This is a genomic window from Nocardia sp. NPDC056000 (genome assembly GCF_042269265.1).
GTDB lineage: Bacteria > Actinomycetota > Actinomycetes > Mycobacteriales > Mycobacteriaceae > Nocardia.
The window spans coordinates 1-57,671 of sequence record NZ_JBHJXS010000011.1 but is presented as its reverse complement, the minus strand read 5'-3'; the positions used below and the strand labels follow the sequence as shown (position 1 = coordinate 57,671).

Annotated in this window: 45 protein-coding genes (1 of these 45 running past the window's edge); 24 read left to right on the top strand and 21 right to left on the bottom strand. The window is 67.5% G+C overall.

Translation table 11 applies throughout. The features are described from left to right. Positions 1–108, bottom strand: partial view of a DoxX family protein gene (locus tag ACFC4D_RS29880; protein WP_376068297.1) — the start only. Its footprint begins 1,239 nt before the window's first position; the window shows 108 of its 1,347 coding nt (coding positions 1–108); the start codon lies at positions 106–108; its stop codon lies beyond the left edge, outside the window. Positions 109–422: 314 nt separating this feature from the next. On the opposite strand from ACFC4D_RS29880, the gene ACFC4D_RS29875 reads away from it, so the two are divergent. Next, positions 423–1,556: a phosphotransferase family protein gene (locus ACFC4D_RS29875; protein ID WP_376068296.1), complete on the top strand. Its 1,134-nt coding sequence runs from the start codon at positions 423–425 to the stop codon at positions 1,554–1,556. Positions 1,557–1,570: 14 nt separating this feature from the next. Continuing rightward, positions 1,571–2,671 carry a hypothetical protein gene (locus ACFC4D_RS29870; RefSeq protein ID WP_376068294.1) on the top strand — a complete coding sequence of 367 codons (1,101 nt, stop codon included), beginning with the start codon at positions 1,571–1,573 and terminating at the stop codon, positions 2,669–2,671. A 249-nt stretch (positions 2,672–2,920) separates the two neighbouring features. Here the strand turns inward: ACFC4D_RS29870 and ACFC4D_RS29865 are convergent, their stop codons facing one another. From ACFC4D_RS29865 to mqo, 6 genes are all read right to left on the bottom strand, one after another. Next, entirely contained in the window at positions 2,921–3,313 is a 393-nt protein-coding gene (locus ACFC4D_RS29865; RefSeq protein WP_376068293.1) for a cobalamin biosynthesis protein, read from the bottom strand. Between the two features lie 142 nt (positions 3,314–3,455). Further along, the gene (locus ACFC4D_RS29860) at positions 3,456–4,991 is read right to left on the bottom strand and encodes a cobyrinate a,c-diamide synthase (protein ID WP_376068292.1); all 1,536 of its coding nucleotides are present in this window, start codon (positions 4,989–4,991) and stop codon (positions 3,456–3,458) included. 85 nt (positions 4,992–5,076) lie between these two features. Then, on the bottom strand, positions 5,077–5,697 hold the full coding sequence (cobO, locus tag ACFC4D_RS29855) for a cob(I)yrinic acid a,c-diamide adenosyltransferase (protein WP_376068290.1): 621 nt from the start codon (positions 5,695–5,697) through the stop codon (positions 5,077–5,079). 310 nt (positions 5,698–6,007) lie between these two features. Beyond that, the gene (locus tag ACFC4D_RS29850; protein ID WP_376068289.1) at positions 6,008–8,173 is read right to left on the bottom strand and encodes a magnesium chelatase subunit D family protein; all 2,166 of its coding nucleotides are present in this window, start codon (positions 8,171–8,173) and stop codon (positions 6,008–6,010) included. A gap of 180 nt (positions 8,174–8,353) precedes the next feature. Further along, entirely contained in the window at positions 8,354–8,806 is a 453-nt protein-coding gene (locus ACFC4D_RS29845) for a GNAT family N-acetyltransferase (protein WP_364630803.1), read from the bottom strand. Between the two features lie 18 nt (positions 8,807–8,824). After that, positions 8,825–10,291, bottom strand: a complete 1,467-nt coding sequence (mqo, locus tag ACFC4D_RS29840; protein ID WP_376068680.1) for a malate dehydrogenase (quinone) — start codon at positions 10,289–10,291, stop codon at positions 8,825–8,827. A 233-nt stretch (positions 10,292–10,524) separates the two neighbouring features. Here mqo and ACFC4D_RS29835 point away from each other — a divergent pair, with 233 nt between their 5' ends. Next, entirely contained in the window at positions 10,525–11,574 is a 1,050-nt protein-coding gene (locus ACFC4D_RS29835) for an alpha/beta hydrolase (protein ID WP_376068288.1), read from the top strand. 60 nt (positions 11,575–11,634) lie between these two features. Here the strand turns inward: ACFC4D_RS29835 and ACFC4D_RS29830 are convergent, their stop codons facing one another. The 3 genes from ACFC4D_RS29830 to map all read right to left on the bottom strand — a co-directional run bounded on the left by ACFC4D_RS29830 (position 11,635) and on the right by map (position 15,064). Continuing rightward, positions 11,635–12,198, bottom strand: a complete 564-nt coding sequence (locus tag ACFC4D_RS29830) for an alpha/beta hydrolase (protein WP_375954564.1) — start codon at positions 12,196–12,198, stop codon at positions 11,635–11,637. Between the two features lie 387 nt (positions 12,199–12,585). Beyond that, positions 12,586–14,163 (bottom strand): cobyric acid synthase, encoded by a 1,578-nt coding sequence (locus tag ACFC4D_RS29825; protein ID WP_376068287.1) that lies wholly within the window; start codon positions 14,161–14,163, stop codon positions 12,586–12,588. Between the two features lie 37 nt (positions 14,164–14,200). After that, entirely contained in the window at positions 14,201–15,064 is an 864-nt protein-coding gene (map, locus tag ACFC4D_RS29820; protein ID WP_376068285.1) for a type I methionyl aminopeptidase, read from the bottom strand. A gap of 121 nt (positions 15,065–15,185) precedes the next feature. Between map and ACFC4D_RS29815 the strand changes: the two genes are divergently transcribed. Next, positions 15,186–16,199, top strand: a complete 1,014-nt coding sequence (locus ACFC4D_RS29815; protein WP_376068284.1) for an LLM class flavin-dependent oxidoreductase — start codon at positions 15,186–15,188, stop codon at positions 16,197–16,199. A 20-nt stretch (positions 16,200–16,219) separates the two neighbouring features. On the opposite strand, the gene ACFC4D_RS29810 is transcribed toward ACFC4D_RS29815, so the two are convergent. Together ACFC4D_RS29810 and ACFC4D_RS29805 are read right to left on the bottom strand one after the other, a co-directional pair. Then, the gene (locus tag ACFC4D_RS29810) at positions 16,220–17,815 is read right to left on the bottom strand and encodes a GMC oxidoreductase (protein WP_376068282.1); all 1,596 of its coding nucleotides are present in this window, start codon (positions 17,813–17,815) and stop codon (positions 16,220–16,222) included. 45 nt (positions 17,816–17,860) lie between these two features. After that, positions 17,861–19,405, bottom strand: coding sequence for an LVIVD repeat-containing protein (locus tag ACFC4D_RS29805; RefSeq protein WP_376068281.1), 1,545 nt, complete (start codon positions 19,403–19,405; stop codon positions 17,861–17,863). Positions 19,406–19,566: 161 nt separating this feature from the next. Here ACFC4D_RS29805 and ACFC4D_RS29800 point away from each other — a divergent pair, with 161 nt between their 5' ends. After that, positions 19,567–20,235 carry a TetR family transcriptional regulator gene (locus ACFC4D_RS29800; protein WP_375954575.1) on the top strand — a complete coding sequence of 223 codons (669 nt, stop codon included), beginning with the start codon at positions 19,567–19,569 and terminating at the stop codon, positions 20,233–20,235. Between the two features lie 95 nt (positions 20,236–20,330). Next, on the top strand, positions 20,331–20,642 hold the full coding sequence (locus ACFC4D_RS29795; protein ID WP_376068279.1) for a hypothetical protein: 312 nt from the start codon (positions 20,331–20,333) through the stop codon (positions 20,640–20,642). 76 nt (positions 20,643–20,718) lie between these two features. Here ACFC4D_RS29795 and ACFC4D_RS29790 read toward each other — a convergent pair whose 3' ends face one another. Beyond that, a complete protein-coding gene (locus ACFC4D_RS29790; RefSeq protein ID WP_375954579.1) occupies positions 20,719–21,444 on the bottom strand; it encodes a GntR family transcriptional regulator in 726 nt (241 codons plus the stop codon). Between the two features lie 98 nt (positions 21,445–21,542). On the opposite strand from ACFC4D_RS29790, the gene ACFC4D_RS29785 reads away from it, so the two are divergent. The 7 genes from ACFC4D_RS29785 (at position 21,543) to ACFC4D_RS29755 (ending at position 27,672) form a co-directional block, all read left to right on the top strand. Next, positions 21,543–22,658, top strand: coding sequence for a TIGR03364 family FAD-dependent oxidoreductase (locus tag ACFC4D_RS29785; RefSeq protein WP_375954581.1), 1,116 nt, complete (start codon positions 21,543–21,545; stop codon positions 22,656–22,658). Between the two features lie 15 nt (positions 22,659–22,673). Further along, a complete protein-coding gene (locus ACFC4D_RS29780) occupies positions 22,674–23,357 on the top strand; it encodes a phosphonatase-like hydrolase (RefSeq protein ID WP_375954582.1) in 684 nt (227 codons plus the stop codon). Between the two features lie 95 nt (positions 23,358–23,452). Then, positions 23,453–24,523 carry a 2-aminoethylphosphonate ABC transporter substrate-binding protein gene (locus ACFC4D_RS29775; protein ID WP_375954584.1) on the top strand — a complete coding sequence of 357 codons (1,071 nt, stop codon included), beginning with the start codon at positions 23,453–23,455 and terminating at the stop codon, positions 24,521–24,523. A gap of 25 nt (positions 24,524–24,548) precedes the next feature. After that, positions 24,549–25,733: an ABC transporter ATP-binding protein gene (locus tag ACFC4D_RS29770; RefSeq protein ID WP_376068277.1), complete on the top strand. Its 1,185-nt coding sequence runs from the start codon at positions 24,549–24,551 to the stop codon at positions 25,731–25,733. Further along, positions 25,730–25,978 (top strand): hypothetical protein, encoded by a 249-nt coding sequence (locus ACFC4D_RS29765; protein WP_376068275.1) that lies wholly within the window; start codon positions 25,730–25,732, stop codon positions 25,976–25,978. The genes ACFC4D_RS29770 and ACFC4D_RS29765 overlap by 4 nt, the downstream gene beginning before the upstream one ends. Next, positions 25,975–26,871: a 2-aminoethylphosphonate ABC transporter permease subunit gene (locus ACFC4D_RS29760; RefSeq protein ID WP_376068273.1), complete on the top strand. Its 897-nt coding sequence runs from the start codon at positions 25,975–25,977 to the stop codon at positions 26,869–26,871. The genes ACFC4D_RS29765 and ACFC4D_RS29760 overlap by 4 nt, the downstream gene beginning before the upstream one ends. Positions 26,872–26,874: 3 nt before the next feature. After that, complete coding sequence (locus tag ACFC4D_RS29755) at positions 26,875–27,672, top strand: ABC transporter permease (protein ID WP_376068271.1); 798 nt, start codon at positions 26,875–26,877, stop codon at positions 27,670–27,672. A gap of 88 nt (positions 27,673–27,760) precedes the next feature. Here ACFC4D_RS29755 and ACFC4D_RS29750 read toward each other — a convergent pair whose 3' ends face one another. Further along, positions 27,761–28,123: a hypothetical protein gene (locus ACFC4D_RS29750; RefSeq protein ID WP_375954595.1), complete on the bottom strand. Its 363-nt coding sequence runs from the start codon at positions 28,121–28,123 to the stop codon at positions 27,761–27,763. A gap of 328 nt (positions 28,124–28,451) precedes the next feature. Further along, positions 28,452–28,895, bottom strand: coding sequence for a DUF4254 domain-containing protein (locus ACFC4D_RS29745; protein ID WP_364630749.1), 444 nt, complete (start codon positions 28,893–28,895; stop codon positions 28,452–28,454). A gap of 179 nt (positions 28,896–29,074) precedes the next feature. On the opposite strand from ACFC4D_RS29745, the gene ACFC4D_RS29740 reads away from it, so the two are divergent. From ACFC4D_RS29740 to ACFC4D_RS29705, 8 genes are all read left to right on the top strand, one after another. Next, positions 29,075–29,938, top strand: coding sequence for a helix-turn-helix domain-containing protein (locus tag ACFC4D_RS29740; RefSeq protein ID WP_375954598.1), 864 nt, complete (start codon positions 29,075–29,077; stop codon positions 29,936–29,938). Between the two features lie 149 nt (positions 29,939–30,087). After that, a complete protein-coding gene (locus ACFC4D_RS29735; RefSeq protein ID WP_376068269.1) occupies positions 30,088–30,552 on the top strand; it encodes an AMP-binding protein in 465 nt (154 codons plus the stop codon). Between the two features lie 63 nt (positions 30,553–30,615). Next, positions 30,616–43,962, top strand: a complete 13,347-nt coding sequence (locus tag ACFC4D_RS29730; protein ID WP_376068267.1) for an amino acid adenylation domain-containing protein — start codon at positions 30,616–30,618, stop codon at positions 43,960–43,962. Continuing rightward, a complete protein-coding gene (locus ACFC4D_RS29725) occupies positions 43,959–44,957 on the top strand; it encodes an ATP-binding cassette domain-containing protein (RefSeq protein ID WP_376068265.1) in 999 nt (332 codons plus the stop codon). Before ACFC4D_RS29730 ends, ACFC4D_RS29725 begins: the two co-directional genes overlap by 4 nt. Beyond that, positions 44,954–45,787, top strand: a complete 834-nt coding sequence (locus ACFC4D_RS29720) for an antibiotic transporter (protein WP_376068263.1) — start codon at positions 44,954–44,956, stop codon at positions 45,785–45,787. The genes ACFC4D_RS29725 and ACFC4D_RS29720 overlap by 4 nt, the downstream gene beginning before the upstream one ends. A gap of 1 nt (position 45,788) precedes the next feature. Further along, positions 45,789–46,619 (top strand): ABC transporter permease, encoded by an 831-nt coding sequence (locus ACFC4D_RS29715; protein WP_364630730.1) that lies wholly within the window; start codon positions 45,789–45,791, stop codon positions 46,617–46,619. 87 nt (positions 46,620–46,706) lie between these two features. Continuing rightward, positions 46,707–47,219, top strand: coding sequence for a peroxynitrite isomerase (locus ACFC4D_RS29710; RefSeq protein ID WP_375954607.1), 513 nt, complete (start codon positions 46,707–46,709; stop codon positions 47,217–47,219). A 208-nt stretch (positions 47,220–47,427) separates the two neighbouring features. Beyond that, the gene (locus ACFC4D_RS29705) at positions 47,428–47,634 is read left to right on the top strand and encodes a hypothetical protein (protein ID WP_375954608.1); all 207 of its coding nucleotides are present in this window, start codon (positions 47,428–47,430) and stop codon (positions 47,632–47,634) included. 40 nt (positions 47,635–47,674) lie between these two features. On the opposite strand, the gene ACFC4D_RS29700 is transcribed toward ACFC4D_RS29705, so the two are convergent. From ACFC4D_RS29700 to ispG, 3 genes are all read right to left on the bottom strand, one after another. After that, complete coding sequence (locus tag ACFC4D_RS29700; protein ID WP_375954609.1) at positions 47,675–49,462, bottom strand: penicillin-binding transpeptidase domain-containing protein; 1,788 nt, start codon at positions 49,460–49,462, stop codon at positions 47,675–47,677. 95 nt (positions 49,463–49,557) lie between these two features. Continuing rightward, positions 49,558–50,421, bottom strand: coding sequence for a GNAT family N-acetyltransferase (locus ACFC4D_RS29695; RefSeq protein ID WP_364630720.1), 864 nt, complete (start codon positions 50,419–50,421; stop codon positions 49,558–49,560). A gap of 69 nt (positions 50,422–50,490) precedes the next feature. Next, positions 50,491–51,624 carry a flavodoxin-dependent (E)-4-hydroxy-3-methylbut-2-enyl-diphosphate synthase gene (gene ispG, locus ACFC4D_RS29690; protein WP_375956024.1) on the bottom strand — a complete coding sequence of 378 codons (1,134 nt, stop codon included), beginning with the start codon at positions 51,622–51,624 and terminating at the stop codon, positions 50,491–50,493. Between the two features lie 207 nt (positions 51,625–51,831). Here ispG and ACFC4D_RS29685 point away from each other — a divergent pair, with 207 nt between their 5' ends. After that, the gene (locus ACFC4D_RS29685) at positions 51,832–52,509 is read left to right on the top strand and encodes an endonuclease V (RefSeq protein WP_375954611.1); all 678 of its coding nucleotides are present in this window, start codon (positions 51,832–51,834) and stop codon (positions 52,507–52,509) included. 6 nt (positions 52,510–52,515) lie between these two features. On the opposite strand, the gene ACFC4D_RS29680 is transcribed toward ACFC4D_RS29685, so the two are convergent. The 3 genes from ACFC4D_RS29680 to dxr form a co-directional block, all read right to left on the bottom strand. Then, positions 52,516–54,240: a TerD family protein gene (locus ACFC4D_RS29680; protein WP_376068261.1), complete on the bottom strand. Its 1,725-nt coding sequence runs from the start codon at positions 54,238–54,240 to the stop codon at positions 52,516–52,518. Between the two features lie 162 nt (positions 54,241–54,402). Then, positions 54,403–55,605 (bottom strand): RIP metalloprotease, encoded by a 1,203-nt coding sequence (locus tag ACFC4D_RS29675; RefSeq protein ID WP_376068259.1) that lies wholly within the window; start codon positions 55,603–55,605, stop codon positions 54,403–54,405. A 22-nt stretch (positions 55,606–55,627) separates the two neighbouring features. Continuing rightward, positions 55,628–56,812: a 1-deoxy-D-xylulose-5-phosphate reductoisomerase gene (dxr, locus tag ACFC4D_RS29670; RefSeq protein ID WP_376068257.1), complete on the bottom strand. Its 1,185-nt coding sequence runs from the start codon at positions 56,810–56,812 to the stop codon at positions 55,628–55,630. Positions 56,813–56,912: 100 nt separating this feature from the next. Between dxr and ACFC4D_RS29665 the strand changes: the two genes are divergently transcribed. Together ACFC4D_RS29665 and ACFC4D_RS29660 are read left to right on the top strand one after the other, a co-directional pair. Next, complete coding sequence (locus ACFC4D_RS29665) at positions 56,913–57,197, top strand: DUF2631 domain-containing protein (RefSeq protein ID WP_375954618.1); 285 nt, start codon at positions 56,913–56,915, stop codon at positions 57,195–57,197. Between the two features lie 123 nt (positions 57,198–57,320). Continuing rightward, on the top strand, positions 57,321–57,629 hold the full coding sequence (locus ACFC4D_RS29660) for a hypothetical protein (RefSeq protein WP_375954620.1): 309 nt from the start codon (positions 57,321–57,323) through the stop codon (positions 57,627–57,629). Positions 57,630–57,671 lie beyond the last annotated feature (42 nt).

Genomic DNA, 57,671 nt, shown 5'->3' with positions numbered 1-57,671 from the left:
TGCGACCACGAAGCGAAAGCCGAGGCGCGCCAGCGGATTCCAGACCCGCACGGGCTCGGGTTCGGAAGGATCGACGCCCGCTTCGACAGCGACCGCTGTGTTGCTCATTCCGTGCTCCCGTCTCGCCGAATGTTCAATTCGACGGTAGGGAAATCACAGTCGCGGCGAATCCCCCGCGCGTAGCGTTCGGCCATACCCCAGCGGGATGGTGCGGGTCCCCCCAAGGGACTACGTGCCAGCACTACCGACTTACCAGAATGCGCGTCGAGAGGCATCCCATTCACCGGTACTTACCAGCCGAACCCCTGCACATTTCAACTGCAACACGTTACATTTCTGCACATCGTGTGGAACGCGCCACACCAGGGCCCACCAGCCCGAACCGCGCGCACACGCCCGCCGCTTCACGCCAGGAGGAAAGAATGTCGGCCGACGACCCCAACCAGAGATGGGAACTCACCGTCTCCGACCGGGACGATGCACAACTCGCGGAGCAATTGGCGGCCTGGCTCGCCACCAAGGTCGACGCCGACGACGCCCCGCGCGTCACCTCGCTGACCAAGCCGCAGGCGGGCGGCATGTCCAGCACCACCCTGCTGTTCGACGCCGAATGGACCGAGAACGGTGCGCCCGCGGGCGGATCGTATGTGGCGCGGATGCCACCGGAGTCCAGCTCCTTCCCGGTCTTCGAGAAGTACGACCTGCAGGCCCAGTACGACATCATGGCCGCGGTCGCCGAGGCCACCGATATCCCGGTGCCGCCGCTGTGCTGGATGGAAAACGACGCCTCCGTCCTGGGCTCGCCGTTCCTGGTCATGAAGCGGGTGAGCGGCCGTGTGGCGGAGGACAATCCGCCGTACGTGTTCTTCGGCTGGGTGTTCGACGCGACGCCCGAGGAGCGGCTGGAGATCACCCGCAAGACCGTCGACGTCATCGCCCGGGTGCACAGCATCGACAAGCCCGAAGAGCGCTTCCCCATGCTGCACGGCGAGGGCTCGGCACTGCGCAGGCATTTCGACGCGCAGAAGCGCTGGTACGACTGGGCGCTGGCCAATGACGGATTCCGAATTCCGTTGCTGGAGCGCACCTTCGAATACCTGGAAGCCAATTGGCCGGACGACTCCGCGCCCGATGTGCTCAGCTGGGGTGACGCGCGCCCGGGCAACATCATGTTCTTCGAGGAGACCGGCGACACCTCCGCCGTGCTCGACTGGGAGATGGCCGCCATCGGACCGCGCGAACTGGATGTGGCCTGGCCCATCCTGATTCACCGGTTCTTCCAGGACATCGCGACCACGTTCGATCAGCCCGGACTGCCGGACTTCCTGCGCCGCAGCGATATCGAGAAGCTGTACGAGGAAGCCACCGGGCACGCCGTGCGCGATCTGGACTGGTACCTCACCTATGCCGCACTGCGGCACGGCATCGTGATGGCGCGCATCAAGCGCCGGATGATCCACTTCGGCGAGGACACCGACACCGCCGACCGCGACGACTACGTCATGCACCGAAAGCTGCTCGAGGCACTGCTCGACGGCACCTACGCCTGGGATTGAGAGATATGCGACCCATGATCGGTCCTCTGGACGAATACCCGATCCACCAGACGCCGCAGCCCATCGCACGGGTGGCCAGCAGCGATAAGAACTTCTACGACCGCAGCTACTACAACGCCATCGACACCGGCGGAGATCTGTTGCTGGTCACCGGATTCGGCGTGTACCCGAACCTCGGCGTGACCGACGCGTTCGCCACCGTGCGGCGCGGGGACATCCAGCATTCGGTGCGGTTCTCCGACGCACTGGAGCAGCGCAGCCTGGACCTGGCGGTCGGCGGATATCGCATCGAGGTGATCGAGCCGCTGCAGAAGCTGCGGGTGATCTGCGAGCACGAGACGCTGTCCTTCGATATGACCTGGGAGGGTTCGTTCCCGGTCGTGCAGGAGGAGGCGCACACCATCATCACCGGCATGAACAAGGCCATGATCGAGGCGCAGCGCTTCGCTCAGGTCGGAAGCTGGTCCGGCACACTGAATGTCGACGGCACCGATTTCGCCGTCGATCCGGCCAGCTGGATGGGCACCCGGGACCGCTCCTGGGGTATCCGCCCGGTCGGTGAATCCGATCCGGCCGGACGGCTGGCTTCCGAACCGTCCGAAGGCTTCTGGTGGCTGTACGTGCCGCTGCGCTTCGACGAGTTCTCCATCATCGTCATCGTGCAGGAGGAGCCCAACGGGTTCCGCACGCTCAACGATGCCACCCGCATCTGGAATGACGGCCGCATCGAGCAATTGGGCTGGCCGCGAGTGCATCTGACCTACAAGTCCGGCACCCGCATCCCCACCGCCCTGCGCCTGGAACTGACTACCCCCGACGGCAAACCGCTCGAGGTGGAGGTCGAGGCGGGCACGTTCATCGCGCTGCACGTCGGCGCGGGCTACGGCGGCGACCCGGACTGGCAGCACGGGCAATGGAAGGGCCGCAACTGGTCCGAGGCCAAACGCTACGACCTCACCGACCCGGCCAATGCGGGCCGCATCCCCTTCGGCGTCATCGACCACGTCGGCAAGGCCCGCTGCGGTGACGCCGAGGGCTGGGGCCTGTTCGAACACGGCACCCTGGGCCGCCACGATCCCACCGGCTTCGCCGACTGGGGTTCGGTAGCCCCTTGATCCACCACCCCACCAGCGGCGGATCACGCAGCCCCAACCCGTGATCCGCCCACCCGCCGCGCTCGCCGACTACCCAACCGGTCGGCGGGCGCGGCGGCGCCGTATCACCGCGCCACCGCATCGGTACCTATTCCCGGGCTGATCCGCTCGAGGCGCGGAGCGCAACCCAGCGCCGAATTACAGCTGCCGCCAAGACGATTTCGACCGCCTCATACGTATATCCGCGCACCCGACCGGTAGTGTGCGGTCTCAGCGTCGAATAACCGCTGCTGCCAAGGCGATTCCCCTATTTATGCACTTGGGGACGGCCAGCTCTCCGCCGCCGGCGGCCAGCATCGCGGCGGCCTCCGCCACGCTCGGGGTTCCGAGCGCCTGGGCGGTGACCGCGGACGGGTTGGGCACTTCGACCCGCGCCAGTTCGCCCGGCGCGAAGGACATCACCGGCACCCCGAGCTCCCGTGCGGCGGCAACCAGGCCCAACTCCCCCGCGCGCCGGTCCACGGTCGCGAGGCAGCCGATCACGCTGTCCCCCAAGACTTCCCGTATCGCCGCGACGATGACGGCGGCCTCCACGCCGGTTCGGGTGCCCACGCCAACCGCGAGTACCGGTCGCGCGCCTTCGGTTCGCGCAGGTCCGCTCATCGGCGGCCTCGACGCGCGTGAGACCTCCGTGACCGGCGGTCGTGCGCGGATTCGAGCGGGTGATTCCCGGTGGTGCGGACCGCCGATCTCGGTAATCGGCTCGGTGCCGACCTGTCCGGGCCGGGGCGGAGATGGCGGCGTCTCATACGAGCGCTTCGTCGTCGGCGAACGCGCGGGCGGTGGCGACGAAGCGCGCTATCGCGCTCGGGTTTCCGGCGGGGTGGGTGTGCAGGTAGGAGGCGTGGACGTGGTGTGTTGTCGCGCCTTCGCGGACTGTTTCGCCGGAGGGCGCGCGCCAGGCCCAGGCGGCGGGGTCCGCGGCGGGGGCGGTGAGGCGGGTGCGGTGGAATTCGTGGCCTCGGATGCGTTCGCCCGCACGCCAGAGGGGGGAATCGGTGAGGGCCACGGCGTCTCGGTAGCCGAGGGTGAGGCGGGGGCCGAATTCGGCTGTGGCGTCGATGACCCCGGCCATGCGGTGACCGTCGAGGGAGCGGGTGAGGTAGAGCAGGCCCGCGCATTCGGCGTGAATGGGGAGGCCGCGCTCGGCCCGGGCGGCGATCTGTTCGAGCAGGGGCACGTTGGCGGCGAGGGCGGCGGCGTGCTCCTCCGGGAAGCCGCCGGGAATCACCAGACCCGCTGTACCGGAAGGAAGTTCGTCGCGCATCGGGTCGAACACTACAACCCGCGCGCCCGCCGCCTCCAGAAGTTCGCGATGCTCGGCGTACCCGAAGGTGAAGGCGGCCCCGCCCGCCACGGCGATGATCGGTCCGCCGGTGACGAACGCCTGATCGGTGCCGCGATCCCACCCGGCCCCGGCGGCGGCCCGCTCCGAATCCCCAGCCACCCGCGCGACAGTCGGCACGACGCGCGCAGCGGGTCCATGCTCCGGCTGCGCGATGAGAGCGCTTGCGCCGGAACCCGATTCGGCGGCGAGGCGCAGTTCCTCGGCGGGATTCCAGCTCGGGCCGGAGGTCTGCGAGCTCGCCAGTGCCACTACCGCAGCCAGATCTATGTGTGCGGCAACCAGATCGGTCATCGCGTCCACGGCTGTCTGGGCGGCGGAGCCGTGCTCCACGGCCGGGATCAGGCCGAGATGTCTGGAGGGGACTTCCAATTCGGCCAGGCGCGGGAGTGCGCCGAGCACGGGGAGGCCGACTCGGGTGCAGGCGGCGCGCAGTACCTGTTCGTGGCGTTCGCTGCCGACGCGGTTGAGAATCACTCCGCCCAAACGGATTCCGCTGTCGTAGGTGGCGAAACCGTGCAGCAGGGCGGCCAGGCTCTGGCTGTGGCCGCGGGCGTCGACCACCAGGATGACCGGCGCGCCGAGCATGGCGGCGATCTGCGCGGTGGAACCCTCGGCGATGGGGTCGGAGTTGTTCTCGTCGATACGGCCGTCGAACAGGCCCATGACGCCCTCGACCACCGCGATATCGCAGTCGGCGCTGCCGTGCAGGTAGAGCGGCGCGATGCGTTCGGGGCCGCACAGCACCGGATCCAGATTGCGGCCCGGGCGACCGGCGGCGAGACCGTGATAGCCCGGATCGATGTAGTCGGGGCCCACCTTGAAGGGGGCCACCCGGTGCCCGGCGCGACGCAGTGCACCGATCAAACCGGTTGCGAGCGTGGTCTTTCCGCTACCAGATGCGGGTGCGGCAATGACGACTGCGGGCACGCTCACCACGCACCGCCCGGGTGCCCGGCGGTCCCGCACCCCGCACGCACTTCGGCGTGGGCGAAATCGCTTGCGCGCCTTTGGATCGCGCTCACCATTCGATACCGCGCTGGCCCTTGCGGCCCGCGTCCATGGGGTGCTTGACCTTGGTCATCTCGGTGACGAGGTCGGCTACGTCGAGCAGGGCCTGCGGGGCGTCGCGGCCGGTGATGACCACGTGCTGGTTGCCGGGGCGGTTGCGCAGGGTTTCGACCACCTCGTCGACGTCGACCCAGCCCCATTTGAGGGGGTAGGTGAATTCGTCGAGGACGTAGAAGCGGTGCTGTTCGGCGGCGATGCGGCGGGCGATTTCCTGCCAGCCCGCGAGGGCCGCGGCGGCATGGTCCTCATCGGAGCCCGGTTTGCGGGACCAGGACCAGCCCTCGCCCATCTTGTGCCATTCCACCGCGCCGCCCGCGCCGGTCTCCTCGTGCAGCGTGCCGAGGGTGCGGAAGGCGGCTTCCTCGCCGACCTTCCATTTGGCGCTCTTCACGAACTGGAACACCGCTACATCGAAGCCCTGATTCCACGCCCGGAGCGCCATCCCGAAGGCCGCGGTCGACTTGCCCTTGCCCGGCCCGGTATGCACGGCCAGCACCGGCAGATTCCGGCGCTGCCGTGTGGTCAGCCCGTCGTCCGGAATGCTCTCGGCCAGCGGAACACCCTGAGGCATGGAATCGAACTCCTCTCACCGCGCGGCGTGCGCCGAACGCTCATCCCACCGTGCCACATGCCCGGTGCGAGTCCGCCGCCGGGCGCGCGATCAGCTCAGCGCGTGCGCGATCGCCACCGCGATCCGCCGGAGCCCGCCGAAGAGCAGATAAACCACGCATATCGGTACGACGAACAATGCCAGCGGGAGGTTCCCGCAAACGTTCGCTACTCAACGAGCTGTGGGCGTGCAGCGCGGTGCGATCCGGTCCGCACGATCACCTGGCAGGCAGCGAGCCCGCTTCTCGGGCGACACCCTCGTGATCGAATGGTCAGGCGGCGCGGGTGGCCCGGACCGCGCCCGCCACCGAGTCACCGGTGAGTTCGGAGAGTTGGAGGTAGCCCGCGCGGAGATCACGGGCGAGGTCGCGAGCCAGGCCGAGGCGGATCATGCCGCGTTCGCAATCGATGACCATGGCGGTGACCGATTCGTTGGCCAGCAGGCGGGCGGCGGTGCGGGCGCGCGGGACCGGGGTCGGGCCGCCGGTGGCGCGGCCATCGGTGAGCATGACGAGCATGGGGCGGCGGTGCGGGTCGCGCACGTGTTCGCGGTGAATGACCTCGCGGGCCTTCAGGAGGCCCTGGGCGAGTGGGGTTTTGCCGCCGGTGCGCATATCGGCCAGGCGGCGCACGGCGATATCGACCGAGGAGGTCGGGGGCAGGACGAGTTCGGCGTCCGCGCCCCGGACGGTGATCACGGCGACCTTGTCGCGGCGCTGGTAGGCGTCGCGGAGCAGGGCCACCACGGCGCCGGTGACCGCGGCCAGACGGTCGCGCGAGGCCATGGAGCCGGAGGCGTCGACGACGAAGACGACCAGATTGCCTTCGCGGCCTTCGCGATACGCGCCGCGCAGATCGCCGGGGGCGAATTCGATCGGGCCGGAAATACGGCCGCGAGCGCGCTGATGCGGGGCGGCGGCGAAGATGGTGCCGAGCAGGTGGAGGCCGGTACCGGTTTCGGGGGTGGCGCGCACGACGCGGCCCTGGCGGGTGCGGGCGCGGGAACGGCGGCCGGGAGCACCCTCGCCTACACCGGGGACCTCCCAGCGCGGGGGTTTGGCGATCGAACCGGCGGGGGCGGCGGAGCGGCCCTCGCGGGCGGATGCCTTGCCGCCGTTCGGGTTCCGATTGGACTCGGTGGCATCGGCGTCGCGTCCGGTGGGATCGTCGAGCGGCCCATCCGGAAGCGTGTCGTCCGATCCGTCCGGCAGCATCCCGTCCTGTGATGTGTCGAGCGAATCCTGTTGCGCGCCATCGGGTGCCGGTCGCGCCGGATCCGCACTCGCGTCAGGCCCGGTGTTCGCGCCCTGCGCCGAATCCGCTTCACTCAAAGGCGAATTCGGGTCCTCGACGCCACCGTCGGGATCATCATCCGGGTCGAGGTCCTGCGGCTCCGCATCCTGCGAAGCCGCTTCACCTTTTCCCAGGTCGTCACCGGCGCGAGCCGCTTCCTCAGCCGCCTTGGCCATGGCGTCGTCGAGCTGTTCCTCGCTGATGCCCGGTTCATCGAATGGATCGCGCCGACGACGATGCGGCAGTGCGAGTTCGGCGGCGATGCGCACATCGGCCTCGGTGACCGCGTCACCGCCGCGCCAGGCGGCGTGCGCGGTGGCGGTGCGGGCGACGACCAGGTCCGCGCGCATACCGTCCACATCGAAGGTGGCGCAGAGCGCGGCGATACGGCGCAGTTCCACATTGTCGAGCGCGACGGCGGGAAGCCGATCGCGCGCGGTCAGAATGCGTTCGGCCACTTCACGATCGGCGGGCGCGTAATCCGCGGCGAATCCGGCCGGATCGGCCTCGTAGTCGAGGCGGCGGCGCACCACCGCCATGCGGGTGTCCACATCGCGCGAGGCGACGACGTCCACGGTGAGGCCGAAGCGGTCCAGCAGCTGCGGCCGGAGTTCGCCCTCCTCGGGATTCATGGTGCCCACGAGCACGAATCGCGCCGGATGCGAATGCGATACGCCGTCGCGTTCGATGTGCACGCGGCCCATGGCGGCGGCGTCGAGCAGTACATCGACCAGATGGTCGTGCAGCAGGTTCACCTCGTCGACGTACAGCACGCCGTGATGCGCCGCGGCCAGCAGACCGGGCTTGAACGCCTGTTCGCCATCGCGCAGCACCCGCTCCAGGTCCAGCGAGCCGACCACGCGGTCCTCGGTGGCCCCCACGGGCAACTCCACCAGCCGAGCCGGGCGCGCCCCACTCTCATCCACCACGGGCGGCAGCAATTGCGCCAGCGCGCGCACCACGGTCGATTTCGCGGTCCCCTTCTCGCCGCGCACCAGCACACCGCCGATACCGGGGTGCACCGCGCAGAGAATCAATCCCAGCTGCAGCCGTTCCTGCCCGACGACCGCCGAGAACGGAAAGCCTGCCTCGATATCGGAGGCCGCGCGCTTGGATTCGGTATACACCGCAGAGGAAACCGCCACACCCCAACTCTATGCGCGCGCCACATCGAACCGGCTATGACCCCGCACTCACCCGCGGTCCCGCCCGGTCACACCCCGGGTCGCCAGGCCCGATTGCCGTGCCGTCGCCGATCACCGCACCCCGGGCCGGCAGATGGAAAAACAGCCCCGCAACCGAATTCGGTTGCGGGGCTTGAAGTCTCAGCCTCGGCGCATCGGGATGTGCGGGATGCCGTCTTCGATGTACTCTTCGCCGTCGATCTTGAAGCCGTGCTTGGTGTACATATCGACCAGGTAGGTCTGGGCGTTCAGGCGAACCGTCGCGCCCGATCCCGCTTCGGCGAGGGCCGCCTGCAGTACGCGGGTGGTGTAGCCGTGCCCGCGGGCCGCCGGGGTGGTGCACAGGCGGCCGATGCGGAAGGACTTCACGCCGTCGTCATGCTCTTCGAGCAGTCGGAGGGTGCAGATGACATCACCCTCGTCGTCGAGCCAGAAGTGCCGGGTTTCCGGACCGAGGTCGAGACCGTCGAGTTCGGGATAGGCGCACTTCTGCTCGACGACGAAAACCTCCACGCGAAGTTTCAACAGCTTGTACAGAGTCGAGGTGTCCAGATCCTGGGCCCACGACCTTTTGAGAGCAACCGTTGACATCATCGATTGTTGCTATCACACCTAGGCGTGAGAAGCGACCCCGGAATGGTTCGGCGTGTTCGCGTCGGCCAGGTGCAGGGCCTTCTGCGACCAATCCCAGACCTCGGAGAACAGCGCCTGATTCTCGGACAGCTTGACCCCGAGCGAGGGCACCATTTCCTTGAGTTTCGGCTCCCACGAACCGAATTCACGCGGGAAGCAGCGCTTCATCACATCGAGCATGGCGCTCACACAGGTCGACGCGCCCGGCGAAGCGCCGAGCAGACCGGCGATGGTGCCGTCCTCGGCCGCGACGACCGCGGTGCCGAGCTCGAGCACACCGCCCGCGCCCTTGCGGCGAATCACCTGCACGCGCTGACCGGCGATGATCAGATCCCAGTCGTGGCCGTCGGCGCGCGGCAGGAACTCCGCCATCGCGTCCACACGACCGGCCTGGGACTTGAGCAGTTCGCCCACCAGGTAGTTGACCAGGCTCAGTTCGGTGACGCCGACGCCGAGCATGGAGAACAGGTTGTTCGGCTTCACCGACTTGAACAGATCGGTGTTCTTGCCGTCCTTGAGGAACTTGGGCGTCCATCCCGCGTACGGGCCGAACAGCAGCCCGCGCTCACCGTTGATGACGCGAGTGTCCAAGTGCGGCACCGACATCGGCGGCGCGCCGACCGAAGCCTGGCCGTACACCTTGGCCTCGTGCTGGGCGATCAGGGCCGGGTTCTTGCAGCGCAGGAACAGACCCGACACCGGGAAGCCTCCGAAACCGGAGATCTCCTTGATGCCCGACTTCTGCAGCAGCGGCAGCGCGCCGCCGCCCGCACCGACGAAGACGAACTTGGCGTGGATGACGCGGGTCTTACCGGTGCGCAGGTTACGGACCTTGACCAGCCAGGAGCCGTCGGACTGCTTGGTGAGGTTCTTCACCTCGTGCCCGAAGGCGATATCCGCACCGGACTTGCCCAGGTACGCCAGCAGCTCCTTGGTGAGCTCACCGAAATCGATATCGGTGCCGTAGTCGGTCCAGTTCAACGCGACCGGATCGGAGAAATCGCGACCCTTGGACATCAGCGGTAGTCGCCGCGCGAACTCGTCCTTGTCGTTGATGTACTCCATGCCCTCGAACAGCGGATGCCGCGACAGCGCCTCCTGGCGCTTACGCAGGTATTCCACGCCGTCCGCGCCGTGCGTGAAGCTCACGTGCGGGATGGGGTTGATGAAGTTCGAGGGATTGGCCAGGATGCCGTTCTCGACCGCATGCGACCAGAACTGGCGCGACACCTGGAAGCGCTCGTTGATATCGATGGCCTTGGCGATCTCCACCGAGCCGTCGGCGTTCTGCGGCGTGTAGTTCAGCTCGCAGAGGGCGGAGTGACCGGTGCCCGCGTTGTTCCACGGATCGCTGGACTCCGCGGCGGCGGCATCGAGACGCTCGAAGAGCGAGATCGACCAGTCCGGCTGCACCTGTCGAAGCAGTGCGCCGAGGGTGGCACTCATGATGCCTGCGCCGATGAGGACTACATCGGTCTTTTCAATCGTGGCAGCATTGTTCGACACGGCGTTGATCGACTTCCTTGTCTGTGTAGGGCAACCCAGCGGCAGTTAGGTTACCCGTCGTTCACCTAACTTCGATTGTGCCCCTGGACACGCCGAAATCAGGCAGCGAAAAGGCCGAATGTGAGAGATACCTCCACGCTCATTTTTCACCTTCGCCGTTTACATTGGGCCATGTGACCTCTGATACGTCATCCACCGCAACCACGTCCGCATCGACCGGCGCGGCGGGCGTTTGGCAGCCCGACGTGCTCGGATCCGATTATCAGCAGCTGACTCTGGCGCTCGGGCCGGACCCGGACGGGCAGGGCGACGCCTTCGCCACGCTGATCCGCTACACGCCCGCGTCCGCGCCGGCGGCCAGCAGCGCCGTGCTGTACGTGCACGGGTTCACCGACTACTTCTTCCAGGAGCACCTCGCCGAGCACATGGCGGCGCAGGGCATCGCGTTCTACGCGCTGGATCTGCGCAAGTGCGGGCGCTCCACCCGGGACGGGCAGACGCCGCACTATGTGACCGATCTCGCGCTGTACGACGTGGAGCTGAACCGATCCCTGAAGATCATTCGCGAGGAGACCGGGCTGCCGGTGCTCGTGATGGGGCATTCGACCGGCGGACTGGTCACCTCGCTGTGGCTGAACCGGCTCAACGCGGCGGGCGGGTCTCGCGCACAGGGGATTTCGGGGCTGGTGCTGAACAGCCCGTGGTTCGATCTGCAGGGGCCGTCGTACTACCGCAGCCCGCTGAGCAATGCGGTGTTGCAGGGGGTCGGGCGGTTGAGCGCGCTGACCGCGCTGCCGCTGGGCAAGGCGACCACCTACGGAGACAGCCTGCACAACACCGTATCCGGGGAATGGGATTACAACCTGGACTGGAAGCCGTTGAGCGGCTTCGCCGTTCACGCGGGCTGGCTGCGGGCGATCCGGCGCGGGCACGCCCGGGTGCATCGCGGGCTCGATATCGGCGTACCCGCACTGGTGCTGCGCTCCAAGATGACCAAGTTCATGGCCAAGTACGGCCCGGCCGCCGATGTCTCGGACGTGGTGCTGGATGTGAAGCAGATTCAGCGCTGGGCGGGTTGCCTGGGCGATCGCACCAATATCGTGCCGATCGAAGGCGCACGTCACGACGTGTTCCTGTCCTCGGAACAGCCGCGCACCCAGGCGTTCGCGGAGTTGGATTCCTGGCTGACGTGGCTGGCGGAGTCGCCGCAGGCGAAGGCGTAAGACCCGGAAAAGCCGCTGACCGCGCATCGGATTCGAGGCGCGGTCAGTGAGCGGGGTGGGTCACCAGAAGCTGGTGCGCAGGACTATCTCGGTGGCGAGTTCGTGGCCCGCTTCGGTGGCAACGTCGGTGACATCGACCGGGACGAGGCGGAATTCGCCGTAGACGTAGCGGCCGGAGGCTTCGGCGGCCGCGCGAGGCAGGCGTTTGGTGGCCAGCAGGGTGGTGGGGATTTCCACCGGGGGGCAGGTGGCGTCCGCGATGGCGCCGTCCGCGCCGGGGGCGGCCGGGTGGCCGCTGCCCGCGGCGATGAGGCTCATGAAGCGGCCGAAGCCGCGCGCGGCCAGCTGCCAGGCCAGATCCGCGCCGGTGCCCGCACCGACCAGGTTCGCCCAGGGCACCTTCAGTTCGTCGAGGATGCCGAAGACCGCCGCGTTATCGAGCCCGTCCGCGGGTTCGATGACGATCGTGCGCAGGTCCGAGGTCTGCAATCGTGCACAGACCTGGTCATATACATCGGCCGGATCGCCCGCATCGGGAAGTAGGAGCACGTGGTGGCGGGATTCGGAGCCTCCGACCCGCACGGCCCATACGCGGTCACCGACCGTGATCCGCCGAGATTCCATATCGAGTCACGCTACACGGCGCGCAAACGCCCCGAACGCGTGTCGCCCGGATTGCTGTGATCGCCGTCACCGCGACCTCGACGGATCCGCGCCGAATTCCCGAAAACCGGGCCGCCCAAGTGGCACAGACCACTGATTCGCCTGTCGGCCAACCCTTCCCACGTGTCGGCCGCCACGCGAACCCCGGCCGAAAGTCACATGTGCCGTGCGACACCGACCCCACCCCGGGGAAGGCCGGGACCACCACCGAGGGACTCGCGCCGCGCGAAAACTCAGACGGCCTCCGGGTCGAGAGTCCTCCGTATGCGGCCGATCACACCGGCTCCCGTGCGGTGATCGAGGATTCGCACGTGGTGCGCACCGACAGACCGCACGAGTCGGGGATATTCAGCGGCTGACCGTGAGGGTTGGGAGGTTCGGGGGTGCGCCGGTGTCGATGAGGCGCTCGAGGGCGGGGAGGTCGAGGTACTTCTCCATGAGGTCGGCGAGTAGGTCGAGTTGGGTGGCTCGGACCTGGGCGACCGAGATGTTTTCGGCGACAATGAAATCGGCGGTGGAGTGGGACGCCACGTCACGGAGGAAGGCGCGGCGGAATTCGTCGGATTCGAGTGCGCCGTGCAGGTGGGTGCCCCAGATCGCCCCGCGCACACTGCCTTCGGGGACGCCGTCGAGTTCGAGCCAAGGCCGGTCGCCGTTGTGGCGTACACGGCCGTGGTGAATCTCGTAGCCGTGCACCGGAATTGCGGCGGTCTCCGCGATGGGCCGGATGTCCGTCTCATCGCTCACGCCGCTATCCGTGCTGCCGTAACCGAGAGCGTGACCAGTACTGCGGCGCAGGACCTTCGGGTCGGCGAATTCGATGTCCAGGTCGAGGAGGCCGAGGCCCTCGACGGTGCCCGCCGCGGATTCGACTCGGTCGTCGATGGTGCGGGCGAGCATTTGGTAGCCGCCGCAGATGCCGAGGATGGGGCCGCCGCGGGTTGCTCGCTCCTGGAGGGCGGCGGCTATTCCGGTGCGGCGCAACCATTCCAGGTCGCCGACGGTGGATTTACTGCCGGGCAGCACCACCAGGTCGGCTCCGGCGAGGCGGGAGGGGTCGGTGACCCAGCGGACGGAGACGCCCGGTTCGCAGGCGAGGGCTTCCACGTCGGTGGAGTTGGAGATGCGGGGTAGGCGGATGGCGGCCACTGTAAGCCAGTCCCTACCCAGTGGGGGCTGGGAGCGGCCTACAGGGGCGTCCGCGATGGTGCCCAGGGAGTCCTCGGCATCGATCCAGAGGTCTTCTGCGAAGGGGATGACGCCGAGGGTGGGGCGGCCGGTCAGCTCGGTGAGCTGATCCAGGCCGGGGCGGAGCAGGTCGACGTCGCCGCGGAATTTATTGATGATGTAGCCCGAGATGAGTTGCTGGTCTTCGGGTTCCAGGATGGCGACGGTGCCGAAGAGGTGGGCGAGCACGCCACCGCGATCGATATCGCCGACCAGCAGGACCGGGAGGTCCGCGGCCCGGGCCAGTCCCATGTTCGCGAGATCGGTTGCGCGCAGGTTGATTTCGGCGGGTGAGCCCGCACCCTCGCAGATGACCACGTCGAATTCGGCGCGCAGGGACGCCAATTCCTCGGCGACGATGGCGCGCAATTCGGTGCGATGCCGGAAGTAGTCCTTGGCACCCACGGTGTCGATTGCCTTGCCGCGCACCACGAGTTGGGAGCGGCGGTCGCTGCCGGGCTTGAGCAGCACCGGATTGAAGCGCACGCTCGGTTCCAGCCCGCACGCTCGCGCCTGCAATGCCTGGGCGCGCCCGATCTCCCCGCCGTCCAGGGTGACGACGGAGTTGTTCGACATGTTCTGCGCCTTGAACGGCGCGACCCGCATCCCGCGCCGGGCCAGCATGCGGCAGAGCCCGGCCACGACAACGCTTTTCCCGGCGTCGGAGGTGGTGCCCGCGATCAGCAGCGCGCCTTTCACGCGCGCTGCCCGATCACGAATCCGGCGGCAGCCGAACTCACGGCAGGGTGAGGATTTCAGCGCCGTTCTCGTTGACGACCAGGGTGTGCTCGAACTGGGCCGTCCACTTGCGGTCCTTGGTGACCACGGTCCAGCCGTCGGACCAGATCTCGTAGTCGATGCCGCCGAGGTTGATCATGGGCTCGATGGTGAAGGTCATGCCGGTTTCGATTTCGGATTCGACGGCGGGCTGGTCGTAATGCAGGATCACCAGGCCGCTGTGGAAGGTGGGGCCGACGCCGTGGCCGGTGAAGTCGCGCACCACGCCGTAGTCGAAGCGGTTGGCGTAGGACTCGATGACGCGGCCGATGACATTGAGCGCCCGGCCCGGCTTGACGGCCTTGATGGCGCGCAGCGTGGCCTCTTCGGTGCGCTCGACGAGCAGCCGCACCTCTTCGTCGACATCGCCCGCGAGGTAGGTCTTGTTGGTGTCGCCGTGTACGCCGCCGATGAACGCGGTGACGTCGATATTGACGATGTCACCGTCCTCGATGACGGTGGAGTCCGGAATGCCGTGGCAGATGACCTCATTGAGCGAGGTGCAGCAGGACTTGGGGAAGCCCTTGTAGCCCAGCGTCGACGGGTAGGCGCCATTGTCGATCAGGTATTCGTGCACGATGCGGTCGAGCTCATCGGTGGTGACGCCGGGGGCGACCGCCTTGCCCGCCTCTTCCAGGGCCTGTGCGGCGAGCTTGCTCGCGATGCGCATGGCCTCGATGGTTTCGGGCGTCTGCACCCAGGGCTCGTTGCCCTCCTTGGCCGTCTTCTTCCAGACGTACTCGGGCCGCTCGATGGACTTGGGCACCTCACGAATGGGCGATTGGGTGCCGGGAACGAGGGGTTGGCGGGTGCGCACTGACATGAGAACAAGACTATCCGGCCGATGCGGGCGACTCTCCCCGAGCTGCGCGGAATGTTTCCGGACTACGGTCCGTTTAAGCTCACAGGTTGACTTGGAAACAACATTGGAAGGTGCGTACGCCGTGGAACTGGGACTGACGACATTCGCCGAGACGCACCCCGTCGGCGGGGACGGCCCGGTGCCGACCGCGGGCGAACGACTGCGCCAGGTGGTCGAGGAGGCCGTGGTCACCGAACAGGCCGGACTCGATGTGTACGGCGTGGGCGAACACCACCGCAAGGATTTCGCCGCCTCCTCCCCCGCCGTGGTGCTGGCCGCCATCGCCTCGCGCACCGAGCGCATCCAGCTCACCAGTGCGGTGACGGTGCTCAGCTCGGCTGATCCGGTGCGGGCCTATCAGGACTTCTCCACCCTGGACGGATTGTCCAACGGCCGAGCCGAACTCATGGCGGGCCGCGGCTCGTTCATCGAATCGTTCCCGCTGTTCGGCTACGACCTGTCCGATTACGACGAACTCTTCGAGGAGAAGCTGGCACTGCTGCTGAAGATCCGCGAGGAGGGCCCGGTCACCTGGGAGGGCAATTTCCGTGCCCCGCTGACCGACGCCATCGTCTACCCGCGCACCGAGAACCGGCCGCTGCCGGTCTGGATCGCCGTCGGCGGCAGCCCCGAATCCGTGGTCCGCGCAGGGCTTTTGGGCCTGCCGCTGGCCATCGCGATCATCGGCGGCCAGCCCGCGCGTTTCAAACCGCTGGTGGAGCTGTACCACAAGGCACTGGAGCAGGGCGGGCATGAGAAGCAGCCGGTGGCGGTGCACGCGCACGGCTATGTCGCGGAAACCGATGAGCAGGCGGTCGCGGACTTCTACGCCCCCTACGCCCGCGCCATGTCCGGTATCGGCCGCGAACGCGGCTGGGGCCCGATGACCCGCGAGCAGTTCGCGGCGCTGCGCTCGCAGAGCGGTTCTCTGTTCGTCGGCACCCCCGACTACGTGGCGGGCAAGATCGCCAAGGTCCGCGACGATCTCGGCCTGGACCGCTTCATGCTGCACACCAGCGTGGGCACCCTGCCGCACGAGAAGGTGCTGCGCAATATCGAACTGCTCGGCGAGAAGGTGGCCCCGCAGGTCCGCTGAGCGTAATCGCCTGTCCCGCTTCAGATCACCGCGCCGACGTCCTGGGCGACCAGGGCGTCGAGCGCACGTTCGGCCACGGCCGCGATGGTCAGGGACGGGTTGCAGGCGGCGGTATTGCCCGGCATGAGGGCACCGTCGAGAACGTAAAGGCCGCGCTGGCCCAGGACTCTGCCGTTCAGGTCGCAGACGGTGCCCATGCTCGCGCCGCCGAGTGGATGCCAGGTGGAGGGGAATGCGGCGTTGGTGTCGGTGAGAGTGCTTGCGGGGCCCGCGATTCGGCGGGTGGTGGGGCCGATGCGGTTGTCCTGGATGAAGGCATCGCCGTCGGCGGGCCAGTGCAGGGTGGCGTCGTCGGTGGCGGAGTCGTAGGTGAAGTGACCCCGGCCGTCACTGACGCCGTAGCCGACCATCATGGTGCTCTTCGGGTCCATGGGCAGCGGTGGGATGGAAGCCTGGATGACGGTATGCGCGGTGTGCGGGTCGTCCCAGTTGAGTGAGCCGTAGACGACCGGACCGCCCTGTGCGGTACCGAAATTCGCGTTGGGATCGGTCCAGATGTAGATGCGGTCGGCGTTGGTGCCCCAGCCTTGGCCCAGTCCCTCGGGGAGGTCGGGGATATGACCCTTCGCGCCCGCGCGCATGAGGAGTCTGGTGGTGTTGAGGCTGCCCGCCGACAGCACCAGGGCGGGGGTGGTGATGAGTTTGTCGGCGATGACGGTTCCGGCGGTGTCGAGCTGTTGGACGTGCAGGGTCCAGCGGCCGTCGGGGGCGCGTTCGATATCCGAAACCTGGTGCAGGGTTTGAATATTCACGCGGCCGGTGGCTTCGGCGGCGGCCAGGTAGGTGACGTCGACCGAATGCTTGCCGCCGTTGTTGACGCCCATCGCGCCGTCGCCGTTCGTGTACGACGGTTTCATCTCCCCGCGCAGTTCGGCGAGGGCGAAGTTCCAGTCGATGGGCATGGGGATCTTGGAGAGCGGCAGCCCCGCCTGCCGGACCCGATCGGCGAAATAGCGGGCGGCGGCGTAATTGGGGCTGTCTACGAGCTCGTCGGGTGCGACCGCGAGGCCCAGCATGCGGGCCGCGCGCGGATAGTGCACGCGATTCATGGCCGCCCAGTCCAACTGCTCCGGGAAATGGGTGTTGAACACCGACTCCGTGGGCTGGAGTGACATGCCCTGGTAGATCAGCGAGCCGCCGCCGAGACCGGCCGCGCACAGGGCCGTCATATTCTCGCCGGGCACGGCTTCCACCAGGCCGGTGTACGGCTCGAAAGCCACTGGCCTACCGAATAGTTCGGGGCTCGAGCGGTACCACAGCATGCGCTTGTCCGGCGCGGACGCACGCGGGAAGGTCTCCGCGTTCGGCCCGGTGGGCCAGCGCATGCCGCGCTCCAGCAGCAGCACCTGAACGCCCGCTTCGGCCAGGCGCAGCGCGGTGACGCCACCGCCGAAACCGGAGCCGACAACCACGACGCGATGTTCCTCGCGGGTCAGCGGTACGCTGTTGACACGAGCAGCTATGCCGTTGCGCGCGTTGATATTCCGGGATCCGACGAGCACAGCTCCGGCGGCGGTTGCGCCGAGCAGCAGTGAGCGGCGCGAGAGTACGGGCATGCGAAACCTTCGAAAATGTGCGGAAAGTGTTGTGCCGCTGGGTGGTCAGGAACCTATGGTGGAGTGCTGATCGGCGGGCGGACTGTAGACAGCGGGGTCCAGCTCGAGGGCCAGGAATCCGTTGTCCGCGCACGTGGTCCAGAGTTGATTGCCGCGCCATTCCGGCGCGGAGAAGCACCAGTCGGTGGACAGGTCGCCGAGCGCGATCCTGCCGGTGCGCGAGCTCTGCGCCTGCGACAGGTCGAACTGCCCGGCGATGACCGCCTGTGCGATGGTCGGAGCGGCGAGCAGCGGCGGGCCGATGATCGAGGCCAGCGCGTGCGGTGAGTTCCACAGTTCGGTGTTGTTCCCGGTGCGCGCGGGCGGGTTGTAGTAGGCGATCTCGCGAATGTCGTGCGGGTCGCGGATATCGAAAACCCTTATGCCGGAGGAGGTCCAGCCGCAGGCCAGTGCGGTGGGATCGATCGGGCGATCGGCGGCGCAGTAGTGCGCGTCATAGCCGAACAGCGATCCGCCCGAGGCGGAGGCGAGCATGCTGTCTTGGTTGACGAGCTGATTGATCTCGAGCTTGATGGAGTTGACGATGCGCGGATTGCGTTCATCGGAGATATCGATGAACTTCACCCCACCCGAGCCCGCTTCGTCGACGGTGAGCACGTAGGGCGTGCCACCGATAGTCACCGGGATATCGTGCTGGGTCGCCCAGCCGTCGGTCCAGGTCATCGAAGCCAGCTGCGGCACTTGCGGATTGGGATCTCGCCGCTGCACCGCACTGATATCGAGCACGTTGAGTCCGCCGAAGTTATTGGCCAGGTACATGCGATTGCCGTCGGCCGCGAAGCCGAAGCCGTGCATGGACAAGCCCTGCAATCCCTGCCACACCACGTGCGGTGCGGCGGGATCGGAGATATCCACGGCGGACACCAAACCCGGTGCGACACCGGAACTCCAGTAGGTGTTGCCGTCCGGTGAGAACCCGCCCTCATGCGAGGTGACCGGCAGCGGCAGCCGCAGATCGGTGCCCGGCCCCGGATTGAGCAGCCGCGGATGCGCGCAATCGGAGATGTCGTAGATCGACAGCAGTCCCGCACCGGTCAGTGCGGGTACGCCCGCGCCGACCAGCAGTTTGCGAGTTTCGTTGACCTTCAAGCTTTCCCAGGTCCCCGCTCGCATGGCGGGCTCGTCGAGATTCGCCGTCAGCACCGGATTCGCCGGATCGGAGACGTCGAGCACCTGCACGCCCTGCACCGGGCCGAGCAGATCGCCGGGGAAGAAGGTGCCGATATAGGTGCAGTGCTCGAAGCTCACCGAGGTGATACCGCCGCCCCGGCCCGCGTAGTTGCCGAGCCGCCGGATATTGCACGTGTAGCCGTCCCGGCTGCGCCCGCTGTCGCGGTCGGCGGCGGGCACATCGCCCTGCATGCCGGTCTCCGGATTCGAGCCGGGCCCGCAATTCGCCCGTGCCACCGTGGAATTCCCGCCGGAGGACCCCGAGGGCCATTGTCCGGAGGCGGCGCTGATCGGCAGCAGCGCGAGCGCGGCCCCGAAGATGAAGGATCGCCGCAGTAGCGGCCTGAGGAATGAAGTCATGGGCACGGTCCCGCGACGCCGCGGGCAGCCTTTCGTAATGCGTTGAGCCACAGTACGGTTCGCCCGCCGAGAGGTCCTCGGGGCGTGCGCCCGCCGATCGGGTTCCGGATGTGAACCCTCGCCGGTAACTGGGTTACCAGTAACGAAGTTACCATGATGGGGTGGGTAAAGATCAAGAGCCGGACGCATATACGCGGATAATCGCCGTGGTCCTGGAACTGCTGGCCGAGAACGGCTACGACGGCGTGCAATTGCGCACCGTCGCGAGCCGCGCGCACGTCTCGCTCACCAAGGTCTACAAGCTCTTCCCCACCCGCGACGAACTCATCGTGTCCGCCCTCGAACAGTGGATGACCGAGCACACCTACGCCGAGGTGGCGCCCGTCAGCCCCGGCGAATCGGTGCGCGATGCCATGACCCGCGTGCTGCGCTGCGTGTTCGAGCCCTGGGAGAAGCACCCCACCATGCTCGAGGCGTATCACCACGCCCGCACCGCCCCCGGCGGCCATCGCCTGGACGTCCAGGGCGTCTCGGCCATCCTCCCCATCGCCGAGGCGGCGCTGCGCGATCTGGACCAGTCCTACATCGAGGACATCGCCCTGATCCTGCCCAATATGGTGATGGCCCTGATCGCCCGATTCGCCGGCGGCACACTGGAAATCACCGCCATCCTGCCCATCCTGGAGCGCACGGTCTACCGCCTCACCGCCGATAACGAATCCGCGGCGACCACCCGATCGGCCACCCCGACACCCCAGCACCCCGCCCTGGCCAATATCTCCACCACACTCGGCCAAATGGGTACGCGCCAGGACGGCTCGGCGCGATAGCCGACAATTAGGACATATGCCCGATACCGGGAAGCGCTTAATCTGCCTACCGTCGAGGACGCTCGTCCTATCCCTGTTCAGTAGTAGAGGTCAAAATGTCGAAGATTCTTGCCGGCGTGCTGCTCGGCGCCGGTGTGCTCGGTTCGGTCATCATCCCGGGACCGGCGGCTCACGCGGGTTCGCCGGTGTGCTCGAAGGCGATCGAGCTGATCAACACCGCGATCGACAGCCCGGCGGGACTCGATGCGGACACGACGGCAGCCCTTGCCGACCGGCTTTCCGGATTGCTGGTCGTCGCCGGTGGCGCCGAGCGCGACAGCATCTCCGCCTATGTGGATGCGTTGCGCGATCCCGAGATCACCGACCTGGCCGCGGTCACCGATGAACTCAACCGCGCCTGCGCCTGACAGCTTCCGATAACCCGAACCCCTTGTGCGCGCCAGGATTTCGTGACTGCGCACACGGATTCGGCAAGCTGCGAGGTCAGTCGGTGAGGGTGGCCTGGAAGGCGATGCGGTCGCCCCGATAGAGCGAGCGGACCCGCTCTATCGGGGTGCCGTCGGTGTCCACGCTGCGGCGGTGCAGCAGCAGCATGGGCAGGGCGGTGGTGCATTCCAGCAGTGCGGCCTCGCGCGGTGAGGCCAGCACCGTTTCGATGCGTTCGGTGGCCGAGGCGTAGGCGACGCCCATGGCGCGGGTGGCGGCATACAGCGAGGTCTGCGGTTCGTAGAAGTCGCGCAGTACGGCGAAGCGGTCCAGCGGCATGAATGTGCTTTCCAGGCCGATACGTTCACCGTCGGCGAGCAGTATCCGCTCCAGGTGCATGACCGGCGTGCCCGGAGTCAGTTCGAGATCGTGGGCGGTGTCCGGATCGGCGGGGATATCGGTCCACGCCACGAGTAGACGCCCCGGCGTGCGGCCGAATTTGAGCGCGCCCTCGGTATAGGAGCGCAAGGTCAAGGGCTGCACCATCTTCGGGCGGGAGACCACCGTGCCGCGACCCTGGCGGCGAATCCTGCCCTCCACCAACAACTCTCGCACCGCCTGGCGAACCGTCTCGCGGGCCACGCCGCAGCGCAGCGCGAGATCGCGTTCCGACGGCAGCGGATCGCCCTCATTGAGTTCGCCGAGCAGCGCTTCGAGTTCGGTGCGCACTCGGTACGACTTCGGTATACGGGCGCCCACCCCGGCAACGTCCGTTGTGTCCATGCCCATCAATGTACACAAGATTGGTCTATACCAATTGTTAACCTAGCGTTTGCACACGAAACACTCCTAGGTCTAGACCATTGGCCACCATGAGTCCCATGCGATTGGTCATCATCGGCGGAGGAATTCTCGGCACCGCCCACGCCCTCGCCGCGATCGGACGCGGCCACGAAGTCATCCAACTGGAACGCGAGGTGGAGGCGCGCGGCGCCACCGTCCGCAATTTCGGTTTGGTGTGGGTGTCCGGCCGCAGCGCGAACGAACTCGACATCACGCTGCGCTCGCGCCAGCTGTGGGAGGAGATCGGCGGTAAGGTGCCCGGCGTCGGATTCCGGCCCGCCGGATCCATGACGCTGGTGCGCACCGAGAACGAACTCGCCGTCGCCGAGGCGGCCATGCGCAACCCGTCGGCCGCCGAACGCGGTTTCGAACTGCTGGATCCGGACGCGGTGCGCAAGGTCAACCCGGCCCTGCGCGGCAAATTCGTTGCCGGACTGCACTGTTCGAAGGACGGCGCGGTGGAGTCCCGGCAGGCGCTGCCCGCGCTGCGCCGCTATATGGAGGCCACCGGGCGCTACACCTTCTTCGGCGGCACCGAGGCGCGGAGCATCACCGGCACCACCGTGCTCGATGATCGCGGCCGCCGCCACGAAGGCGATCTGGTGATTTCCTGCCCGGGTGCGGCGCATTCGGGTCTGACCCGCGAACTCGTCGGCGATATCCCGGTGCGGCGGGTGCGGTTGCAGATGATGCAGACCGCGCCGCTGGGCGAACCGCTCACCACGGCCTTCGCCGACGGCGACAGCTTCCGCTACTACCCCGCCTTCCAGGGGCCGGAGCTCGATCGTCTCAATAACGAAGAGGCGCAGCCGTTCACGGCCGCGCAGCACAAGATGCAGCTGCTGTGTGTACAGCGCCTGCACGGTGGGCTCACCATCGGTGACACCCACGAATACGACGAGCCGTTCAACTTCGATGTGGACGAGGCGCCGTACGAGCACCTGGTCACCGTCGCCGAGGAACTGCTCGGCCGCAAACTCCCGCAGGTGGTGCGGCGCTGGGCTGGCGTGTACAGCCAGTCCATCGATCCGGGCGCGATCGTGACCCGCGCGCAGGCCGCCGACAACGTCTGGGTGATCACCGGTCCGGGTGGCCGCGGTATGACGCTCGGCCCCGCGCTCGGCGAGGAAACCGCCGACCTGCTCAACCTCTGACTTTAAGGAAAACAGTTGTCCTACAAGCAGATCGATCTCGCGGTACTGGATATGGCCGGTACCACCGTCGCCGATGACGGGCTGGTGATCCGCGCCTTCGATGTGGCCGCCACCAGCGCGGGCATTCCGGAGCAGGGCCCCGAACGCGAGGCCGCCCGGCAGTACGTGATCGACACCATGGGCCAGTCCAAGATCGTGGTCTTCCGGGCGCTGCTCGGTGACGAGGACCGCGCGCAGCAGGCCAATACCGCCTTCGAGGCCGCCTACGCCGAATTCGCCGATGCCGGTGTCACGCCGATTCCCGGTGCGGAGGAAGCCATTTCGGCGCTGCGCAAGGCCGGTATCAAGGTGGCGCTGACCACCGGCTTCAGCCGCGAAACCCAGGACAAACTGCTGAACGCGCTGGGCTGGAACGATATCGCCGATCTCACCCTGGCCCCGTCCGATGCCGGACGCGGCCGCCCCTACCCGGACATGGTGCTGACCGCGCTGCTGCGCCTGGGCATCGACGCCGTGGATCGCGTTGCGGTACTGGGCGATACGTCCAGCGATATCGGCACCGGGCTGGCCGCGGGCGCGCGCATCGTCGCGGGCACGCTGACCGGCGCGCATAACGAGGAACAGCTGCGCGCCGCGGGCGCGACGCATGTGGTGCCGTCGGTGGTCGACTTCGCCGCACTGCTGCTCACCAAGGGCTGATCCCCAGGATTCCGCCGCATCCATGAGGGGGCGGCGGGTACACCCCCCGTCCCTTCGACTCGACACCTCCCCACGAACTGAAAGTTGCAGTCACCGTGCGTAATAAGAACAACCGCCTCGCACGCACCATCGCCCGTACCGCTCTCATTCTCACCTCCGCCACCGCGGTCGCGTTCAGCCTCACCGCCTGCGGCGGCACCGGCAGCGATTCGAGCGACGGCAAGACCGTCACCGTCTACTCCGCCGACGGTGTCGGCGACTGGTACAAGACCCAGTTCGCGAAGTTCAAGGACCAGACCGGTATTTCGGTGAACCTGGTCGAGGCCGGCTCCGGCGAGGTCGTGAACCGCGTGGAGAAGGAACAGTCCAACCCGCAGGCCGATGTCATCGTGACGCTGCCGCCGTTCATGCAGAAGGCCGCCAAGTCGAATCTGCTGCAGGCCAGCGGCGTCGATCTGGGCGCGTTCCCGGCCAGCGAGAAGGACGCGGCGGGCAATTGGGTAAGCCTGGCGGGCAACTACCTCTGCTTCATCGCCAACCCGACCGTCGAGGCCGCCAAGGTGACCTGGGACGATCTGCTCAAGCCCGATTACAAGGGCAAGATCCAGTACTCCACCCCCGGCCAGGCCGGTGACGGCACCGCCGTGCTGATCCTGCTGCAGCAGCTCTACGGCAAGCAGGGCGCGCTGGACTACCTCGCCAAGCTGCAGGCCAACAATGTCGGCCCGTCCTCCTCCACCGGCAAGCTGCAGGCCAAGGTCGACAAGGGCGAGATCCTCATCGCCAACGGCGATGTGCAGATGAACCTGGCGACCATCAAGGACAAGGGCTCCAAGTTCAACGTCTTCTTCCCGGCCACCGCCGACGGTAAGCAGTCCACCGTGGCGCTGCCCTACCTGATGGGCCTGGCCAAGGGCGCTCCGCATTCGGACGCCGGTAAGAAGCTGATGACCTACCTGCTCTCGGCCGATGTGCAGAAGACCCTGACCGATGCCAACGCCGTCTCGGCGCGCACCGATCTCAAGGACGCCCCGGCGCCCACCGGCAACACCGTGTCCCCGGCCTCGCTGGTGCGCAATGTCGATGTGGTGCACCCGGATTGGAACGCGGTGCTCGATTCGCTCGACACCGATGTCGCCGCGTACACGAAGGCCACCGGCAGCTAATCGCCCGACCACAGGAGCAGCAACCATGTCCTCCGCGTTGACGACATCCACGGCCACCGGCACCGAGGCCGTCGAACCGGCCATCGTGTTCGACCGGGTCGGTGTCACCTACGGCAATCGCCGTAAAAGCACTGTCGCACTGGCCGATTTCAACCTGCGCGTCGCCGCGGGGGAAACGGTTGCGCTGCTCGGACCCAGCGGTTCCGGCAAGTCCACCGCGCTCAAGGCCCTGGCCGGATTCGTCCGGCCCACCTCGGGCACGGTGCGGCTGGCCGGGCGCGACGTCACCAACCTCTCCCCCGCCAAGCGCGGTATCGGGGTGGTGGTGCAGTCCTACGCCCTCTTCCCGCATATGCGGGTGCACGACAATGTGGCCTTCGGGCTCAAGGCACATCAGGTGCCGCGCAATGAGATCGGCACGCGCGTGACCGAGGCGCTGGAGATGGTCGGCATGGGTTCCTATGCCAAGCGGCTCCCGCGCGAACTCTCCGGCGGTCAGCAGCAGCGCGTGGCCATCGCCCGCGCGCTGGCCATCCGGCCCCGGGTGCTGCTGCTCGACGAACCGCTCGCCGCCCTGGACGCGCAGCTGCGCCAGTCCATGCTCGGCGAATTGCAGCAGCTGCGAAAGGCGTTGCCGGACACGGCGATGCTGTACGTAACCCACGACCAGGCCGAGGCGCTCGCGCTGGCGGACCGCATCGCGGTGATGCGCGATGCGCGGCTGGTCGATATCGATACCGCGCACAATCTGTGGCAGCAGCCCGCCACCGATTTCACCGCGTCCTTCCTGGGCGGCGCGAACCTGTTGCCCAGCACCGTGAAACACGTCTCCGGCACCGCGGCGCTGGTCACGGTCGGCGAACACACCCTGCGCGCGGAGGCCCCGCGCCCGGGTGTCGGCCGCCCCGACTGGGCCCCCGATGCCGAGGCCATGCTGTGCGTGCGCCCGCATACGGTCCGCATCGTGCCGCTCACCGAACGAGATGCCTTGCGCGGCACCGTGATCACCGCCGTATGGAAGGGCGCGGCCACCCGCCTGCACCTGACCGTGCCGGGTATCCCGGTCGAATTCACCGCCGATATCCCCGGCCACACCGACATCACCGCCGGTGACAATGTCGGCGTCAAGTTCCCCGACCCGGCGGGCGTACTCATCCCGCCCGCCATCGGAGACGCTTCCGCCGCAGCCGATTCCGAGGTGCGCGCATGAACCCCCTGCCGACACGGCGACCCCGGCACCCCGACCAGATCACCGGGCTGCCGACCGCACAACAGCGGCTCGGCGATGCGGGCATGGCCGACGATCACCCGATCACGCTGCGCCGCAGTGGTAACGCGGACCGGGTCCGCGGCCGCTCGGTCCGCCGGAACACGGTCACGCGCCCCGAAGGGGTGGGCGTGTGGTCGAAGCTGTCCGGCGGGATCGCCGCAGCTCGGGAGCGGGGGCAGCGATGACCGCCGTGCTCGAATCACCCTCGGCGGCAGCGGCTCCCGAGGAGCCCGCGCCGAGGCGGTCCTGGAAGCCTGTGCTGTGGACCTTGCCGCCGGTGCTGGTGGTGCTCGGGATCGCGGTGTATCCGATTCTCCGGGTGCTGTTGGAATCCACCGAGACCAAGGCGGGTGGGCGCGGAACCGATACCTGGAGCAGGGTGCTGGCCGAGGAATCGGTGCGGAAGGCGCTGTGGCGCACGGTAACCATCGCCGTCGGTTCGACCGCGGGCTGTCTGGTGCTCGGCACGTTCCTCGCGATCGTGTTGGCGTTCATACCGTTTCCCGGATCACAGCTGGTCGGCCGCCTCATCGACACGGTGCTGACGCTGCCGTCGTTCCTGGTGACCCTGGCCTTCACCTTCCTGTACGGGACGGCGGGGGCGGTGAACGCGCTGATCGGAAACCTCACCGGCAGTACCGAACCCGCGATCAACTTCCTGTCCACGCCGTGGGGGATCATCTTCGCCGAGATCACCTTCTTCACCCCGTTCGTGGTGCGGCCGCTGCTGGCGGCGTTCGCGCAGCTGCCGCGTGAGCAGTTGGATGTGGCGTCCAGCCTGGGTGCGACCCCGTGGCGGGTGCTGCGCCAGGTGGTGCTGCCGGAGGCGTGGCCCGCGCTCGCGGCGGGCGGCAGTCTCGTACTGCTGTTGACGCTCAACGAGTTCGGCATCGTGCTGTTCACCGGGGCCAAGGGTGTGATCACGCTGCCCGCGCTGATCTACACGCGCGGCATCGTCACCTTCGATCTGCCGGGCGCGGCGGTGCTGGCCTCGGTGCAGGTATTGCTCTCGCTGAGCCTGTACCTCGGCTATCGCCTGCTGTTCGCCCGTCTCACCAGCGCCCGGAAGGAGAGCTGAGCCATGCTGGTATGGACTCGACGCGGCCGCCTGCTGGTGCTGGCGTTCTTCGCGGTCGTCGTCACCGTGGTCTTCGTGGCCCCGATCGCGACCGTGGTCGCCGCCGCTCTGGCCGGACACTGGAGCGGCCCGCTCCCCTCCGACCTGGGCTTCGCCAACTTCGATCATGTGCTCTCCGGTGAGGAATCGGCCAGCCTGTCGGTCAGCCTGCAAACCGCGCTGCTGGCCGGACTCATCTCATTGATCCTGGGCACCTGGGCGGCGCTGGCCTCCCGGGAGGCCCCGCAGTGGTTGCGCCGCACCACCGATGCGGTCTTCCACGTCCCGGTCGCGGTCCCCTCGGTGGCCATCGGCCTGGGCGTGCTCATCGCCTTCAACGAGAAGCCGCTGCTGCTCGGCGGCACCAAATGGATTGTGATCCTGGCCCATACGGTGCTGGTGCTGGCCTACGCCTTCAGCGGCGTCTCGGCCGCGCTGGATCGCCTGGACCCGGGTTATCAGCAGGCCGCCGAATCCCTGGGCGCGGGTCCGGTGCGCGTGCTGACCCGAATCACGTTGCCGCTGCTGCTGCCCGCGCTCGGCGCGGCGGCGGGCCTGGCCATCGCGCTGTCCATGGGTGAGCTCGGCGCGACCATCATGGTCTACCCGGCGACGTGGAAGACGTTGCCCGTCAGCATCTTCGCGGCCACGGACCGCGGTGAGGTGTTCGACGCGGCCGCCAGCACCACGCTGCTGGTGCTGGTCACCTTGATCGCCCTGATCATCCTGGGCCGTTTGAAGGGCCGGGCCGCGCTGCGCTGAGGCGGACCGATCGGGAACAGCCAGTAGGGCCGGCACCTTGGCAGTGGTGCCGGCCCAACTGTTCTCCGGTGAGGGATCGGTCCCGGAGTCAGAGGCCCGCGCGGGCGGATAGCAGTGCGCGGGAATGGGTTTCGTCGGTGTCCAGGATGAGCCCGGCGGCCAGCAGGTAGGCGGCCGCCATGCGCAGGGCGCACCCCTGGAGAGTGGTGAGGGTCGCGGTGAGTTCGGCGGCCTTGGATTCGAAGCCACGACATAGCTGCCGAGCCGAATCGAAGCCGCCGAACCCGCCGAGAGCCTGGATGCGGGCGGACTGCTCGACCTGTGGATCGAGGAGGTCCGCGAAGCGCAGGAAGTGCGCGGCGCACTCGCGTGCGACCGCGGGATCCAGCTGGAATACGCCGCCCCGCGCTTGCTCATAGAGCGCGGTGGCGCTGTACTCACCGGTATTCATGACAGCACTCCGTCCACTGGGATGTGAAATGCCGTATTTCACTCACAATTTCGCGAATGACATATCAAGAGAAATGCGGAACGAATACCAAAAACAAACCGAAGCGTTTGTATAACAACGCATGTGCGCAACACCGTATAGCGAGCGTGCCGCGCCAGTCGACCACGCGGCACGCCGGGCGGGGCGCCCCGTTGCGCCCGCCGTTCTCGAGGCGGGCGACGTCTTGCGGCTCGAGCGAGCTACTGGTCGGATAGCGCTGCTCGGATGACGTCACCGCCGGCGGCAATGCTTCCGGGCCGATGCATCAATTGTGTCAATGCATTTGGAATCATTGTTCCGGTAAACGGCGGCGGCCGCCGGCCACATCGATTACGAGATCAGTGTAGCCGTCGACGAGTTCGGCCAGGTGGTACCAGTGTTTATGGGTGTTATCGCTGGCCGCGCCCTCATGGTCGATGACCTGGTTGGCTTCCACCCAGCTCATGGCCATGCGGTCGACCACCGCACCCAGACTTTCGGTGTGCAACAGGCTGCCGTTACGGTGCTGCGGCAGTTCCTGTTCCACCCAGTCGTTGATATCGTCAACGAGTTCGCCCCGCCGGCAATCGATCTCGGCGATCAACATGAGATCGCTTATCTCGGCCCGGCGTTCGTGCAGCTCCGCGAGAGCGTGCGCCGAGCGCAGCAGAACTCGATCTTGAAAACGTCTGCCTTGGAAGGCACAGAGCAATTGTGGAGCCGTCGGCAGAACGCCGGCTATCGACATGGTCATCGTGACTCCCCACAAGCACCCGACAACATCACTAATCGCACCAACATGATTGGTCTCCGGATTCAGCTATACCGCTCATCGGATCGGTTCTTCACGAATAGGCTAGCTCGGATCATGCTCTTACAAATGCAAGAACGCAATACTGCGTTCGGGCAAGTGCGACAAGGGAAAGGGTCGTCATGGCAGGCAAGCGAACCGTGCTTACCGTACGTTTGCGCAGGCTCGCGGCGATGCTGCACGAGATGCGCGAAACCGCCGGCCTCAGCAAAGAGGTGGTCAGCGCCAAGACCGGTATCAACGTCACCACGCTCTACCGCATCGAGACCGCACAGGCCCGGCCGCAACGCCGCACGCTGACCGCCATGCTGGAGCTCTACGACATCGCCGAACCGCAGCGTACAGACGCCTTACAGCTGCTGGTGGACGCCCTCAAACCCGGTATGGCCAGGTCATATGAGGACGCGGTCTCCGAGGTGTACGGCGCCTACATCAACTTCGAGGCCGAGGCGCTCTCGGCCCGGTTCTTCCAGTCCACCTTCGTTCCCGGCCTGTTGCAGACCGAGGCGTACGCGAACGCGGTCTACGAGACCACCATGCCGAAAATCTCCGAACAGGTTCGCGACCAACGGGTTCGGGCTCGCATGGAGCGTTCGCAGGTGCTGAACAAGCACGATCCGCTGGAGCTGTGGGTGGTGCTGGACGAGGCCGTGATCAAACGTCTGGTGGGCGGTAAGGAGGTGATGCGCGAGCAGTTCGATCAGTTGCTGGACCACACCAACAAGCGCAATGTGATCCTGCAGATCCTGCCCTTCGACGCGGGTGCGCACCCCGGCATGCTGGGCTCCTTCACCCTGCTCGACTTCCCGGACCCCGCCGATCCCGAACTGGTCTACGTGGAGGGCATCGCCAGTGACGAGTTGATCGAGGGCCATCCCGAAGTCCGCCGGTACGGGGTCATGTTCGACCAGTTGCGCGCCATGGCGCTGAGCCCGCGCGACTCCACCAACATGATCGAACAGGCCATCGAGGATATGGGCAAGTGATCATCCACCCACCCTAGGTGGGTTAAAGGGCACCCCCGGAGCGGAGATCGGCAGCACTGAGGTTGCTGTCCGATCGAACCGAATGCGACGACAGTTGGATACATCCCCAACAGCACCACGTAGCCGCATCTCCGAGAGGATGATTACCGATGTGCAAGCCGGTCGAATCGCCCGTAGCCACCCTCGTCACCCTGCGTACGAGCGCACAGCCGCTTGCCCCCCAGGCAGATCCCGCCGCCGTCGCCGCGACCGTCGGCGATTGCGCGCTCACCTATGCCGAGCTGGACCGCTGGTCCAACCGGATGGCCCGCATGCTGCTGAACCTGGGCGCCCGCCCCGGCACCCGGGTCGCCATCGCCGGGCTCCCCCAGCTCGAAGCCATCGTGGCCCGCGCGGCCATCACCAAGACCGGCGCCACCGCGGTTCCGTTCACCACCGAAATCACCGCCAGCCGTGTGGATTTCGGCATCACCATCAAGGACGAGCGGGACGCCTTCGGCGATACCGCGCGCTGGCTGGTACTGGACGAGCGTTCCACCCTGGTGCAGTACCTGACCGGTTCGGACGCGCCGCTCTCCGCCGCGGAGCTGCATATGGCGCGTATGGCCTCCTGATCCCCCGGCCCGCGAGCGGCCCACCCGCGATCCGTCGAATCACCCGAGCACGCAGGATGTTTCATGGTTTCCAGCTCTGCCACCTCAGCCTTCGCTCTGTCCGCTGCACAACGTGGCATCTGGTTCGCCCAGCAGCTCGCGCGTGACACCCCGATCTCCATCGCCCAGTACGTCGAACTCGCGGGCGCGGTGGATGTGGAACTGCTCGCCGACGCGGCGCGGCAGGCCGGGCGCGAATTCGGCACCGGCTATCTGCGCCTGCTCGAAATCGACGAGCTGCCTTGGCAACTCGTGGACACCACGCTCGACGATCGCATCCTCACCATCGATCTGAGTGCCGCGCCCGATCCGGATGCCGCGGCGCAGACGTGGATGCGCGCGGAGTACACCGCGCCACTGGACCTGACCCGGGACCGGCTGTGCACCGTCGCCATGCTCAAGCTGGCCGAGAACAGGTGGTTCTGGTACTCGCGCTTCCATCACATCCTGCTGGACGGGGTCGGCGCGCTCACCATGCTGCAGCGCACCTCGGAGCTGTACAACACCCGGGTGACCGGGAAGGAAGCGCCCGCGGGCAAGGCCGAACCACTGCGCACCATCGTCGACGCCGATATCGCCTACCGGAACTCCGATCGCATCGACGCCGACCGGGAGTACTGGAAACAGCACCTTATCGGTATGGCTGAACCGGTCTACCTGGGTAAACACGCCGGAGCGGTGGACGCGCACCCGCGCCTGCTCAGCGGTGCGCTGCCGGATGAAACCGCCGCCCTGCTCGATGCCGTCACCACCGAACTGTCCACCAGTCCGGCCCCCGTCGTGGTGGCCGCCTTCGCCGCGTTCGTCGGGGCCATGACCGGCAGCGGTGAGATCGTGTTGAGCCTGCCGGTCTCCGGGCGCACCACCGCGGCGCTGCGCCGCTCGGGCGGCATGGTCGCCAATGTGGTGCCGCTGCGGTTGCATCCGTCGCCGACCGCCACGGTCGGTGAGCTGGTACGCGCCACACAGGGTGAGCTGACCGCCGCCCTGCGCCGGCAGCGGTACCGGCAGGAGGACATCATCCGCGATCTCGGCTGGGCCATGGATGAGATCGCCGGGTTCGGCCCGACCGTGAACCTCATGCTCGCCGACACCCGCATCCGGCTCGGCGGGGTCACCGGGCAGCTGCACGTGCTGACCTCGGGACTCATCGACGATCTGTTCGTCAACGTGTATCCCGGCATCGGCGGCGAGCGCACCCATATCGACTTCCAGGCCAATCCGAACCGCTACGACGAGGCCGTGCTGACCGCACTGCACGCGCGGTTCCTGACCTTCATGCACCGATTCCTGGCGGGCGGGCAGAGCGCACCGCTCGCGGGGGTGGGCACGCTCTCGGAACAGGAGCGCGCGGAACTCGTTCCGGCACAGGGGCACAAGGGTGTCGGCGCGCGCACCCTGCCCGAGATTCTGAGCACCGGCGCACACCTGGATCCGGCGGCCATCGCCATGCGCGCGGACGGCACGGCCTTCACCTATCGCGAGGTCACCGAGTACACCAATCGGCTGGCCCGGGTACTCATCGAAGCGGGCGCGGGACCCGAACGGGCCGTTGCCATCTCGATTCCGCGTTCGGTCGAGTCGGTGCTGGCCATGATCGCGGTGGCGCAGACCGGGGCGGCGTTCGTGCCGATCGATCCGGGCTATCCGGTGGATCGCATCGAGCACATGCTCACCGACAGCGGCGTGGTCGCCGGTGTCACGGTGGGTGCGGTGCGCGGTGCGCTGCCGGACCGCGTGCGCTGGCTGGTGCTCGATGACGACGCGACCGGAAAGCGCATGGCCGCAGCCGATTCCGCGGATATTTCCGATGCGGATCGGCGGACGCCGGTGCGGGTGGATCAGCTCGCCTACATCATCTACACCTCCGGATCGACCGGACTGCCCAAGGGCGTCGGGGTGACCCATCGCGGGCTCGCCAATCTGGCCACCGGCTCCGGGGCCGCCTTCGGGGTGGGGTCGGATGCCGTTATGGCGCACGCGGTTTCGCCGAGTTTCGACATCTCGGTGGAGGAACTGCTTGTCGCGCTCGCGGTCGGGGCGACGGTGGCCGTGGTGCCGCCCGCCGCGTACGCGGGCGAGGAGCTGGCGCGGGTCCTGCGCACCCTCGAGGTGACACATCTGAATGTGACTCCGGCCGTGGCGGGTTCGCTCGAACCCGAGACGCTGCCGCGCCTGCGCACCCTGGTGGTGGGCGGTGACGCGTGCCCGCCGGAACTGCCGGTGCGCTGGGCCGGGCGTTCGGTGCTCAATGGGTACGGGCCCACCGAGACCACGGTGACCGCGACCATCAGCTCATCGCTGGTTCCCGGCGCGCCGATCACCATCGGCGTACCCGCGCGCGGTGTGCGGGCCGTGGTGCTCGACCCCTGGCTGCGGCCGGTACCGCCCGGGGTGACCGGTGAGCTGTATTTGAGCGGGCCGGGGGTGGCGCGCGGGTATCACCAGCGCATCGCCTTCACCGCGGAACGCTTCGTCGCCGATCCGTACGCGCCCGGTGAGCGCATGTATCGCACCGGTGATCTGGTGCGCTGGCGGCGGCGCAACGGCCGCCATGAACTGGAGTACGCCGGGCGCGGTGACACCCAGGTGAAGGTGCGCGGATTCCGCATCGAACTGGGTGAGGTCGATGCCGCGGTGGCGCGGCATGCCGGGGTGGAATCGGTGGTGACCGTGGGGGCGAGCACGCCCGGCGGGGCCACCGCGCTGGTGTCGTACGTGCTGGCGGCACCCGAGGTTCCGGTCGATCCGGAGGCCGTGAAAGCCACGGTGGCACATCACCTTCCGGCGCATATGGTGCCGTCGGTGGTGATGGTGCTCGATACCTTCCCGCTCACTCCGGCGGGCAAGGTGGATCGGAAAGCGCTGCCGCAGCCGGAGTTCGGGGCGCGCACTCGCACCGGGCGGGCACCGGAGGGTGAGCGGGAACTGAAGCTCGCCGCGATTTTCGCCGAGGTGCTCGGAACCGCCGATATCGGCGCGGATGACAATTTCTTCGCACTCGGCGGCGACAGCATCATCGCGATTCAGCTGGTGGCGCGGGCCAAGACGGCCGGGCTGGCGCTGCGGGCGCGGGATGTGTTCGAGCACAAGACCATAGCCGGACTGGCGCTGGCGGCCACCGAGGTGACCGCACCGGTGGTGCTGGAGCTGCCGGGCGGCGGCGTCGGCCGGGTGCCGTTGACGCCGATCGTGTACGACATGCTCACGCACGGCGAGCACTGGCGGCGCTACGCGCAGGCGGTGCTGATCGGATTGCCGAGCGGGATGCAGCGGGCACAGCTCATTCCGGCCGTACAGGCGCTGCTCGACCGGCATGACCTGCTGCGCAGCACATTACGACAGACCACGACGGCGAGCCCCGCGACCGATGCGCCGGAACCGGCGGAGGTCGGGGACGCGGCGACACAGCCCGGGGACGACTGGGAGTGGATCGTCGGCGAGCGCGGATCGGTGCGGGCCGAGGCGCTCATCGATGTGGCGGCCGCACCCACCGGGCGCGAGGGCGCGGCCGAGCTGGAACATGCGGCCGATCTGCTCGATCCGACCGCGGGGGTGATGGCGCGCTTCGTGCTCATCGAACGCCCCGATGCCGATCCGCTGCTGTGGATCGTGCTGCACCACCTCGTCAGCGATGGCGTCACGTGGCGAATCCTGCTGCCGGACTTGGCGACCGCCTGTGCCGGGCTGGAACTGCAGCCGGTGGGCACGTCGTTCCGGCGCTGGGCACACGGACAGCGTGAACACGCCGCCGAGCGAACGGCGGAACTGCCGCTGTGGCAGGAGATTCTCCGGACGCCCGATCCGGCGCTGGGCACGCGGCCGTTCGACGCGGCGGTCGACACCGTGGCCACCATGGAACAGCTGCGGACCGGCATCGATGCCGAAACCTCGGCGGCGGCACTGGAACTCATTCCCGAGCGCTTCCACTGCGGCGTGGACGACGCGCTGCTGACCGCGCTGGCGCTGGCCGCGAGCCGGTGGCGCGGGACCGATCGCACCCTGCTCACCCTCGAAGGCCACGGCCGCGAGGAGGCGATCCTGCCGGGTGCGGATATCTCGCGCACCATCGGCTGGTTCACCAGTGTCTATCCGGTGGCCCTGGATCTGCGCGGGATCGATATCGACGATGCCTTCCACGGGGGTCCGGCGGCCGGGATCGCGCTCAAGGCGGTGAAGGAGCAGCTGCGCGGCATACCCGATAAGGGTGTCGGCTTCGGCATGCTGCGGTACCTGAACGCCGATACGGCACAGTCGCTTTCGGATGCGACCACACCGCAGCTCAGCTTCAACTACCTGGGCCGCACCGGCGCAGGTGGTGCGGCCGACGCCGAGACACCGTGGCTGCCCAAGTATTTCGACGCCACCAATGACGATGCCGCCCCCATGGCGGCGGTGGTCGATATCAATGCCATGCATACCGATGCCGGGCTGGAGGTGACCTGGGCGTACGCGTCCGAACTGGTCACCGCGGCGAGCGTGCGCGAATTCGCCGAACTGTGGGCGGCGGCGCTGGCGGGGCTCACCAGCCATGCGCGGCGTGCGCTCGCGGGTGGGCACACCCCGTCGGACTTCGGGCTGGTGCCGGTCACGCAGCCGAATATCGATGCGTGGGAACGGGAATACCCGCGGCTCACCGATGTCTGGCCGCTGTCACCTCTGCAATACGGGCTGCTGTTCCATGCCCGCTACGACACCGATACCGCGGACGGATACACCGTGCAGACCCAGTTGAGTCTGGCGGGGCGGGTGGACGGCGCGCGGCTGCGCACCGCCGCGCAGAGCCTGCTGGATCGGCACGATGTGCTGCGGGTGGTGTTCACCGAGACCGCGCAGGGGCCGCGGCAGCTGCTGCTCGGCGGTATCGAATTGCCGTGGCAGGAACTGGATCTCACCGATATCGAGGACGCCGGTGAGCGCGCCCGCGAGCTGGAGCGGCTGATCGCGGTCGATGCGGGCACCCGCTTCGATCTGGCCCGGCCGCCGCTGCTGCGGTTCAGCCTCATTCGCACCGGGGCCGAGGCGTACACGCTGCTCATGACCAATCACCATCTGGTGCTCGACGGCTGGTCGACGCCGCTGGTGGTGCGCGAACTGCTGGCCGGATATCTGGCCGCGATCACCGGGCAGTCCTTCACCACCGGGCCCGCGCACTCCTATCGGGAATTCCTGGCCTGGCTGGGCGAACAGGATGACGCCGCGTCCATGGCCGCCTGGACCGAGGCGCTGGCGGGCGTGGATTCGCCGACCCGGGCGGTACCGAGCCTGGCCGGTATCGCCTCCACCGAATCCGGCATGGTGACAATAGATTTCGGTCCCGAACAGCTGTCGCGGCTGGAGGGCACCGTGCGCGCGGCCGGGGCGACGGTGAACACCGCCGTGCAGACCGCGTGGGCACTGCTGCTGGTCATGCTCACCGGCCGCACCGATGTGGTGTTCGGCGGCACCGTCTCCGGACGGCCACCGCAACTGTCCGGGGTCGAGGAGATGGTCGGGCTCTTCATCAATACCCTGCCGGTGCGGGTGCGGCTGGATCCCGGTGAGCGCGTGGCGGATCTGCTCGCGCGGGTGCAGGACGAACAGACGCGACTGCTCGATCATCAGCATGTCGGGCTGGCGGCCATTCACCAGGCGGTGGGGCTGCCCGAACTGTTCGACACCCTCACCGTGTTCGAGTCGTATCCGATCGATCGCGAAACACTGTCGCAGGCAATGGATATCGCCGGAATGCGGATCCTGGATGTGTCCGGCACCGATGCGACGCCGTATCCGCTGAACCTCATGGTGATTCCGCAGCGCGCGGCCGACGGGGCCGAAAGCCTGCAGATCACCGTGAAATTCATGGCCGATCAACTGTCCGAGGCCGAGGCGCGGCGGCTGCTGGATCGATTCGGCTATCTGCTCGACCAGATCGCCTTCGCACCGCAGCGCCGCGTGGCACAGCTCCAGCACTGCGAACCCGCCGAGCGCAGGCAGCTGCTGCCGGTGCGCGGCGGTGATCCGGTGCCCATGCGCACGCTGCCCGAAATCCTCGGTGCGGGAGCGCGTGTCAATCCGGACGGTATCGCCATCAGTTCCGGCACGCTCACCATGACCTATCGCGATCTCGACGCCTGGTCCAATCGCTTCGCCCGGGTGCTGCTGCGGCGCGGGGTCGGGCGCGAGGTCTTCGTGGTGCTGGCGCTGACCCGCTCGGTGGAATCCATTGTGGCGGTGTGGGCGCTGGCCAAGACCGGCGCGGCGTTCCTGCCGCTGGATCCGAACTATCCGGTGGAGCGGATCGAGCACATCATCAGCGATTCGCGCGCGCCCATCGGGGTGACGGTGTGCGCGGTCGGTGAGACGCTGCCGGGCAGTATCGACTGGCTGCTGCTCGATGATCTCAACACCATCCGCCGGGTCATGACGGTATCGGACGCACCGATCACCGATGCCGAGCGCGGCGGGCCGATCGACCTGAATCAGGTTGCCTACCTTATCTATACGTCCGGATCGACCGGTAAGCCGAAGGCCGTGCTGCTCAGTCATCGCGGGCTGGCGAATCTGGCGTCCTCGCAGGAGACCTTCCTCGAACTCAATGAGGAGTGCAGTCCACTGCAGGTGGCCTCGCCCAGCTTCGACGCCTCGGTGCACGAGATGTTCATGGCGCACGCCATGGGCGGGCGGCTGGTGGTCTCACCGCCGGATGTGTACGGCGGCAATGAACTCGAAGAATTGATGCGGACGCAGGGGGTGACGCACGCCGTCATCACACCGTCGGTGCTGGCCACCATGAATCCGGCCGGGCTCACCGAATTGCGGAGTCTCACCGTCGCCGGTGAGGCGTCCGGGCCGGAACTGGTCGCCGACTGGTCGCCGGGTCGGCGCATGGTGAACCTCTACGGCCCAACAGAATTCAGCATCTGGGCGACCGGCCCGGGTGAGCTGCGGCCCGGTGAGCCCATCACCATCGGTGCACCCATTCGCGGTGCGGCGGCCATGGTGCTGGACACCTGGCTGCGGCCGGTGCCCGTCGGGGTCACCGGTGAGCTGTACCTGGCCGGACCGGCGCTGGCGCGCGGCTACTTCAACCGGTTCGGGCTGACCGCGGCGCGATTCGTCACCAACCCGTACGGTGCGCCCGGCACCCGCATGTACCGCACCGGCGACATGGTCCGCTGGGTGGAGATGAAGCATGACGGGGAGACCCGGCTGGAGCTGGAATACCAGGGGCGCAGCGACTTCCAGGTCAAGATTCGCGGTCTGCGCATCGAACTCGGGGAGATCGACGCGGTGCTCAGCGCCGACGATCAGGTGGAATACGCCGCGACACTGGGCTGCCCGGGACCGGCCGGTCAGACCGTGCTGGTCTCGTACGTGGTCGGGCTGACTGGACACACCCTCGATACCGAGGAACTCCGTACCCGGGTGGCCGCCGCACTGCCCGGATACATGGTGCCGAGCTACATCATCGAACTCGACGACGTCCCGCTCACCCCGGTCGGCAAGCTGGACCGCACCGCGTTGCCCGCACCGGATTTCAGCAGCCTGCAAGAGCGCTATCTGGCCCCGCGCACAGCGGTGGAAACCGCCGTGGCCGAGGTCTTCGCCGAAGTGCTCGGCATGGACAAGGTCAGTATCGATCGCTCCTTCTTCGAACTCGGCGGCAACTCGCTCAGCGCGACCCGGGTGATCGCGCGGATCAACTCCGCGCTCGGCGCGACCGTGGCCCTGCGCGATCTGTTCGACGCCCCCACCGCGGCCCAGCTCGCGGCCCGCGTGGTCCCCGCCGGTGAGGGTTTCGGGCGGCCCATGCTCGCGGCTCGCATTCGCCCCGACCGGGTTCCGCTCTCCCCCGCGCAACAGCGCATGTGGGTGATGAACCGGCTCGACCCGGCCTCGGCGGCGTACAACATCTCCGTCGCACTACGCCTCACCGGCGACCTCGAGGTGGACGCGCTGCGGCAGGCGGTCATCGACGTGGTGACCCGGCACGAAACCCTGCGCACCATCTACCCGGCCGATGCCGACGGTCCACGTCAGGTGGTGGTCGGAATCGATTCCGCCACACCCGATCTGACCGTCGTCGAGAGCTCGGACGGCGCGCAGCTCGCCGAGCGGATCGCCGAGGTCACCGGCACCGGGTTCGACCTGACGCGGGAAGCTCCGCTCCGCGTCGGGCTGTTCCATGTCACCGGTGCGGCCGCGCCCGAGTCCGAGACGTCGCGGGTTGGCGCGGCTCCCGCTCCGAATGCTCCGAAGGCAGACGCGCACAACGGATCCGGCGACACCTACGTCGTGGCGCTGGTGGTGCACCATGTCAGCGCGGACGGCACCTCGATGGCTCCGCTCGCCACCGATCTGATGGCGGCGTATCTCGCGCGGGTCAGCGGGGCGAGCCAGGCGCTGCCGCCGCTGCGGGTGCAGTACGCGGATTACTCGCTGTGGCAGCGGGAACTGCTCGGCGATGAACAGGACGCGGAATCGACCGCGGCACAGCAGCTTCGGTTCTGGAGCGAGCGGCTCGCGGCCACGCCGGATGTGCTGGAGCTGCCCACCGATCGGCCGCGACCGGCGGCGCAGACCATGCGCAGTGCCGACCTGCCGTTCACGGTGCGGCCCGAAACGCACAGCGCCCTGACCACTTTGGCGACCGAGAACGAATCCAGCCTGTTCATGGTGGTGCACGCCGCGCTCGCGGTGCTGTTGGCCCGGCTGTCGGGAACACCGGATGTGCTGATCGGCACCGCCGTGGCGGGGCGCGGCGATGCCGCGCTCGACGATCTGGTCGGCATGTTCGTCAACACCTTGGCGCTGCGTACCCCGGTCAATCCGGGCCTCGGTTTCCGCGAATTCCTCGCTGCCGTGCGGACTTCGGATCTCGATGCCTTCGCCAATGCCGATGTGCCGTTCGAACGCCTGGTGCAGGTGCTCGATCCCCCGCGCTCGACCGCGCACCATCCGCTGTTCCAGGTATCGCTGTCGCTACAGAACTTCAGCCTGCCCGCGTTGGAATTCCCGGGGCTGCGGGTGACGGTCGAGCCGTTCGACCGGGATACCTCGCAGTTCGATCTGACCTTCGATCTGCGCGATCCCCATGCGGGCTCGGCTCCGGCGGGGCTCGAAGGCACGCTCACCTACGCCACCGACCTGTTCGATCGGACCACCGCCGCGCAGTTGATCGCACGCTGGGAACAACTGCTCGAGGCGATCACCGCCGATCCGGATATCCGCATCTCCGATATCGATCTACTCGGGGCGGGTGAGCGCGCCGCACTGGTGCCGCTGCGTGGACCACGCGGCGGGGAGACCGGCACACTGGCCGAATTGCTCACCACCGCATCGGCTTTCCACCCCGAGCGGCCCGCGATCATCGCGGACGGGCGCACCATCACCTACGGGGAATTCGAGGATGCCGCCGAAGAGTTGGCCGCGCGGCTGGCGCAGGCCGGGGCGGGGGTGGAAACCGTGGTGGCGCTGGCGGTCTCGCGCAGCGCCGAGCTGCTGGTCGCACTGCTGGCCACCGCCAAGACCGGTGCGGCCTTCCTGCCGATCGATCCGCGCCACCCGCTGGACCGCATCGATCACATGCTGACCGACTCCGGGGCGGTGCTGGGCATCACCACCGCCGCGCACCGGGCGGTGCTGCCCGACACGGTCTTCTGGCTGCCCCTGGATCCGATCGGCGACCGGAACGACACCGGCGGCTGGGGTGCATCCGAATCACGCTGGGCCGCCATCGAATCCGGCTGGTATTCGACAGACCGCGAGATCCATCCGGATCATCCGGCCTGGCTCATCTACACCTCCGGCTCGACCGGTACACCCAAGGGCGTCGCGGTCTCGCATCGCGGTATCGCCGATCTCGTGCGCGCACAGCAGCATATGCTCGGTCTCAACGCGAATTCGCGGGTATTGCAGGTCGCCTCACCGAGTTTCGACGCCTCCGCGTTCGAGGCGCTCATGGCCTTCGGCTCCGGCGGCACCGCGGTGGTCGCGCCGCCCGATGTATTCGGCGGTGACGCGCTGGCCGAACTCATCGCGGCGCAGCGCGTCACGCACCTGGTGATCACGCCGTCGGCGCTGGCCACCATGGACCCGGCAGCGGTGCCCAGTGTGCGGGTGCTCGCGGTCGCGGGTGAGGCCATCGGACCGGATCTGGTGAGCCGGTGGGCGTCGGGCCGCATGCTGGTGAACCTGTACGGCCCGACCGAATTCACCATCTGGGCAACGACTTCCGATCCATTGCGCGCGGATCAGCCGGTCACCATCGGACATCCGATTCGCGGTGCGGCAACCCTGGTGCTCGATGATCGGCTGCGGCCGGTGCCGCTGGGCGTGGCCGGTGAGCTGTATCTCGCAGGTCCGGCGCTGGCGCGCGGCTACCACGCGCGGCCCGGACTCACCTCGGCGCGTTTCGTCGCCAATCCCTACGGTGTGCGGGGCGAACGCATGTATCGCACCGGCGATCTGGTGCGCTGGACCGGTGCGCTGACCGCACCCCGGCTGGAGTACCTGGGCCGCACCGATTTCCAGGTCAAGGTGCGCGGTCAGCGCATCGAACTCGGTGAGATCGATGCGGTGCTGAACCGAGCCGAGAACGTGGAATTCGCGGTGACACTGGGTGTTCCGGGGCTGGGCGGGGCGACGGCGCTGGCCGCCTACCTGCTGCCCGAACCGGGTGCCGCGCTCGATATCGCGGCGGTGCGCGCCCATGCGGCCGATGCGCTGCCCGGCTATATGGTGCCGTCGGCGTTCGTGGTGCTGGACGCCATTCCGCTCAACGCGGTCGGCAAACTCGATCGAAAGGCCTTGCCGGAGCCGGTTTTCGAGGCCGAGACCGAATACCGCGCACCCACCACGGCCACCGAGACCGCGCTCGCCGCCATCGTGGCCGAACTGCTCGGACGCGATCGGGTGGGCGTACACGATTCGTTCTTCGCCCTGGGCGGCGACAGTATTCTCGCGATCCAGCTGGTGTCCCGGGCACGACTGCACGGACTCGAGCTCACCCCGTTGCAGATCTTCGAACATCGCACGGTGGCGGCCCTGGCCGCGCTCGCCGATGAGGCGGGCGAGACCGTGGTCCTCGAGGAACTGCCCGGCGGCGGTGTCGGTGAATTCCCGCTGACGCCGATCATGCGCTGGATGCTCGAGCGCGGCGGCGACTTCAATCGCTTCGCGCAGACGGCCGTACTGGAGATGCCCGCGGGCATCACCCGCGAACAGGTGGTCGCCACCGTCGGCGCGGTGGTCGATCAGCACGATATGTTGCGCGCCCGGCTCCGTGAGGAGGACGGCGCGTGGTGGCTGGAGACCCGCGAACCCGGTGCGGTCGATGTGGACGCGCTGCTCTACCGGGTGGAATTCGATGCCGCGGGCAGTTCCGAACTGCGCGAGTACGCCCGGACCGAGCTCGATTCGGCCATGAGCCGGCTCGATCCGGCCGCCGGGACGCTGCTGCAATTGGTGTGGCTGGACCCGGCCGGACCGACCGGTCGCTCCGGAAGATTGATCCTGGTGGCCCACCATCTCGTGATAGATGGTGTGTCCTGGCGAATCCTGATTCCCGATCTGATCGCCGCCTGGGCTCAGATCTCCGGTGGTGCGGAACCCATGCTCCCCGCCACGGGCACCTCCATGCGCCGGTGGGCACACGCCCTGCACGAGGAGGCGTACAGCGATACCCGCGTCGCCGAACTCGCGCACTGGCGTGAACTGGCCGCCACACCCGATCCGCTCATCGGCCGCCGCGAACTCGATCCGGGCATCGATCAGGTGCACACCGTGCGCGCGGTCGATGTGGAAGCGGACGCCGAGGTGACCAACGCCCTGCTGACCACGCTGCCCGCACTCTTCGGCGGCAGTGTGGAGGACGCGCTGCTGACCACCCTCGCACTCGCCGTCCGGCGCTGGCGCACCCGCTCCGATGAGGAATCGGTGCTGCTGCGCATGGAAGGGCACGGCAGACAGCAGGAGATCATTCCCGGCGCGGACCTGTCCCGCACCATGGGCTGGTTCACCACGCTGTATCCGGTGCGGCTGGATCTGCCCGATATCGATATCGACGATGCCATCGACGGCGGCCCGGCCATGGGCGACGCCATTCGCGCGGTGAAGCATCAACTGCTGGCGATACCGGACAGGGGCATCGGCTTCGGACAGCTGCGGTACCTGAACCAGGACACCGCGGCCCAACTGCCGCAACGGGTTCCGGGCCGGATCGGCTTCAACTATCTGGGCCGCTACGCCACCGCCGATATCCCGGCCGGATTGGAAGGGCTCGGCTGGCTGCCCACCGAGGAATTCGGCGATCTGCACGCCACCGAACATCCCGAGGTGCCGGTGACCACCGAGATCGAGATCAACGCGGTGGTGTCGGGCGATCGGCTACAGGCCACCTTCACCTATCCCGGCACGCTGCTCACCCGGGCGCGGGTCGCCACCCTGGCCTGGCTGTGGATCGAAGCCCTCACCGCCGCAGCGCGTTTCGCCGAAACGCCGGAGGCCAAGATCGCGGCCGAGGCCGAACAGCGCTACCTGGAGGAACAGGCGCTCGCGGCACTGGCTGCCGCACAACCGGATTCGACGCCGGGACTCGGCCTGGACGTGGTACTGCCCATTCGCCCCGGCGGCGATCAGCCCGCGCTGTTCTGCATCCACCCATCCTCCGGTATCGCCTGGACCTATCTGGGCCTGGCCGAACTGCTGCGGCCCGGACGACCCATCTACGGTTTGCAGGCCCCCGACCTGTCCGGGGAACCGCACGCCCGCAGCATCGACGATTTCGCCGAGCGCTATGCCCGCGAAATCCGCCGCCTGCAACCCGAAGGCCCGTACCACCTGCTCGGCTGGTCCTTCGGCGGGCTCATCGCGCACGCCGTCGCGGCGAAACTGAAGGCGGCGGGCGCGGAGCTCGGGGTGCTCACCCTGCTCGACGCCGACCACACCGATATCGACGGCGACAGCATCGAAAGGCTCACCGCCGGTTCATTCGTCGCCGCCTTCGGCTCGGTCTTCGGAATCACCGATATGCCCGCCGAGGCCACAGCGCAGGAGGCCGCCGATCTCATTCGCGAACGCATGGGCGGGGTTTCGCTGGTCGACGCGCTCACCCTGGAACGCATGGCGGCCTCCTACAACGCCTCCGCCCGCACCCGCACCGGCTATCAACGACCCGTATTCCACGGTGACGCACTGTATTTCAGCGCCACCGCGGAGCAGTCGGACATCTTCGGGCCGACCGGCTGGCGACCCTGGATCACCGGCCGCATCACCAACCACGACATCGAAGTCGGCCACGAGGAGTTGACCGCGCCGCACGCGCTCGCGGAAATCGCCCGGGTCCTGGACGAACACCTTCTCGACGAACACCTGGGAGAACAACCGTGACCACCACCGACAGCGCGGCCGACGGCGTCATCGTCGAAGGCGTCGAGAAATCCTTCGGAGCCGTGAAAGCATTGCGCGGCATCACCTTCAAGGCCGCACCCGGCGAGGTGCTCGGCATCCTCGGACCCAACGGGGCGGGTAAGACCACCACCGTCAATATCCTGTCCACGCTCATCGCACCCGATGCCGGGCGCGCGTCCGTAGCCGGGCACGATGTCACCACCGAGGCCGCCGAGGTGCGCCGCAGCATCATGCTCACCGGCCAATTCGCCGCCCTCGACGACGCGTTGAGCGGATACGAGAACCTGGTCATGTTCGGGCGGCTGATGGGACTGCGCAAACGCGCCGCGCGCGGGCGGGCCGATGAGCTGATCGAGGAATTCGATCTCAGCGCCGCCGCCACCCGCCGGGTCGGCACCTACTCCGGCGGTATGCGACGGCGCATCGATATCGCCTGCGGACTGGTGGTGCGGCCCGAGGTGGTGTTCCTGGACGAACCCACCACCGGACTGGATCCCCGCAGCCGCCAAGGGGTGTGGGATCTGGTCGGCGGCTTCCGCAAACACGGCATCACCACCCTGCTCACCACCCAGTACCTCGAAGAGGCCGACGCACTCTGCGATCGGATCATCGTCATCGATCACGGCGTGGTCATCGCCAGCGGCACCGCCGATGAACTCAAGGCCCGCACCGGCGGCAGCTACTGCGAGATCGTGCCGCTGCGCATTCAGGAACTGCCCGCCATCGCCGAGGCGCTCGGCGATCTGTTCCCGGACGCCAACCGCGACGCACTGCTCAGCGGTGATGTGGACCGGCTCGCCATCCCCGCACCCGAAGGCGCGAAAACCCTCGCCGAGGCATTGCGCCGACTCGACAGCGCCGGAATGGAATTGGTGGATATCGCACTGCGCCGCCCCTCGCTGGACGAGGTATTCCTTTCTCTCACCGGACATCTCACCGAGAAGTCCGACACCGATGAACAGGGCCGGTCATGACCGCCGTGGCCGCCAGCCGGGACGCCTGGCTCACCAGCGTCCGCGCCACCCCGGACACGCTGCGGCAGTGGTGGGTACTCACCGTGCGGCTCATCGTGCCCGCCATCACCACCGGTGAGATGATCACCGCGGTGCTCGCGCCGATCACCTTCACCGCCAGCTTCTACATCCCGCTCAATCGCGTAATGACCTTCGCCGGAACGGGATTCAGCAGTTACGCGCAATTCATGGCACCCATCGTCATCCTCCAGGCTGCCGCGTTCACCGCCATCTCGGCCGCCTTCCGGGCCGCCACCGATATGGTCTCCGGACTCGACCGGCGCTTCGACGCCATGCCCATGCATCCGCTCATCCCGACCGCGGCGCGCATGTCCGCCAATGCCTTCCGCATGGTGGTGGGTCTGGCCTCGGCACTGGTGAGCATTCATTTCATCGGCTTCCACTTCCACGCGGGCACCGCCAACACCATCGGCTTCCTGGCGTTCGCCATGCTCATCGGCATCGCCTTCAGCCTCGGCGCGGATGTCATCGGCACCGTCACCAAGAGTCCGGAGGCCACCACGCAGATGCTGGTGCTGCCGCCGCTGATTCTCGGCATGCTCTCCACCGGGCTCGCGCCCGCCACCCAATTCCCGCACTGGGTACAGGCTTTCGTGCGCAATCAGCCGGTCTCGCAATTCGCCTACGGGCTGCGCGCCCTGGGCGGTGACACCCGCGGCAATGCCGGTGCGGTCACCTGGTCGCTGATGACACCGCCGCTGCTGTGGGCCGCGGCCATCATCGTGGTCTCGCTGTACTTCACCGTCCGGCTGAATATGAAGAGGTCGTGACATGTCCGTCGAAACCACCCTCGCCGAACGCGATACCACCGATTTCATCCGCGTCCGGGAAGCCTCGGTCCCGGCGCTGCTGCGGCACACCTGGATTCAGACCCAGCGCCTGCTGCTGCGCTGGGCACGCGATCCGATCACGCTGCTGGAGACGCTGATCGTCCCGTGCCTGCTGCTGCTCATGCTCAATATCGTTGTCGGCAGCCAGATTCAGAAGTTCTCCGGGCACAGCGCGCTGTACGGGTCCACCCCGATGGTGACACTGGTCGGGGCGCTGTCGGGCACCGTGGCCAGCGGCGTCATGCTCGGGCGCGAACGCGATGCCGGATTGCTCGCGCGGTTCTGGGTGCTGCCGGTGCATCGCGGGTCCGGGCTGGCGGCGCGGATTCTGGCCGAGGGCTGCCGCATCTTCTGCGGGACCATCATCATCATCGCGTTCGGCATGCTGCTGGGCTTTCGCTTCCACGAGGGTCCGCTGGCCGCGTTCGCGTTCCTGTGGCTGCCGGTGCTGTTCGGGCTGGCCTTCGCCACCATGGTCACCGCGATCGCGGTGTTCACCGCCAAGTCCACCCTGGTCGAGGGCGTGGCGCTGCTGTCCTCGCTGCTGATGTTCTTCAGCACCGGCTTCGTCCCGCTGGGCGCGTACCCCAATTGGATTCAGCCGGTGGTGCGCAATCAGCCGATGTCCGTCGCGGTGGACTCCATGCGCGCGCTGGCCGAGGGCGGCGCACTGGCCCGGCCGCTCCTGCTCACGGTGCTCTGGTCGGTCGGCATGATCATCGTCTTCGCCGTCCCCGCCGCCTACGGTTATCGCCGGGCAAGCCGCCGCTGAGCGGCGAAATGTCCTGATCCAGACCCCTTTCCGGAAATACCCGCGACCCGGCGCGCCGACCGGCAGCCGGAGCGGGCCCGGCGCACTATGCTGGCCGCCGTGCTCGAACCCCAATCACCCATCGCGCCCCACCCGGATATCGCACACCTCGCGCCACTGCTCGGCACCTGGCGCGGCCGCGGACAGGGTGAGTACCCGACGATCGAGACCTTCGATTATCTGGAGGAAGTGCACTTCGGCCATGTCGGCCGGCCCTTCCTCACCTATCGCCAGCGCACCCGCGCCGCCGACGGCAGCCGCCCGATGCACAGCGAGACCGGATACCTGCGCGCGCTGCCGGATGATCGGGTCGAGCTGATCCTGGCGCATCCGACCGGTATCACCGAGATCTGCGAGGGCAGCCTGGTCGCCGATGACGAGGGCCTGCGCATCGAACTCGATTCGACGACCATCGGGCGCAGCTCCAGCGCCAAATCCGTGACGGCACTGGGCCGTAGCATCACCCTGGCCGGTGACACCCTCAGCTACACGCTGCGCATGGCGGCGGTGGAGCAACCGCTGCAGCATCACCTCGCGGCGGACTTGCACCGGGAGAATTAACGGATTTCTTTCACGTCCAACACCACGGTGACCTGGCGCACTTTGTTTCGACAAGTGTGCGGGATCACTCTTACGGGTTGCGTCCTATATGTCCGCCGGATTACCGTTTCTTTCGGTGGCAAACAGTCAGCCAACCCTCATGAGCACCGGCTATCCGAAACTGACCGTTCGGGTGGCCACACTCATCCCCTAAACAAGGGAGTTGGACATGAAACGTTCGGCACTCCTGCTACTCACCACCGCGGGCATGATCCTCGCCGGAGCCGCGGTCACGGAACTTCTCGGCGACGCCTCCACCGCCGGACCCCCCACCGGGCAGACGCTCGCCGCACAGCGCTATGTCACCGATACCGCCCTGGGGGAGATTCAGCCATCCGCCTGCGTGCACATCACGCGCACGCCGGCCGATCGCTGAGTCCGCCACACCGGCCGCTCGAATACCCCGGAGGCAGCGCTCAATACCCCGCGGGCAGGGCCGTGAGCATATCCCTGGTCACCGCCACCGCATTGTCGGAACTGCCACCGCGCACCACCAGCGTCGCGAACGCCATATCGCCGCGATAACCGATGAACCAGGCGTGTGAACCACCCTCCACCTCGGCCTCACCGGTTTTGCCGTAGACCTCGCCCTGATCGGCGATGCGCTCGGCGGTGCCACCGAGCACCACCTTGCGCATCATCAATCGCAAACCATTGATCACCTCGGGCGTCAGTGCCGGGCGATCGCCCTTGATCTCGGTCGGATGATTCGAAATCAGATACGGCACCGGCGCCGCACCGTTCGCGACCGTGGCCGCCACCATGGCCAGGCCGAACGGACTCACCAGCACCTTGCCCTGACCGATACCGTCCTCGGCGCGCTGCACCAGATCATCGTCCTGCGGCACCGAACCCGACACCGTGGGCAGACCCACCACGGTGTAGTCCGGGCCGATGCCCAGCGCGGCCGCCGCCGTGCGCAGATCCTCCCCGCCCAACTCCGAGGCGATCCGCGCGAACGCGGTATTGCAGGAGCGCTCATAGGCGGTGGCCATCGGCACATCGCCGACGCTGAAGAGGTTGTAGTTGGGAATCGTGCGGTCCCCCACCACAATCTGACTCGGGCACGGCACCACCGTGTCCGGGGTGGCATTGCCCGCGGTCATGGCGGCGGCCGCGGTGACCGTCTTGAAGGTCGAGCCCGGCGGATACAGACCCGAGGCGGCGACCGGACCGTCGGCATCGGCGGCCTCGTTCTGCGCGATGGCCAGAATCGCGCCCGTGGAGGGTTGCAGCACCACCATCATGGCCTGGTCCTCGCGCAGGTCCACCGCCCGCTGCGCGGCATTCTGGATATTGCGATCCACGCTCAGCGAGAACGACGGCGAGGTCTGCGGCTCCACCTCCTTGAGCACATCGGTGTCACCGCCATTGGCGTTGACGGTCACCACATTCCAGCCCGCCTTACCGTCCACCTCGTCGATGACGGTCTTGCGGATCTGGGTGAGCAGATCGGGGGCGAAGGTGCGATCGGTGGGCACCAGATCCCACTGCCGGCCGAAGCTGACACCGGACAGACCGACCAGATCATTGCTCACCTGCTGGTACTCCCATTCCGAGAGCACCTCGACGGTGTAGCCGCCGTCGGCCTTGCGGGCGGCGGCGAGAATGCCCTCCGGGGTGAGGCGTTCGTCGAACTGCCGCAGGGCATTCGCCAGCGCGGCGCTCACCGCGACCGGGTTCGAGGACGCGCCGCGATTGAACACCACGCGATAGACAGCGCCCGGCACCAGCACATCACTGCCGGAGCGCTCGTTCACCCTGGCCCGGGGCGCGGGGATGGAGCGCAATTGCAAAGTTTGCGTATTGCCCAGCTGCGGATGGATATTCGCCGAGGTCCAGCGCACCGACCACTTGCCCTCACTGCGGCCCATCTGCAATTGGCCGCTGTAGGACCAGACCCGATCCTTGGGCAGCCGCCACTCGTAGCTGTAGTCGACGGTGGCGGTGTCACCGGTGACGCGGGTATCGCCGGTATGCGCGACGAGCTGTTCGGCCTGTAGCTGATCCCACGCCGAATTCAGTGCGGGAGCGGCCTTTTCGGGCTGACTGGTGAGGTCGGCGGCCGTGGCGACCTCATGCTCGGCGAAGGCTTGCAGGAAGGCGTCGGCGGTTTGCACCGGTCCCTGCGGACCCGACGAGCAACCCACCGCGGCAACCGAGATCGCGGCGGCGATCAGCATGGTGAAGACCCGTGTGGACATCGGCACAGATAGTAGAGCCAACTATTGGCAAACACGCTCGACACACTGGGGCCGAACAGTTTTCACTGAAACATCACAACATCACAGGGGCCGGTTCAGTCGAGCAGCACTGTCGCGAATGTCGCGATCTGCCGGAAGCCGACCTTCGCGTAGGCCCGGCGCGCGACCTCGTTGTAGCAGTTCACGTACAGACTCGCGGTACGACCGGACGCCACAACGACATTCGCGACCGCGGCCGTACCCGAGGTGCCGACACCGATTCCGCGATGTTCGGGATGCACCCAGACACCCTGGATCTGACCGGTGCGCCGCGACAGCGCGCCCACCTCGGCCTTGAACACGACCTCACCGTCCTCGAAACGCGCCCAGGCCCGGCCGGATTCGATCAGGCCCGCCACCCGGCGGCGATAGCTGCGGCCACCGTCCCCGGCGCGCGGATCGACGCCGATCTCCTCGGTGAACATGGCCACCGCGGCGACCAGATAGCGGTCCAGCTCCTCCGGACGCACCCGTCGCACCCGGAGATCGGGCGCGACGGTCGCGGTCTTGTCCAGAGCCAGCAGCGGTTGATCGGCGCGCAATTCCCGCGCCGGACCCCAGTGCTCGCTGAGCTGCTCCCACAGCGGCAGCGCCAATTCGCGGCGGCCCACCACCGACGAGCACGCGCGCGGACCGCGCACCGCCCGCTCGGCGAAGGCCCGTAGATCGGCCCGGCCGCCGCGCAGCGGCACCAGATTCGCACCCGAGAAGCACAGCGAGGTACCCGGCCCGCCGCGACTCCACAGTTCGCCGTACGCGCCGCGGGAGTCGAGCCCGTACTCCTGGAGCCGGGCCGCCACCATGCAACTCGCCACCGGATCGGCGTCGAGGACGCGTAAAACCTGTGTCAGATCGCGGTTCGCGAGCTGTTGGGCTCCGGAGTTCTTGCTCCGGCGAGTCGGCTCCAGCACACTCCGCACGTTCACAGCCTGCCAGAACTTCTCAAAACGTGCCGCACTATCGCCGTTGGCCGCGCGTCGACCTGGGGTTTATCCGGCGCTGACGACGGGAGAACCGGTTCCGGCGGCCTCACCCATCTCCTCGGCGATGCGCATGGCCTCCTCGATCAGGGTCTCGACGATGAGGTGTTCGGGCACGGTCTTGATGACCTCGCCCTTGACGAAGATCTGACCGCGACCATTACCGGAGGCCACACCCAGATCGGCCTCGCGGGCCTCACCCGGACCGTTCACGACACAGCCCATAACGGCCACGCGCAGCGGCACTTCCATACCCTCGAGGCCCGCGCTGACGGCGTTGGCCAGGGTGTAGACATCGACCTGGGCACGACCGCAGGACGGGCAGGAGACGATCTCCAACTTGCGCGGGCGCAGGTTCAGCGATTGCAGAATCTGATCGCCGACCTTGATCTCCTCGGCCGGCGGGGCGGACAGCGAGACGCGAATGGTGTCGCCGATGCCTTCCGATAGCAGCGCGCCGAACGCCACCGCGGACTTGATGGTGCCCTGGAAGGCCGGACCGGCCTCGGTGACACCCAGGTGCAGCGGGTAATCGGACTGCGCGGCCAGCTGGCGGTACGCCTCCACCATCACGACCGGGTCATTGTGCTTGACCGAGATCTTGATATTGCCGAAGCCGTGATCCTCGAACAGGCTGGCCTCCCACAGCGCCGACTCCACGAGGGCCTCGGGGGTGGCCTTGCCGTACTTCTCCAGCATGCGCTTATCCAGCGAACCGGCGTTGACGCCGATGCGAATCGGGATGCCCGCGGCGGCGGCGGCCTTGGCGACCTCGCCGACGCGGCCGTCGAACTCCTTGATATTGCCCGGATTCACCCGCACCGCAGCACATCCCGCGTCGATGGCGGCGAAGATGTACTTGGGCTGGAAGTGGATATCGGCGATGACGGGAAGCTTCGACTTCTTGGCAATGATCGCGAGCGCGTCCGCATCCTCCTGACGCGGGCACGCGACGCGCACGATGTCACAGCCGGACGCGGTGAGTTCCGCGATCTGCTGCAGGGTGGCGTTCACGTCGTGGGTTTTGGTGGTGGTCATGGACTGCACGGAAATCGGGAATTCGCTACCGACGCCGACCTTGCCCACCATCAACTGACGGGTCTTGCGCCGGGGCGCGAGGACTGCCGCGGGTGCGGCGGGCATCCCCAATGCGATGGCACTGCTCACGATCAGTTGCCTACTTTCGTCTTGTGCTCACCCGTTCCGGTCCCGAGCTTACCGAGGCACGGATACCGGTCGCCCTGTGACGGCGGCGACAAGGGTACCTGCGCCCGGGCAGCGGCTCGGATTCGGGCCGGGGCCTACAGGTTGTATTCGTTGCAGAGGGCGAGAAGGTATACGTTTCGAAAAGTGAAGGTAGCGAACATCGATCCCTGGCCGCGTTCAGCCGAAGACGCGATGGCGCTGCAAGATCGACTGCGCGACCGGATCATCGCGAGCAACCCCGCAGCGCCGGACTTTCGCACGATCGCGGGACTGGATTCAGCCTACGACGATGACGGCAATGTGGTCGCGGCCATAGTCGTGCTGGACGCGGAAACGTTGGAGACCGTGGCGACCGCGACCGCGCGGGGAACCACCGATTTTCCGTATGTTCCGGGCCTGCTGGCCTTCCGCGAATTGCCCACCACGCTGGAGGCGTTCGAAAACCTCGGCGTCACACCGGATCTCATTATCTGCGACAGTCAGGGGCTGGCGCATCCGCGACGGTTCGGGTTCGCCTGCCATATCGGGCTGCTCGCCGGGATACCGACGCTCGGGGTGGCCAAGAACGCCTGGGGCGAGTACGGGACGCCCGGGGCCGAACGCGGGTCGTGGACCGATATCCGCATCGACGGCGAGGTGGTGGGGCGGGCGCTGCGCACTCGCAGCAACGTCAAACCGGTATTCGTGTCGGTGGGGCATCTCATCGATATCGACACCGCCTGCGCACAGGTGCTTTCACTCACACCCGAATTCCGGCAGCCCGAAACCACCCGGCGCGCGGACCGGCTGTGCCGTCAGCTGCTCGGTGAGCTGACGGCCTGAACCGGGCTAGATGCGCGCGCCCTTCTGCTGATTGCATTTGCGGCACAGGATCTGCAGGTTCTCCACGCTTGTCGCCCCGCCCTGACTCCACGGGATGATGTGGTCGAACTCCAGGTACCGGTTGTCACCGCACTGCTGGCATCTGCCGCCGTCGCGCTGCCAGACCCGGGCCTTGACATCCTGCGGGACCGCGCGCGAATCGCGCTGGCCCGGAGCCAGCACCAGGCGTTTGGCGACCCTCAACGCGCCCTCGAGCACCGCGGCCACGTACTCGGCGTCGGGGACACGATAGGTACCGCCGCCGCGCGCGGTGGTGGCCTGGATGACCACGGTGTCGTACTCGTGGCGAACGGCGACCATCTTGGCCCAGGACAATTCCACGCCCGCGCCGTCGCCGACGAAACGGAACTTCTTACTGCTGCCGATCAGACGGCCCGACGCCTGCTTGGGGCCGCTGGCCAGATAGCGGATCTGCGTGGCGTTCACATCGAGGTAGAGCAACTCGTCGGCCTCCAGGTGCAGGTCCGGGCGCTCGACGCGCGGCAGATCACCCACCTTGACCTGGGTCAGCGCGCGCCCGCGCAGCATGCGCTGCCGCAGGCCCTCGATATGCTGCGCGGCCATGCCCAGATCGGTGTACTTCTGCAATGTGGTGATGGTGCGCTCGAAATCCTCGAGTTCGCTCTGATCGATCTCACCGTCCGCGAAGGCGAAGGCCACCACGCGCTCGAGATGGGCGATGGCCAAGGGGCGCAAGGCTTCCCGCCCGGTGTTCTCGCTGATCAGGTGGAAGCGGAGCATCCCCCACGCCTCCTCCCAGGCCGGGCCGCTCGGACCGCCGGTCGCGAGCACCTGCCACACCTGGCCGCGCCACGACTCGAGCAGACCGCTCACCTCGGCCTCGCACCAGCGGCACGCGGCCGGGCCGCCCGCACCGAAGCGCGGCACATGCCGGGGCCGACCGCAGCGGGGGCAGGTGGCCGGATCGTCGACCGGGAAGGCCGGGCGATAGTCCTCGGTCCACACCGAACCGCTCCACCACCGCAGGCGCGCCGAATCGCCTGGGACGGAATACCACCCGGCGGGCATATCGGGCGCGGGAATCGGCACCGGCGGGGCGGCAGGCGGGGCGAAGGAAGCGGCGGCGGGCGCGGGCGTGTACCCGGAGACCGGGGCCGATGGCGGGGCCACCGGCGGCGGGGCGCTCGCCTGGACCGGCGGGGCCGTCTCCTCGTCGTCGACTTCGACGCCGAATTCCTCTGCGAGGCCGCGCAATCCGCTGCTCCAGCCCTGGCCGACGGCGCGGAATTTCCAGTCGCCGTTGCGGCGGTAGAACTCGCCGAGCACCATGGCGGTGACCGCGTCGGAGCCGTGCAGGGGGTAGCTGAGCAGGACGCCGGTGGTATCGCGGACGGTGAGGGTCAGGGCGTCGATATCCCGGAATGAGCCCTGCTCAACGGATCCCGCGATGACGACCTTGTGCACCGCCGGTTCGATGGCGGTGAGGGTCAGGCGCATGGTGGCGGTACCCGAAGCGGATTCCTCCAGTACCACGGCTCCGGACGGATGCCGGGGCGCGTTGAAGAAGACGAAATCGTCGTTGCCCCGGATCTTTCCGCTCTCATCCAGCAGCAGGGCCTGCGGATCCACCTCGCGGCCCGAACCCCACCGCAGTACCAGCGATACCGCGGCCGAATTCACCGGCGCGTTCGCTCCACGCGTCAACTCCACGACGCAAACACCGTTCTCTCACGCAGACAATGTCGAGACATCCACTGCGCCAGGTACTTCGGTGAACGCTATCCCCACCCCGAGCTCAACGGCTGCCCCACGGCAACCTTACCGATAACGGCCGACAATGCCGTTCGGCCGCTATGCGATTGGCACGGACCGTCAGGGGAAGAGCTTGACCGGGTTGACGATATCGGCGACCAGGGTCAGCACCATGTACGCGCCGCCGATCACCACCACCACGTAGGTGGCGGGTAGCAGTTTGAGGTAATCCACCGGCGGCCCGTCAGGCAGGCCCTTGCGGCCGCGCAGCACATTGCGGATCTTCTCGTAGATGACGACCGCCATATGACCGCCGTCCAGGGGCAGCAGCGGCAGCAGGTTGAAGGCGCCGAGGAAGAAGTTCAGGCTCGCCAGGGTGAGCACGAACAGCGACCACAGACCGTGTTCGGCGGTCTCGCCACCGATCTTGCTCGCGCCGTAGACCGAGACCGGGGTCTCCGGATCGCGTTCGCCGCCGGTGACCGCATGCCACAGATCGACCACCTTGGCGGGCATCTGCGCCAGCGATTGCACTGTGCGCAGCCCGATTTCACCGGTGAACGCGGCCGAGGCCGGAATGGCGGCGAGGAAGTCGTACTTCACCGGGAGGTAGATGTCATGGCCGACACCGACCTTGCCGACGGTCTTGGGCGCACCATCCTTCACCGGGTAGATCACCGCCTGCTCGGGGGTGACCGGAACGCTGATGGTCTTGCCGTCGCGTTCGACGGTGTAGTTGAAAGGCCCCGTCTGCTTCTGGGTCTGGGCGCTGAAGTCCTCCCAGGTCTTGATCTTGGTGCCATTGACCGCGGTCACGATGTCACCGCGTTGCAGGCCCGCGCGCTGCGCCGGGCCCTCACCGGTGCAGGGCAGATACTTCTGATCCGGACCCTGGCTCTGCACGCAGTTCATCGCGCCCAGCTGGGTGGCGGGCGGCTGATCGAACCGCGGCAGTCCCCACACCACCGCGAGCAGCATGATGAGCAGGAAGCCGAGCAGGAAGTTCATCGCGATGCCGCCGGACATGACGACCAGGCGCTTCCAGGTCTTCTGCCGGTACATGGCCCGATCCAGATCCTCGGGCTCGAGCTCATCGAGGGCGGTCATTCCGGCGATATCGCAGAAACCGCCCAGCGGCAACGCCTTCAGGCCGTATTCGGTCTCACCCCGGGTGGTGGACCAGATCTTCGGGCCGAAGCCGACGAAGTAGCGGCGCACCTTCATACCGGTCGCCTGCGCGGCCCACATGTGGCCGCATTCGTGCAGCGCGACCGACACGGTGATACCGAGTGCGAACAGTGCGAAGCCGATCGCGTAGACCATGCGGTACCGAACCCTCCTGCAGTCAGCCGCGCACGATCGTGCGCGCGGTTTCTCGCGCCCACGCATCGGCCGCGAGCACCTCGTCCAAGGTACTGGGTTCGGCGGTCCAGCGGTCGGCGGACTCCACGACCCGCGCGACCGTGCGCACGATCTCGGGGAATCGAATGAGCCCGTCGAGGAAGGCCTGCACGGCGATTTCATTGGCGGCGTTGTAGACCGCGGTCACGCAGCCGCCCGCGGTTCCGGCCTGCCGGGCCAGGTCGATGGCGGGGAAGACCTCGCTGTCGACCGGTTCGAAAGTCCAGGTCGACGCGGTGGTCCAATCGCAGGCCGCGGCCGCGCCGGGCACCCGATCCGGCCAGCCCAGGGCCAGCGCGATGGGCAGTTTCATATCCGGCGGGCTGGCCTGGGCCAGGGTGGAACCGTCGCAGAAGGTGACCATGGAGTGCACGATCGACTGCGGGTGCACGGTGACCTCGATGCGGTCGTAGGGCACGCCGAACAGCAGATGGGTTTCGATCAACTCCAGGCCCTTGTTGACCAGCGAGGCCGAATTCAGGGTGTTCATCGGACCCATGGACCAGGTCGGATGGGTTTTCGCCTCGGCCGGATTCACCGATTCCAGCATCTCGGCGGTCCAGCCGCGGAACGGGCCGCCCGAGGCGGTCAGCACCAGCTTGTCGACCTCGTCGGCGCGGCCGCCGCGCAGGCATTGCGCCAGCGCCGAATGTTCGGAATCGACGGGGACGATCTGGCCGGGCTTGGCGGCGCGGGTCACCAGTGAACCGCCCGCGACCAGTGATTCCTTATTGGCCAGTGCGAGCCGCCGACCCGAATGCAGGGTCTCCAGGGTGGGCTCCAAACCGAGCGAACCGACCAGTGCGTTCAGCACCACATCGGCGTCGGTGCGCCGCACCAATTCGGTCGCGGCATCCGGACCGGCCAGTGCCACACCGAGTTTCGCCGCCGCCGCCGCATCGGCCACCGCCACGTTGGTGGTACCGGTGGCGGCGATCTGCTGCGCCAGCAATTCGGTATTGCCACCGCGCGCGGCCAATCCGACCACTTCGAACCGGTCGGGATTGGCGGCGATCACCTCCAGCGCCTGGGTACCGATCGAACCCGTGCTGCCCAGCAGCAGAACCTTCACAACGTCGGACACCCGCTTATTCTCTCCTGCCGCGTAATCGCCTGTCGCCTGCCCCATCCGGTGACATGCCGTATCCACCGCCACCCTGCTGGCTACGACACTGGGTCGTATGTCACGATATGAGCCAGCATTCGATTCGAGCCTATAAGGAGCGAAAGTGGCCGCAACGGAACTGGAATCCGTCCACAGCGCCGATGTCGTCACCAAGGTCGACACCGCCGAGGTTCCGTCCGCCGCATGGGGATGGAGCGGCGAATCGCGTCGTACCTTCCGCACCGCGGGCTGGGTCGTCGTCGTCATCCTGCTCGGCATGCTCTTCGAGGGCCCGCAGGGCGCGTCCTCGGGCAGCGGCCACACCGGATACATCTTCCTGATCGCCTTCGCGGTGTTGCTGGCTGTCGTCCTGATTCGCGATTCGCTGCTGCAACGCAAGCCTCGCTAGCGTCTCACCTGCGCTAATACACAGCCTCGCAAAGATTTTCGCGGGGCTGTGATCTTTTCCTCCTGAACATCAGGCAAACTCGAGTTGGCAAACCCGCCACCGAAGTTTCCGGGAGTGAACTGTATGCGCAAGATTCTGCCCTCCACCCTGCTGGCCGTGTCGGCCGTCGGCGCCCTGCTGGTGCTGCCCGCCGGCACCGCCTCCGCCCAGTCCCCCGCCTGCGCGCAGGTGGCCGATGTGCTGGGTAGCGTGACGGCCCTCGGACCGGATCACGACCTGGAGGTCCGTGTCGCCGATCAGCTGCTGGCCATCCCGGCCGACGGCCAGGAGCGCACCGCCATCACCGAGTACGCCGATGCGCTCAAGAACGGTGATGCCGCCTCCGTCGGCACCGCCACCATTCTGCTGAATGGTGTGTGCGCCAAGTCCTGATAACCGGACATCCGCAGCGGCTTCGGGCCGGATCGCTTGATG

What these genes read in the sequence shown, in the direction of transcription:
- ACFC4D_RS29875 (WP_376068296.1), top strand. Translation starts at nt 423, where the DNA reads ATGTCGGCCGACGACCCCAACCAGAGATGGGAACTCACCGTCTCCGAC.
- ACFC4D_RS29870 (WP_376068294.1), top strand. Translation starts at nt 1,571, where the DNA reads ATGATCGGTCCTCTGGACGAATACCCGATCCACCAGACGCCGCAGCCC.
- ACFC4D_RS29865 (WP_376068293.1), bottom strand. Translation starts at nt 3,313, where the DNA reads ATGAGCGGACCTGCGCGAACCGAAGGCGCGCGACCGGTACTCGCGGTT.
- cobO (WP_376068290.1), bottom strand. Translation starts at nt 5,697, where the DNA reads ATGCCTCAGGGTGTTCCGCTGGCCGAGAGCATTCCGGACGACGGGCTG.
- ACFC4D_RS29845 (WP_364630803.1), bottom strand. Translation starts at nt 8,806, where the DNA reads ATGATGTCAACGGTTGCTCTCAAAAGGTCGTGGGCCCAGGATCTGGAC.
- mqo (WP_376068680.1), bottom strand. Translation starts at nt 10,291, where the DNA reads ATGAGTGCCACCCTCGGCGCACTGCTTCGACAGGTGCAGCCGGACTGG.
- ACFC4D_RS29830 (WP_375954564.1), bottom strand. Translation starts at nt 12,198, where the DNA reads ATGGAATCTCGGCGGATCACGGTCGGTGACCGCGTATGGGCCGTGCGG.
- map (WP_376068285.1), bottom strand. Translation starts at nt 15,064, where the DNA reads ATGTCAGTGCGCACCCGCCAACCCCTCGTTCCCGGCACCCAATCGCCC.
- ACFC4D_RS29810 (WP_376068282.1), bottom strand. Translation starts at nt 17,815, where the DNA reads ATGCCCGTACTCTCGCGCCGCTCACTGCTGCTCGGCGCAACCGCCGCC.
- ACFC4D_RS29805 (WP_376068281.1), bottom strand. Translation starts at nt 19,405, where the DNA reads ATGACTTCATTCCTCAGGCCGCTACTGCGGCGATCCTTCATCTTCGGG.
- ACFC4D_RS29795 (WP_376068279.1), top strand. Translation starts at nt 20,331, where the DNA reads ATGTCGAAGATTCTTGCCGGCGTGCTGCTCGGCGCCGGTGTGCTCGGT.
- ACFC4D_RS29790 (WP_375954579.1), bottom strand. Translation starts at nt 21,444, where the DNA reads ATGGACACAACGGACGTTGCCGGGGTGGGCGCCCGTATACCGAAGTCG.
- ACFC4D_RS29785 (WP_375954581.1), top strand. Translation starts at nt 21,543, where the DNA reads ATGCGATTGGTCATCATCGGCGGAGGAATTCTCGGCACCGCCCACGCC.
- ACFC4D_RS29770 (WP_376068277.1), top strand. Translation starts at nt 24,549, where the DNA reads ATGTCCTCCGCGTTGACGACATCCACGGCCACCGGCACCGAGGCCGTC.
- ACFC4D_RS29765 (WP_376068275.1), top strand. Translation starts at nt 25,730, where the DNA reads ATGAACCCCCTGCCGACACGGCGACCCCGGCACCCCGACCAGATCACC.
- ACFC4D_RS29760 (WP_376068273.1), top strand. Translation starts at nt 25,975, where the DNA reads ATGACCGCCGTGCTCGAATCACCCTCGGCGGCAGCGGCTCCCGAGGAG.
- ACFC4D_RS29755 (WP_376068271.1), top strand. Translation starts at nt 26,875, where the DNA reads ATGCTGGTATGGACTCGACGCGGCCGCCTGCTGGTGCTGGCGTTCTTC.
- ACFC4D_RS29750 (WP_375954595.1), bottom strand. Translation starts at nt 28,123, where the DNA reads ATGAATACCGGTGAGTACAGCGCCACCGCGCTCTATGAGCAAGCGCGG.
- ACFC4D_RS29745 (WP_364630749.1), bottom strand. Translation starts at nt 28,895, where the DNA reads ATGACCATGTCGATAGCCGGCGTTCTGCCGACGGCTCCACAATTGCTC.
- ACFC4D_RS29740 (WP_375954598.1), top strand. Translation starts at nt 29,075, where the DNA reads ATGGCAGGCAAGCGAACCGTGCTTACCGTACGTTTGCGCAGGCTCGCG.
- ACFC4D_RS29735 (WP_376068269.1), top strand. Translation starts at nt 30,088, where the DNA reads ATGTGCAAGCCGGTCGAATCGCCCGTAGCCACCCTCGTCACCCTGCGT.
- ACFC4D_RS29730 (WP_376068267.1), top strand. Translation starts at nt 30,616, where the DNA reads ATGGTTTCCAGCTCTGCCACCTCAGCCTTCGCTCTGTCCGCTGCACAA.
- ACFC4D_RS29720 (WP_376068263.1), top strand. Translation starts at nt 44,954, where the DNA reads ATGACCGCCGTGGCCGCCAGCCGGGACGCCTGGCTCACCAGCGTCCGC.
- ACFC4D_RS29715 (WP_364630730.1), top strand. Translation starts at nt 45,789, where the DNA reads ATGTCCGTCGAAACCACCCTCGCCGAACGCGATACCACCGATTTCATC.
- ACFC4D_RS29710 (WP_375954607.1), top strand. Translation starts at nt 46,707, where the DNA reads ATGCTGGCCGCCGTGCTCGAACCCCAATCACCCATCGCGCCCCACCCG.
- ACFC4D_RS29705 (WP_375954608.1), top strand. Translation starts at nt 47,428, where the DNA reads ATGAAACGTTCGGCACTCCTGCTACTCACCACCGCGGGCATGATCCTC.
- ACFC4D_RS29700 (WP_375954609.1), bottom strand. Translation starts at nt 49,462, where the DNA reads ATGTCCACACGGGTCTTCACCATGCTGATCGCCGCCGCGATCTCGGTT.
- ispG (WP_375956024.1), bottom strand. Translation starts at nt 51,624, where the DNA reads ATGCCCGCCGCACCCGCGGCAGTCCTCGCGCCCCGGCGCAAGACCCGT.
- ACFC4D_RS29675 (WP_376068259.1), bottom strand. Translation starts at nt 55,605, where the DNA reads ATGGTCTACGCGATCGGCTTCGCACTGTTCGCACTCGGTATCACCGTG.
- dxr (WP_376068257.1), bottom strand. Translation starts at nt 56,812, where the DNA reads ATGGGGCAGGCGACAGGCGATTACGCGGCAGGAGAGAATAAGCGGGTG.
- ACFC4D_RS29660 (WP_375954620.1), top strand. Translation starts at nt 57,321, where the DNA reads ATGCGCAAGATTCTGCCCTCCACCCTGCTGGCCGTGTCGGCCGTCGGC.